General features: G+C 70.3%; 52 protein-coding genes (2 of these 52 cut by a window edge). 26 read left to right on the top strand and 26 right to left on the bottom strand.

Annotation, left to right across the window (positions count from 1 at the left end; translation table 11 throughout):
* The 4 genes from AB0N66_RS09505 to AB0N66_RS09490 form a co-directional block, all read left to right on the top strand.
* Window positions 1-1067, top strand: partial view of a type III PLP-dependent enzyme gene (locus tag AB0N66_RS09505; protein ID WP_365430724.1) — the 3' portion only. The gene continues 112 nt to the left of window position 1, outside the view; 1067 of the gene's 1179 nt are visible here — the last part of the coding sequence; the start codon falls outside the window, past its left edge; its stop codon occupies window positions 1065-1067.
* Window positions 1064-1666, top strand: coding sequence for a GNAT family N-acetyltransferase (locus tag AB0N66_RS09500; RefSeq protein ID WP_365430722.1), 603 nt, complete (start codon window positions 1064-1066; stop codon window positions 1664-1666). The genes AB0N66_RS09505 and AB0N66_RS09500 overlap by 4 nt, the downstream gene beginning before the upstream one ends.
* Window positions 1644-2834, top strand: a complete 1191-nt coding sequence (locus AB0N66_RS09495) for an MFS transporter (RefSeq protein WP_365430720.1) — start codon at window positions 1644-1646, stop codon at window positions 2832-2834. Before AB0N66_RS09500 ends, AB0N66_RS09495 begins: the two co-directional genes overlap by 23 nt.
* A 656-nt stretch (window positions 2835-3490) precedes the next feature.
* The gene (locus AB0N66_RS09490) at window positions 3491-6907 is read left to right on the top strand and encodes a CARDB domain-containing protein (protein ID WP_365430718.1); all 3417 of its coding nucleotides are present in this window, start codon (window positions 3491-3493) and stop codon (window positions 6905-6907) included.
* A 113-nt stretch (window positions 6908-7020) separates the two neighbouring features.
* On the opposite strand, the gene AB0N66_RS09485 is transcribed toward AB0N66_RS09490, so the two are convergent.
* The 4 genes from AB0N66_RS09485 to AB0N66_RS09470 are packed head-to-tail and all read right to left on the bottom strand — an operon-like array spanning window position 7021 to window position 10782.
* Window positions 7021-7557: a hypothetical protein gene (locus AB0N66_RS09485; protein ID WP_365430717.1), complete on the bottom strand. Its 537-nt coding sequence runs from the start codon at window positions 7555-7557 to the stop codon at window positions 7021-7023.
* A gap of 53 nt (window positions 7558-7610) precedes the next feature.
* Window positions 7611-9131, bottom strand: coding sequence for an aromatic amino acid ammonia-lyase (locus tag AB0N66_RS09480; protein WP_365430715.1), 1521 nt, complete (start codon window positions 9129-9131; stop codon window positions 7611-7613).
* Window positions 9128-10063, bottom strand: coding sequence for a 3-hydroxyacyl-CoA dehydrogenase NAD-binding domain-containing protein (locus tag AB0N66_RS09475; protein ID WP_365430713.1), 936 nt, complete (start codon window positions 10061-10063; stop codon window positions 9128-9130). Before AB0N66_RS09475 ends, AB0N66_RS09480 begins: the two co-directional genes overlap by 4 nt.
* Window positions 10060-10782, bottom strand: coding sequence for a GntR family transcriptional regulator (locus AB0N66_RS09470; RefSeq protein ID WP_365430711.1), 723 nt, complete (start codon window positions 10780-10782; stop codon window positions 10060-10062). The genes AB0N66_RS09475 and AB0N66_RS09470 overlap by 4 nt, the downstream gene beginning before the upstream one ends.
* A gap of 22 nt (window positions 10783-10804) precedes the next feature.
* Here AB0N66_RS09470 and hutU point away from each other — a divergent pair, with 22 nt between their 5' ends.
* Window positions 10805-12463: a urocanate hydratase gene (gene hutU / locus AB0N66_RS09465; RefSeq protein ID WP_365430709.1), complete on the top strand. Its 1659-nt coding sequence runs from the start codon at window positions 10805-10807 to the stop codon at window positions 12461-12463.
* Here the strand turns inward: hutU and AB0N66_RS09460 are convergent.
* From AB0N66_RS09460 to AB0N66_RS09450, 3 genes are read right to left on the bottom strand one after another with little or no spacing between them, the layout of a single operon-like run.
* Window positions 12447-13346, bottom strand: coding sequence for an amidohydrolase (locus tag AB0N66_RS09460; RefSeq protein WP_365430707.1), 900 nt, complete (start codon window positions 13344-13346; stop codon window positions 12447-12449). The two genes, hutU and AB0N66_RS09460, sit on opposite strands and share 17 nt — an antisense overlap.
* Window positions 13343-14887: an aromatic amino acid lyase gene (locus AB0N66_RS09455; protein ID WP_365430705.1), complete on the bottom strand. Its 1545-nt coding sequence runs from the start codon at window positions 14885-14887 to the stop codon at window positions 13343-13345. The genes AB0N66_RS09460 and AB0N66_RS09455 overlap by 4 nt, the downstream gene beginning before the upstream one ends.
* Window positions 14884-15885 carry an ornithine cyclodeaminase family protein gene (locus AB0N66_RS09450; protein ID WP_365430703.1) on the bottom strand — a complete coding sequence of 334 codons (1002 nt, stop codon included), beginning with the start codon at window positions 15883-15885 and terminating at the stop codon, window positions 14884-14886. The genes AB0N66_RS09455 and AB0N66_RS09450 overlap by 4 nt, the downstream gene beginning before the upstream one ends.
* Window positions 15886-16160: 275 nt before the next feature.
* Between AB0N66_RS09450 and AB0N66_RS09445 the strand changes: the two genes are divergently transcribed.
* The 7 genes from AB0N66_RS09445 to AB0N66_RS09415 all read left to right on the top strand — a co-directional run bounded on the left by AB0N66_RS09445 (window position 16161) and on the right by AB0N66_RS09415 (window position 22386).
* Complete coding sequence (locus AB0N66_RS09445; RefSeq protein ID WP_365430701.1) at window positions 16161-17357, top strand: ABC transporter ATP-binding protein; 1197 nt, start codon at window positions 16161-16163, stop codon at window positions 17355-17357.
* Window positions 17354-18016, top strand: coding sequence for an ABC transporter permease subunit (locus tag AB0N66_RS09440; RefSeq protein WP_365430699.1), 663 nt, complete (start codon window positions 17354-17356; stop codon window positions 18014-18016). Before AB0N66_RS09445 ends, AB0N66_RS09440 begins: the two co-directional genes overlap by 4 nt.
* Window positions 18013-18702, top strand: coding sequence for an ABC transporter permease (locus AB0N66_RS09435; protein WP_365430697.1), 690 nt, complete (start codon window positions 18013-18015; stop codon window positions 18700-18702). Before AB0N66_RS09440 ends, AB0N66_RS09435 begins: the two co-directional genes overlap by 4 nt.
* Before the next feature lie 62 nt (window positions 18703-18764).
* Window positions 18765-19688: an ABC transporter substrate-binding protein gene (locus AB0N66_RS09430; RefSeq protein WP_365430931.1), complete on the top strand. Its 924-nt coding sequence runs from the start codon at window positions 18765-18767 to the stop codon at window positions 19686-19688.
* A 281-nt stretch (window positions 19689-19969) separates the two neighbouring features.
* On the top strand, window positions 19970-20833 hold the full coding sequence (locus tag AB0N66_RS09425) for a MurR/RpiR family transcriptional regulator (RefSeq protein WP_365430929.1): 864 nt from the start codon (window positions 19970-19972) through the stop codon (window positions 20831-20833).
* Between the two features lie 202 nt (window positions 20834-21035).
* On the top strand, window positions 21036-21659 hold the full coding sequence (locus tag AB0N66_RS09420) for a hypothetical protein (RefSeq protein ID WP_365430695.1): 624 nt from the start codon (window positions 21036-21038) through the stop codon (window positions 21657-21659).
* Window positions 21660-21933: 274 nt separating this feature from the next.
* On the top strand, window positions 21934-22386 hold the full coding sequence (locus AB0N66_RS09415) for a phospholipase (protein WP_365430693.1): 453 nt from the start codon (window positions 21934-21936) through the stop codon (window positions 22384-22386).
* Between the two features lie 94 nt (window positions 22387-22480).
* Here the strand turns inward: AB0N66_RS09415 and AB0N66_RS09410 are convergent, their stop codons facing one another.
* From AB0N66_RS09410 to AB0N66_RS09400, 3 genes are all read right to left on the bottom strand, one after another.
* On the bottom strand, window positions 22481-24010 hold the full coding sequence (locus AB0N66_RS09410) for a metallophosphoesterase family protein (protein ID WP_365430927.1): 1530 nt from the start codon (window positions 24008-24010) through the stop codon (window positions 22481-22483).
* Between the two features lie 128 nt (window positions 24011-24138).
* Entirely contained in the window at window positions 24139-24945 is an 807-nt protein-coding gene (locus AB0N66_RS09405) for a DUF427 domain-containing protein (RefSeq protein WP_365430691.1), read from the bottom strand.
* 276 nt (window positions 24946-25221) lie between these two features.
* Window positions 25222-26001, bottom strand: a complete 780-nt coding sequence (locus AB0N66_RS09400; RefSeq protein WP_365430690.1) for a DeoR/GlpR family DNA-binding transcription regulator — start codon at window positions 25999-26001, stop codon at window positions 25222-25224.
* A gap of 141 nt (window positions 26002-26142) precedes the next feature.
* Here AB0N66_RS09400 and AB0N66_RS09395 point away from each other — a divergent pair, with 141 nt between their 5' ends.
* The 3 genes from AB0N66_RS09395 (at window position 26143) to AB0N66_RS09385 (ending at window position 28840) form a co-directional block, all read left to right on the top strand.
* Window positions 26143-27033, top strand: a complete 891-nt coding sequence (locus AB0N66_RS09395) for an SIS domain-containing protein (RefSeq protein ID WP_365430688.1) — start codon at window positions 26143-26145, stop codon at window positions 27031-27033.
* A gap of 33 nt (window positions 27034-27066) precedes the next feature.
* Entirely contained in the window at window positions 27067-27918 is an 852-nt protein-coding gene (locus tag AB0N66_RS09390; RefSeq protein WP_365430686.1) for a class II fructose-bisphosphate aldolase, read from the top strand.
* A 148-nt stretch (window positions 27919-28066) separates the two neighbouring features.
* The gene (locus tag AB0N66_RS09385) at window positions 28067-28840 is read left to right on the top strand and encodes an AraC family transcriptional regulator (RefSeq protein WP_365430684.1); all 774 of its coding nucleotides are present in this window, start codon (window positions 28067-28069) and stop codon (window positions 28838-28840) included.
* Here AB0N66_RS09385 and AB0N66_RS09380 read toward each other — a convergent pair.
* On the bottom strand, window positions 28830-29963 hold the full coding sequence (locus AB0N66_RS09380; RefSeq protein ID WP_365430682.1) for a methyltransferase: 1134 nt from the start codon (window positions 29961-29963) through the stop codon (window positions 28830-28832). The genes AB0N66_RS09385 and AB0N66_RS09380 overlap by 11 nt on opposite strands.
* A gap of 65 nt (window positions 29964-30028) precedes the next feature.
* Here AB0N66_RS09380 and AB0N66_RS09375 point away from each other — a divergent pair, with 65 nt between their 5' ends.
* Window positions 30029-30673, top strand: coding sequence for an alpha-ketoglutarate-dependent dioxygenase AlkB (locus AB0N66_RS09375; protein ID WP_365430680.1), 645 nt, complete (start codon window positions 30029-30031; stop codon window positions 30671-30673).
* 49 nt (window positions 30674-30722) lie between these two features.
* Window positions 30723-31964: an ROK family protein gene (locus AB0N66_RS09370; RefSeq protein WP_365430678.1), complete on the top strand. Its 1242-nt coding sequence runs from the start codon at window positions 30723-30725 to the stop codon at window positions 31962-31964.
* 3 nt (window positions 31965-31967) lie between these two features.
* Here AB0N66_RS09370 and AB0N66_RS09365 read toward each other — a convergent pair whose 3' ends face one another.
* Both AB0N66_RS09365 and AB0N66_RS09360 read right to left on the bottom strand, forming a co-directional pair.
* The gene (locus tag AB0N66_RS09365; protein ID WP_365430676.1) at window positions 31968-33143 is read right to left on the bottom strand and encodes an MFS transporter; all 1176 of its coding nucleotides are present in this window, start codon (window positions 33141-33143) and stop codon (window positions 31968-31970) included.
* Between the two features lie 92 nt (window positions 33144-33235).
* A complete protein-coding gene (locus tag AB0N66_RS09360) occupies window positions 33236-33835 on the bottom strand; it encodes a TetR/AcrR family transcriptional regulator (protein ID WP_365430674.1) in 600 nt (199 codons plus the stop codon).
* 155 nt (window positions 33836-33990) lie between these two features.
* Here AB0N66_RS09360 and AB0N66_RS09355 point away from each other — a divergent pair, with 155 nt between their 5' ends.
* Window positions 33991-34143: a hypothetical protein gene (locus AB0N66_RS09355; RefSeq protein WP_365430672.1), complete on the top strand. Its 153-nt coding sequence runs from the start codon at window positions 33991-33993 to the stop codon at window positions 34141-34143.
* Between the two features lie 127 nt (window positions 34144-34270).
* On the opposite strand, the gene AB0N66_RS09350 is transcribed toward AB0N66_RS09355, so the two are convergent.
* Genes AB0N66_RS09350 through AB0N66_RS09340 form a run of 3 tightly spaced genes read right to left on the bottom strand, consistent with a single transcriptional unit; the run spans window position 34271 to window position 36363 of the window.
* Window positions 34271-35179, bottom strand: coding sequence for a phosphotriesterase (locus tag AB0N66_RS09350; RefSeq protein WP_365430670.1), 909 nt, complete (start codon window positions 35177-35179; stop codon window positions 34271-34273).
* A complete protein-coding gene (locus tag AB0N66_RS09345) occupies window positions 35176-35760 on the bottom strand; it encodes a DUF4865 family protein (RefSeq protein WP_365430668.1) in 585 nt (194 codons plus the stop codon). The genes AB0N66_RS09350 and AB0N66_RS09345 overlap by 4 nt, the downstream gene beginning before the upstream one ends.
* 18 nt (window positions 35761-35778) lie before the next feature.
* Window positions 35779-36363 (bottom strand): TetR/AcrR family transcriptional regulator, encoded by a 585-nt coding sequence (locus tag AB0N66_RS09340; RefSeq protein ID WP_365430666.1) that lies wholly within the window; start codon window positions 36361-36363, stop codon window positions 35779-35781.
* A gap of 189 nt (window positions 36364-36552) precedes the next feature.
* On the opposite strand from AB0N66_RS09340, the gene AB0N66_RS09335 reads away from it, so the two are divergent.
* From AB0N66_RS09335 to AB0N66_RS09325, 3 genes are read left to right on the top strand one after another with little or no spacing between them, the layout of a single operon-like run.
* Complete coding sequence (locus AB0N66_RS09335) at window positions 36553-36843, top strand: SHOCT domain-containing protein (protein ID WP_365430664.1); 291 nt, start codon at window positions 36553-36555, stop codon at window positions 36841-36843.
* Entirely contained in the window at window positions 36840-37598 is a 759-nt protein-coding gene (locus tag AB0N66_RS09330; protein WP_365430662.1) for an ABC transporter ATP-binding protein, read from the top strand. Before AB0N66_RS09335 ends, AB0N66_RS09330 begins: the two co-directional genes overlap by 4 nt.
* Entirely contained in the window at window positions 37595-40156 is a 2562-nt protein-coding gene (locus AB0N66_RS09325; RefSeq protein WP_365430660.1) for an FtsX-like permease family protein, read from the top strand. The genes AB0N66_RS09330 and AB0N66_RS09325 overlap by 4 nt, the downstream gene beginning before the upstream one ends.
* 26 nt (window positions 40157-40182) lie before the next feature.
* On the opposite strand, the gene AB0N66_RS09320 is transcribed toward AB0N66_RS09325, so the two are convergent.
* Together AB0N66_RS09320 and AB0N66_RS09315 are read right to left on the bottom strand one after the other, a co-directional pair.
* Window positions 40183-40698, bottom strand: a complete 516-nt coding sequence (locus AB0N66_RS09320; protein ID WP_365430658.1) for an ATP-binding protein — start codon at window positions 40696-40698, stop codon at window positions 40183-40185.
* A gap of 214 nt (window positions 40699-40912) precedes the next feature.
* Window positions 40913-41236, bottom strand: coding sequence for a hypothetical protein (locus tag AB0N66_RS09315; protein WP_365430656.1), 324 nt, complete (start codon window positions 41234-41236; stop codon window positions 40913-40915).
* A gap of 347 nt (window positions 41237-41583) precedes the next feature.
* Here AB0N66_RS09315 and AB0N66_RS09310 point away from each other — a divergent pair, with 347 nt between their 5' ends.
* Window positions 41584-42708: a PLP-dependent cysteine synthase family protein gene (locus tag AB0N66_RS09310; RefSeq protein WP_365430654.1), complete on the top strand. Its 1125-nt coding sequence runs from the start codon at window positions 41584-41586 to the stop codon at window positions 42706-42708.
* An 88-nt stretch (window positions 42709-42796) separates the two neighbouring features.
* On the opposite strand, the gene AB0N66_RS09305 is transcribed toward AB0N66_RS09310, so the two are convergent.
* Together AB0N66_RS09305 and AB0N66_RS09300 are read right to left on the bottom strand one after the other, a co-directional pair.
* Window positions 42797-43276 (bottom strand): SRPBCC family protein, encoded by a 480-nt coding sequence (locus tag AB0N66_RS09305; protein ID WP_365430652.1) that lies wholly within the window; start codon window positions 43274-43276, stop codon window positions 42797-42799.
* Window positions 43277-43382: 106 nt separating this feature from the next.
* Entirely contained in the window at window positions 43383-44222 is an 840-nt protein-coding gene (locus tag AB0N66_RS09300; protein ID WP_365430650.1) for a DeoR/GlpR family DNA-binding transcription regulator, read from the bottom strand.
* A gap of 396 nt (window positions 44223-44618) precedes the next feature.
* Here AB0N66_RS09300 and AB0N66_RS09295 point away from each other — a divergent pair, with 396 nt between their 5' ends.
* Window positions 44619-46892 (top strand): hypothetical protein, encoded by a 2274-nt coding sequence (locus tag AB0N66_RS09295; protein WP_365430925.1) that lies wholly within the window; start codon window positions 44619-44621, stop codon window positions 46890-46892.
* On the opposite strand, the gene AB0N66_RS09290 is transcribed toward AB0N66_RS09295, so the two are convergent.
* The 4 genes from AB0N66_RS09290 to AB0N66_RS09275 all read right to left on the bottom strand — a co-directional run bounded on the left by AB0N66_RS09290 (window position 46862) and on the right by AB0N66_RS09275 (window position 51572).
* Window positions 46862-49297: a right-handed parallel beta-helix repeat-containing protein gene (locus AB0N66_RS09290; protein WP_365430648.1), complete on the bottom strand. Its 2436-nt coding sequence runs from the start codon at window positions 49295-49297 to the stop codon at window positions 46862-46864. The genes AB0N66_RS09295 and AB0N66_RS09290 overlap by 31 nt on opposite strands.
* A gap of 157 nt (window positions 49298-49454) precedes the next feature.
* Window positions 49455-50060 (bottom strand): hypothetical protein, encoded by a 606-nt coding sequence (locus tag AB0N66_RS09285; RefSeq protein WP_365430646.1) that lies wholly within the window; start codon window positions 50058-50060, stop codon window positions 49455-49457.
* Between the two features lie 188 nt (window positions 50061-50248).
* Window positions 50249-51073 carry an MOSC N-terminal beta barrel domain-containing protein gene (locus AB0N66_RS09280; protein ID WP_365430644.1) on the bottom strand — a complete coding sequence of 275 codons (825 nt, stop codon included), beginning with the start codon at window positions 51071-51073 and terminating at the stop codon, window positions 50249-50251.
* A 58-nt stretch (window positions 51074-51131) separates the two neighbouring features.
* Window positions 51132-51572, bottom strand: coding sequence for a DUF6643 family protein (locus tag AB0N66_RS09275; RefSeq protein ID WP_365430642.1), 441 nt, complete (start codon window positions 51570-51572; stop codon window positions 51132-51134).
* 280 nt (window positions 51573-51852) lie between these two features.
* Between AB0N66_RS09275 and AB0N66_RS09270 the strand changes: the two genes are divergently transcribed.
* The gene (locus AB0N66_RS09270; protein ID WP_365430640.1) at window positions 51853-53196 is read left to right on the top strand and encodes a TerD family protein; all 1344 of its coding nucleotides are present in this window, start codon (window positions 51853-51855) and stop codon (window positions 53194-53196) included.
* 4 nt (window positions 53197-53200) lie between these two features.
* Here the strand turns inward: AB0N66_RS09270 and AB0N66_RS09265 are convergent, their stop codons facing one another.
* Window positions 53201-54376, bottom strand: a complete 1176-nt coding sequence (locus tag AB0N66_RS09265; RefSeq protein ID WP_365430638.1) for a glycosyltransferase — start codon at window positions 54374-54376, stop codon at window positions 53201-53203.
* Between the two features lie 58 nt (window positions 54377-54434).
* Between AB0N66_RS09265 and AB0N66_RS09260 the strand changes: the two genes are divergently transcribed.
* Together AB0N66_RS09260 and AB0N66_RS09255 are read left to right on the top strand one after the other, a co-directional pair.
* A complete protein-coding gene (locus AB0N66_RS09260; RefSeq protein ID WP_365430636.1) occupies window positions 54435-55220 on the top strand; it encodes an aspartate/glutamate racemase family protein in 786 nt (261 codons plus the stop codon).
* Between the two features lie 127 nt (window positions 55221-55347).
* A complete protein-coding gene (locus AB0N66_RS09255; RefSeq protein WP_365430635.1) occupies window positions 55348-55896 on the top strand; it encodes a hypothetical protein in 549 nt (182 codons plus the stop codon).
* Window positions 55897-55962: 66 nt separating this feature from the next.
* On the opposite strand, the gene AB0N66_RS09250 is transcribed toward AB0N66_RS09255, so the two are convergent.
* Window positions 55963-55995 carry the final stretch of an O-antigen ligase family protein gene (locus AB0N66_RS09250; RefSeq protein WP_365430633.1) on the bottom strand. The gene runs 1104 nt beyond the window's last position, so the window shows 33 of its 1137 coding nt (coding positions 1105-1137); its start codon lies off the right edge, out of view; its stop codon occupies window positions 55963-55965.

The raw sequence follows: 55995 nt of genomic DNA, 5'->3' as shown, positions 1-55995 counted from the left end.
TGCCCGGAGTCCTCGTCCGTTTCGCCATGAAGGCCTGTCCCGTGGACGAGGTGCTCGCCTGTCTGGCGCAAAAGGGCGCCGGAGTCGACGGGGCAAGCCCGCGTGAACTGGAGCAGGCGCTGCGGACGGGGGTGCCGGTCGGCCGCGTGCACTACGGCAACACCGTCAAGTCCGACCGGGACATCGCCGACGCCTACCGTCTCGGCGTAAGGGACTTCGCGACCGACAGCCTGGAGGACGTGGCGGCGATCGCGGCCCATGCTCCAGGAGCACGGGTGTTCTGCCGACTGACGACCACCGGTGAAGGCGCTCTGTGGGGCCTCAGCAACAAGTTCGGCTGCTCGCCCGCCGACGCGGTGCGGGTGCTGGAGGCGGCGCGGGAGCTCGGCCTGACACCCTCGGGCCTGTCCGTGCACGTCGGTTCCCAGCAGATGACGGCGGACGCCTGGCACAGCGCCGTCGAGTGCGTGGCGGACGTCCTGACCGAGCTGAGCAGCCGCGGGATGACCCTGGATCATGTCAACCTCGGTGGCGGTCTTCCGGCGCTCGGATACCTCGACAGGTTCGGCATGCCGCTGGAGCCGCCGATGGACAAGATCTTCGCCGTGATCCGTGAGGGAATGCGGTACCTCAGGGGCGTTCACGGAGACCACCTCGAGTTCGTCATGGAGCCGGGGCGCTATCTGGTCGCCGACCATGGAGCCATCCGGGCCCAGGTGGCCCGGCTGTCCGAGCGGCAGGGACCGAACGGCGAGCGTCAGTACTGGCTCTATCTGAGCGCCGGCAAGTTCAACGGCCTCTACGAGATGGACGCGCTGCAGTACCGGCTGGTGTTCCCCACGCACCGTGACGCCGAGTGCGTTCCGGCCGTCGTGGCGGGCCCCACCTGTGACAGCGACGACGCCTACAACCATGAGCGCGGCCTTGTCGACGTACCCAAGGACCTGGCGTCGGGGGATCCGGTCTGGGTGCTGTCCAGCGGCGCCTACTCGATCAGTTACATGACCCAGGGCTTCAACGGTTTCGCTCCGCTCCCGTACACCCTGACGAACGCGGGTCGCCCGTGAGTGACGTACACATACGCTCCATCACGGACGCGGACTGGGACGGCATCGTGGCGATGGAGTCCCGCGCCTACACCGGACTCGGCCTGACGGAGGGGAGCGCGGCGCTTCGGGCCAGGGCGGGTGTCTCGCCGAGCACGTGCTTCGTACTGGACGTCGGGTCCGGGCCTGCCGGTTACCTGCTGGCCATGCCCTATCCGGCCTTCCAGTACCCGGACTTGGAGCGGACCGAGGAGCCGGTGTTCGTGCCGCGCCCGGCGTCCGCCGCCGGCAATCTGCATCTGCACGACATCGTTATCACGGAGGAGCTACGCGGCAGGGGACTGGCCCAGCGCCTTCTTCACCACCTCACGCTGACGGCCCTCTCGCGCGGGGACGAGCGGATCTCGCTGATCGCCGTGGGCTGCAGCGACAGGTTCTGGTCGGCGCGCGGGTTCACCGCTCACCCGGGGATCTCTCCCGGCGGTTACGGCACGAACGCCGTCTACATGTCCAAGGCGGTGCCGACCGACCTGGATGCACAGCCTGAGCCGACCGGCGTGCTGCCGCGCGGCCCCTCCGCCCCGACCAAGCGAGCTGATGTGCGTGTCCCGTGTCCATGACCCCTCTGTCCGTACTCATGACCCCTTTGTCCGTGCTCAGTTGGCGATCGCCGCGCTGTTCTGTTCCCTCGGCTTCCAGTACGCCACCTGGGCCGCACGGATCCCCGCCATCAAGGCGGATCTCGGCCTGACCGCGGCCGAGGTGGGGGTGCTGCTGATGGCGGCGGGGATCGGCGCGGTGGCGTCGTTTCCGCTGGTCCCGGTCCTCATGAAGCGGCTGGGTTCGGCGCGGCTCGCACTCTTGTCGACCCTCGCCCTGACCCTCCTGCTCCTGGGGCTGGCCGCGGCGCCGAACTATCCCGTCGCCCTGCTGGTCATGTGTGCCGACGGCGTCTTCGTGGGATGCCTGAACGTCGCCATGAACGCGCAGGGAGCAGCCCTTGAGGCACGGTACGAGCGCAACACCATGGCCAGACTGCACGCGACCTTCAGCGGCGGTTCCCTGCTCGCGGCACTCCTCGCCTCCGGAATGAACGCGGCGACCTCGTCGGTCGCGGCGCACTTCGGCGTGGCGGCCGTGATCCTTGTCCTGCTGACCGCCGGCGCGCGCCCCGGACTTCTCGCCGAGGACGCGCGTACCGAGGAGAAGGAGAAAGAAGAGAAGAGCCGTAGCCGCTGGACCCTTCCGTCCCGCATGACCTTGTGGATGTGCCTCGCCATGGCGTTCGGCACTGTGACAGAGGGCTCCATGAACGACTGGTCCGCCCTCTACATGAAGGACGTGGCCAAGGCGTCGGCGGAGCTCGCGCCTCTGGGCATCGCCGTGGTGGCGGGCATGATGGTGGTGGCCCGCCTCTTCGCCGACGGCTGGCGCAGCCGCTGGGGCGACGGACGTGTCGTCGTACTCGGCAGCGCGCTGGCCGCCGCCGGGCTGGCCTTCGCCCTCGTCAGCGGGGGAGTGGTGCCGGCCCTCATCGGGTTCGCCTGTGTCGGACTGGGATGCGCGGCGGTGACCCCGTGTGTCTACGTGGCCGCTGCCAAACAGGGTTCGGACGCGCTGGCCCTTGTCGCCGCCATGGGCACGACGGGCCTGCTGGCCGGCCCGCCGTTCATAGGTTTCGTGGCGAATGCCAGCAGTCTGGTGTGGGGTCTGGGCGTGGTCGCGGCCGCGGCACTCGTGGTGTCCCTGTGCAGCACGCAGATCCGCTGGACTCCGGTGAGCGGCTGACCCGTTCCGCCCGGGCCGCCCTCGACGCGCAGGAAATGACACTCCGGCCCTGCGGCCGGAGTTGGCCTGTATCCGTCGGGGGCGGCCCGCTCTGCGCAGGTGATTTGGGGCACCGGTCTGCACCGGTGCCCCGAGCAGCTCGACAGACTCCTCGGTCTGCTCAATCTTCCGATCAATCTTCCGAACGACGGGTCCTGTCGGCGACCCCCGCGGATGACCGCGCTTGCTCCGGGACCGGTTGACACTGCGCCGGGCCGTGACCGTCGTGGGGCTCCGTGGATCCCCAACTCCCCCCGCCCGCCGGGCTACGCCATGCGACCGGCACGCGCGACACCCAGCTGAGGGCCACCTGTCCCAGCTCTCTCCCCGGCACCAGATCACCCCACGACGACACGTCGTGCGCATGCCATTGACAAAAGGAACCGAAGCCAGAAATCTGTCCTGCGAGAGCAAAGAGCCGATCGAATCACGCAAATTAACGACTGCCTAGCGGCAATCCTCGGCAGACGGGCTGCGATCCGTCCCTGCCACCTCGCTACCTTCGCGCTTCACCGCTGACTTCCCGGCCCCCGGCCGGCCCCTCTCCATCTCTCGCAGCACGCCATCTCTCGCAGCACGCTCCCCCCGTCGTCCCCCTGCCATGGAACGAGGACGCCATGAGACGGAAGCGATTCGGCCTACGGACGACCATCGGCCTGCTTTTGGCCGGTCTGGTCACCGTCGGTTTCCAACCCAGCACCGCCGGCGCCGCACCGGCGGCCGTCCGCGGACCCAACCTGGCGCTCGGCAAGAGCGCCACGGCCAGTGGAACCCACAGCGGCTATCCCGCCACGAACGTCACCGACGGCAGCCAGCTGAGTTACTGGGAAGGCCCGGCCGGGTCGTTCCCCCAGTCCATACGCGTCGATCTCGGCGGCACCGTCGAGGCCAACCAGGTCGTCCTGAAGCTGCCCACCACCTGGGAGGCCAGGACCGAGACCCTCGCCATCGAGGGCAGCACCGACGGCTCCACCTTCACGTCCCTGTCCGGTTCGGCCGCGCGTCGCTTCGACCCGTCCGGAGCCAACACGGTCACCGTGGACTTCACCGCCCGCAACGTGCGCCACGTCCGCGTGTCGGTGACCGCCAACACCGGCTGGAGCGCGGCCCAGTTGTCCGAGGTCGAGGTCTACGGCACCGATGACGGGGGTGAACCCGAGGAGCCGCCCGTCGACGGGACCAACCTCTCGCTCAACAAGCCGATCGAGGCATCGTCGTCGGTCCAGTCGTTCACGGCGACCAACGCCAACGACGGGCAGGTGGGCACCTACTGGGAGTCCAACGGTCAGCCCGCGACGCTGACGACCAAACTCGGTGCGAACGCCGACCTCAGCGGAATCACCGTGAAGCTCAACCCGGACGCGGCCTGGGCGACCAGGACACAGAACATCCAGGTCCTGGGACGCGAGCAGTCCGCGAGCGGATTCACCTCGATCAAGGCCGCCGCCGACTACACCTTCAACCCCGCCTCGAACGCCAACTCGGTCACGATCGCTGTCAGCGGCCGGTACGCGGACGTGCAGTTGAGGTTCACGAGCAATTCGAGCGGATACGGCGCGCAGGTCGCGGAGTTCGAGGTCATCGGCGCCGCGGCCCCGAACCCCGACCTCGTCGTCACCGACCTGACCTGGACGCCGGCATCACCCACCGAGTCGGACACCGTCACGGTCCAGGCGACCGTGCGTAATTCCGGTACGGCAGCCGCCCCCGCCACCACGGTGAACGTCAGCCTGGACGGCACCGTCGCAGGCAGCGCCCCGGTCGGCGCACTCGCGGCGGGCGCCTCCCAGACCGTTTCCGTGGCTGTGGGCAAGCGGGCCACGGGCAGTTACACGGTCTCCGCCGTGGTCGATCCGACGGACACCGTGCCCGAACTGGACAGCACCAACAACAGCCGTACCGCGGCGACCAAGTTGACCGTCACCCAGAGCCCCGGGCCTGACCTCGAGGTCACCGGCATCACGACCAACCCGGCCAGCCCCGCAGCCGGCGCGTCCGTGTCCTTCACCGTCGCGGTGCACAACCGGGGAATCTCGCCCGCGTCCGCGGGTTCCGTGGCACGCATTCAGGTGGGTAGCACCACACTCAACGGCACAGCGGGTGCGATCGCCGCGGGTGCCACCGCCAACGTCACGATCAGCGGCACGTGGACCGCCACGAGCGGTGGAAGCGTGCTCACCGCGACCGCGGACGCCACGAACACCGTCACCGAGACCAACGAGAACAACAACATCTTCTCCCGCTCGATCGTGGTCGGCCGCGGTGCCGCGGTGCCGTACGTCGAGTACGAGGCTGAGGAAGGGACGTACCAGGGAACCCTTCTGACGACTGATCAGCTGCGGACCTTCGGTCACACCAACTTCGCCACCGAGTCGTCGGGTCGCGCCTCCGTCCGCCTCAACTCCACCGGACAGTACGTGCAGTTCACCTCCACCAGCCCGGCCAACTCGATCGTCGTACGCAACTCGATCCCGGACGCGGCGGGCGGCGGGGGCATCGACGCCACCCTCAGCCTCTACGCGAACGGCACCTTCGTACGGAAGATCAACCTGAGCTCCAAGTACAGCTGGCTGTACGGCAACACCGACTCACCCGAGGGGCTCACCAACACCCCGGGGACCGACGCGCGCCGACTCTTCGACGAGTCGAACGCGCTGCTCACGCAGACCTACCCGGCGGGCACCACCTTCCGGCTGCAGCGCGACGCGGGCGACACCGCATCCTTCTACATCGTCGACCTGATCGACCTGGAGCAGGTGGCCCCGCCCGCCGCCCAGCCGGCCGGCTGCGTCTCGATCACGCAGTACGGTGCGGTGCCGAACGACGGCATCGATGACACGGACGCCATCCAGCGTGCCGTGACCGCGGACCAGAACGGGCAGATCGACTGCGTGTGGATCCCGGCGGGCCAGTGGCGCCAGGAGCAGAAGATCCTCACCGACGACCCGCTCAACCGCGGCGAGTACAACCAGGTCGGCATCAGCGACGTCACCATTCGTGGTGCCGGCATGTGGCACTCGCAGCTCTACACACTCACCCCGCCGCAATCTGCGGGCGGCATCAACCATCCGCACGAGGGCAACTTCGGGTTCGACATCGACGACAACACCAAGATCTCGGACATCGCCATCTTCGGCTCGGGCACCATCCGGGGCGGCGACGGCAACGCCGAGGGCGGGGTCGGTCTCAACGGCCGGTTCGGCCAGGACACGAAGATCACCAACGTGTGGATCGAGCACGCCAACGTCGGCGTGTGGGTGGGCCGCGACTACACCAACATCCCCGAGCTCTGGGGGCCGGGCGACCGGCTGGAGTTCACCGGAGTCCGGGTCCGCAACACCTACGCCGACGGCATCAACTTCGCCAACGGAACCCGCAATTCAACGGTGGAGAACTCCTCGTTCCGCAATACCGGTGACGACGCCCTCGCCGTGTGGGCCAGCAAGTACGTCAAGGACCAGGCGGTCGACATCGGCCACGACAACCACTTCCGCAACAACACGATCCAACTGCCGTGGCGGGCCAACGGCATCGCCGTCTACGGCGGCTACGGCAACACCATCGAGAACAACCTGATCTACGACACCATGAACTACCCGGGCATCATGCTGGCGACCGACCACGACCCGCTGCCCTTCTCCGGGCAGACGCTCATCGCCAACAACGGGCTGTACCGCACGGGCGGTGCCTTCTGGAACGAGGATCAGGAGTTCGGAGCCATCACCCTGTTCGCCCAGAACCTCGCCATCCCCGGGGTGGTCATCCGTGACACCGAAATCCGAGACTCGACGTACGACGGCATCCAGTTCAAGACCGGCGGCGGCACCGTGACGGCCCAGATCTCCAACGTCACCATCGACAAGTCCAACAACGGATCCGGCATCCTCGCCATGGGAGGCGCCCGCGGCAGCGCCACCCTCAGCAACGTCACCATCACCAACTCGCGCGACGGGAACATCCTCACCGAACCCGGCTCACAGTTCGTGATCAACCAGAGCGTCACGAGCAACGGCCTTCGGCCCCCACTGCCGTAGGGGATCCCCGGCCACAGAACCAGACTTGATGGGCTCGCTCCGGAAGGGAGCGGGCCCATCGGGCTGGGACCGAAACCGGTCGCAGCGTCAGGGCAAGGGGCGTACTCGGGCGATCACGGGCCGATCGCGTTGAGCGCGTCGAGCAGACGAGGGCTCGCGGGCGAACCCTCCTCGGGGTCCCCGGGCGTGCGATGGAGTTCGCCGTCGATGATCTCGTAGTGGCCGATGGCCTGGATGGGCGGCGAGTAGACGTGGATGGTGACGGCGCCGGCGTCGTGGTCCATCCGGTGGACACCCGATCCCGGGAACGCGAACGACTCGCCGGGCCCGTACCGGCGGGCGCGGCGCGGGCCGCCCACCGGCAACCCCTCCTGCCAGGCGGCGCCTTCGATCACGTGCACGCCGACGCAGGACCCCTGGTGGTCGTGGTAGCCGGTGTCGCGCGACTCCCACCACGTGTTGAGCCACGCTTCGGAGTTCTCGTTCCGCCACAGCAGTACGTACGAACCGGGCCCGGAGCGGTCGAGCGCGGCGGTGTCGACGAACGCCGCGGCGCGGCGGGCCCGGTCCGCGCATTCCTCGGGCAGGAACGGGCACTCGGACACGCCGAGTTCGGTAAGGGCGATGGTGTCGATCGGGGCCGGGTTCATGGTCATCCCCTTGTGCCGAGTACGTGGTGAACGGTTCGGTTCCAGATGTTCTGCTAGGGGAGTTCGTCGCCTGCGAGCCAGTCCTCCAGCGCGTCGATGTCGCCGTCCGGGGCCTCGCCGGCGCCGACGAACGGGACCGCGCGCCGGGTCGCCGTATAGGCGCGTCGGGTCCCCTCGCCCAACTCGCCGGAGTGCCCGCGCAGGTCGACCGCCTGAGCGCCGCACATGAGCTCGACGGCGGCCAACCGCAATGCCATGCCGGCCATTTCGTGCAGACGGCGGGCCGCGGCGGGAGCCATGGTGATCCGGTCCTCGATACCGGCCGCGATTCCGCTGGTGGGCTGCTCCAGAGTGACGGGCTGTGCGAGCAGGCGAGCCTCCCCGGCCAGGCTCGCCGCGCCGTTGGCGAGGATCGCCAGGCCGTCGTCGGGCGCGGTGGGGTCGGCGCGGAGCCCGTTCGGCAGACCGGTGAAGGCCGAGTCCAGCAGTTTCTGGACCCGCTCGCCCGCGATCGTGACCGCCTGGGCGAGTCCGAGCCGCGCGTAGTCGAGCGCGATGGCGACAGGGGCGATGTCGTGGTTGCCGGTGGAGATGGCACGGTCCTCGTCGACGAGCATGATCGGGCTGTCGCCGGACGAGGAGAGTTCGATCTCGACGGCGTGGCCGCAGTGCGCGAGTGCCTGGCGGGCCGCCCCGTGTGTCTGCGGCACCACCTTGAACGCCAGCGGATCCTGGATGGAGCGGGCCGGCCGGGCGCCGGTCAGCAGGGCGCCGCCCGACAGCAGCGCGCGCAGTCGGCCGATCGTCTCGTGGGCACCCGTGTACGGGCGCACTCCGGCGACTGCCGGGTGGATGGAGTCGACGTTCCCCGTCAGGCCTTCCAGGGACAGCGCCGCCGACACGTCGAGTGCCCGGACGGCCCGGGTCGCCCGCTCCAGGGCCAGGCAGGCGATACCGACCGAGAAGGCGTTGCTGTTGACGACGGCCCCCGCCTCGCGCGGGCCGAGTTCGATCGGGGTGTAGCCGTGGGCGATCAGCGCGGCGCCGTCCGGGCCGTGGCCGATGAGCGCCAGGCCGATCTCGGCGAGTTGGCTCAGGTCGGCCTGCCCGATCGAACCGAGCAGGTGCACGCGCGGCGTCACGCCCGTGTCGAGCGCCTGGCAGTACGCGTCGGCGACCTCGGCCCGCACACCGGCGACACCGACGGCGAGGCCCGCCGCCCGAATGACCATGGCGGCCCTGACGAATTCCGCGGGCGCGGGCTGCCCGTGCCCCACGCGGTGCGCGCGCAGCAGCAGGGTCTGGAAGGCGGCCTGCCGGTCGGCCCTGATCGGCTCGGTCTTGATCGCGCCGACGCCGGTGTTGAGTCCGTACACCGTGTCGCCACGGGCCAGCACGCCCTCAAGTCCCGCGCGCGAGACGCGCATCCGCGTTCGAGCCGCATCTCCGAGGACAACGCGACGGCCGTGCGCCACCGCCACCACGTCGGCCGGGCTCAGTGGCTGGTCACCCAGGACGACGGCGTCGTCGATCGGTTCTTCTCCGGTGGTCACCGGTTCCGCGATGGATGTCATTGTTCGTCCTTCCGCCGGTGATCTGCCAGTAGGGCGAGCACCGCGTCGCGTCGCAGGGCGACCTCGCGCGCGGCGCCGGGCGGATAGTCGCCCAGCAGTCCTCGACCGCCCTTCATGCCGGTGGCGCCGCTGCGACGCGTCTCACGAAGCAGCTCCGGTACGCCGGTCGAACGGGCCAGTTGAGGGAACAACTGCTCGGCCACCGCCTCGTGGACATCGAGTCCCGCCGCGTCCATGGACGCGAACGGGCCGATCGCCGCCCAGCGCGCACCGAGGCCTGCGACGACGGCGCGGTCGACGTCGGCCACCTCGCAGACGCCCTCCTCGACCAGCGCGTAGGCCTCTCGCAGCAACGCGTACTGGAGGCGGTTGGCCACGAAACCCGGGTGGTCGCGCCGCAGAGTGATCGGCTCCTTTCCGATGGCCCGCGAGAGCGAGGCGAGCCGCTCCAGGGTTTCCGGCGCCGTCAGCGGTCCGCCCGTCACCTCGACCAGCGGGACGAGTTCGGCGGGGTTGAACCAGTGCCAGCCGGCGAAGAGTTCCGGTCGCGTCAGGCCTTCGGCGAGCTCCGCCAGCCGGAGCGAGGAGGTGTTGGTGGCCACGATTCCGTCGTCCGGGACGAGCGACTCGGCGTGTGCCAGGGCGACGCGTTTTGCCGCCATGTCCTCGGCTATCGATTCGACGACGAGCGCGAACGGCCCGGGCGCCTCACCCACCAGGACCGTCGCCGGCCGTACGGATCGAGGCGGCACCTCGGCGAGTCCGACGAGCCGCTCGACCCGCCCGGCGATCTCGTCCCGGGCGGCCGCGGCTGCTTCCGGGCGGCGCACAAGCACGACCGTCTCGACGCCCGCGGCGGCGAAGCGGGCGGCGATGCCGGTGCCCATGGCGCCGCCGCCGATGACCAACGCCCGGTCGGGGAGGGTACTCATCCCCAGAATCTCTGGTCGTCGAGGTGAGCGAGCAGGATCTCGCCCGCCGCGCGCACGTGGTCGCGCATCACCTTGCGCGCGGCCTCCGGCGTTCGGGCGTGGAGTGCGGCGGCGATGGCCTGGTGCTCGGTCACATTCATGGTCGTCATCGCCGTCTCGTCATGCGCGATGACCCGCCAGACCGAGTCGCGGGGAAAGACGCTCTGGAGCGCCTGGATGGACTCGGTCAGGCGCCGGTTGCCGGCGGACCGGTGGATCAGATCGTGGAAAGCGGTGTTCGCCTCCGTCACGGCCGCGTCGAGCTCCGCGTCGTCGACGCGCCCGGCCGATCCGACGGCTTGGGTGAGGCGTTCCTGCGTCCGCTCCAGATCGTCCAAGTCCTCGGCGGAGGCACGGTCGCAGGCGAGTGCGCACGCGAAGCCCTCCATCTCGGCACGGAGTTCGTAGACCTCGACGAGCTCCGCCCGGGACGGGGTGCGCACGGTCGCGCCGCGGTTGGGCGCCAGTTCGACGAGGTTGAGTGCCTGCAGTTGGCGCAGCGCCTCGCGGATGGGCGTGCGGCTGACACCGAAACGCGCGGCCAGTTCCTCGTGTTGGAGACGGGCGCCGAACGGCAGCCGCCCGTCGAGGATGTCGGCGCGCAGCCGGAAGGCGATCTCGTCGGCGAGGCTCGCGACGGCGAGCGTCTCCCCTTGAGCAGGGGGTGGTGGCGGGCACATGCTCGGATACTAGATTGGATCCATGGATCCAATCAATGCCGAACTTGACGGAAGGCTCGGCGTTCCGGCGCCGACCGGTGCCGAACTCCGCTGCCGTGGTTGGGAACAGGAGGGCGTACTGCGCTGCTTCCTCAACACGCTCGATCCCGCCGTCGCCGAGGACTCCGCCCGGCTCGTCGTCTACGGCGGCCGCGGTCGGGCCGCCCGATCCTGGGAGGCGTACGACGCGATCGTCGCCGCACTCGAACGCCTCGGCCCCGACGAGACGTTGATGGTGCAGTCGGGCAAACCCGTGGCGGTGCTGCCGACCCACCCCGACGCGCCGCGCGTCCTGATCTCGACCGCGATGGTGGTGCCCGCCTGGTCGGACGAGGCGGAGTTCCGTCGCCTGGAGGACGCCGGTCTCACCATGTACGGGCAGATGACGGCCGCGTCCTGGTTCTACATCGGCACCCAGGGCGTTCTGGGCTTCACCCACGAGACCCTCTCCGCCATCGCCCGCCGTCACTTCGGCGGCACGCTCGCCGGGCGGCGGGTGGTCACGGCCGGGCTCGGCGGCATGGGCGGCGCGCAGGGTCTTGCCATCGCGAACCTGGGAGGCCGCGGCCTGATCGTCGAGGTCGACCACGAGCGCGCGCGGCGAAGGCTCGACGCGGGCTGGGTCGACCGCATCGCGCCGGGCTACGAAGCGGCGGTCGCCGACCTCACCGGTTCGTCCGACCCCGCCGCCATCGCGCTCGTCGGCAACATCGCCGAAATCCTGCCCCGGCTGGTCGCCGACGGCGTCGCCATCGACATAGCGACCGACCAGACGGCCGCGCACGACCTCGACCACGGGTACGTACCCATCGGGTACACGCCGGACCAGGCGCGCACACCCGATCCCGCCTACCGTGCCGCCGTACGAGCGTCACTGCTCGCGCACGCGGACGCCTTGCTGGCACTGCGCGAGCGCGGGACGGTCGTCTTCGAGTACGGCAACAACCTGCGCGCCCAGGCGGTGACGGCCGGAGCTTCCCGGGCCGCCGAACTCCCCGGATTCGTGGCCGAGTACGTACGCCCGATCTTCGCGCACGGAGTCGGGCCGTACCGCTGGATCTGCCTGAGCGGCGACCCCGAAGACCTCCGCCGCAGCGAGGAGGCCGTACTGGAAGTGGTCAACACGCCATCTCTGGAACGGTGGTTCAAGCTGGCCAGGGCCCGCGTCGCGCCGCAGGGGCTGCCCGCCCGCATCTGCTGGCTCGGCCTCGGCGAGCGGCACGAGGTCGGCCTGCGCCTCAACGACCTTGTCCGGCGCGGTGAGATCGGCCCGCTGGCCCTGGGCCGGGACCACATGGACCCCGCCGCCGTCGCCTCGCCGTCCAGGGAGACCGAGGGGATGCTCGACGGCAGCGACGCGATCGCCGACTGGCCCGTCCTCGCCGCGCTGCTCAACGCCGCACAGGGCGCGACCTGGGTGTCGGTCGGCAACGGAGGCGGCGTCGGGGTGGGCCGGAGCATCCACACCGGCCTCACCGTGGTCGCGGACGGCAGCGACCTCGCGGAACGCAAGATCCGCCGGGTGTTCTGGACCGACCCCGCCCTCGGCGTGGCCCGTTACGCGGACGCCGGATACGAGGAGGCCACCCGCAAGGCCCGGGAGGCGGGCCTCGATCTCGGCACGGTCACCCCTTCCCGGTGAGCAGGCGCCGCGGATTGGCGACCCGAAAGGCGTGTTCCGCGTCCAGTCCCAGTCCGAAGCCAGGACGTTGCGGCGGCTCCGCGTAGGGCCGGTCAGTGCCCTGGACGACGGCATCGGTACCCAGGGCGCGGACGATCGCCTCGACAGCGCGCGGACCGTACGAGGACGTCTCAACGAACACGTCCGGATCCACTGCGTCCCGCTCACCACTCCGGGCGGCGAAGCGCTCCCCGTGCAGCGGGGCGAGCCCGGCCAGCAGCGCGAAGCACACCCGCAGTCGCGGATGGCGAGGCCGGCCGAAGGCCCGGAAGGCGAACCAGGCCGCGTGCATCTGCTGGACGTAGGGGACAAGGGCCGGCCACCAACCGGGTGCCGAGGGCTCGCCGGTCGCGGGCCCCGGGTGGACGAACAGTGGGAGGCCGCGCGATTCGAGCAGGTCGAGCAGCTCGGCGCACCGCGCGTAACCGGCCGCGTCGGCAAGGGCGTTCGCCGGAAGCTGGAGTCCGGCGAACCCGCGGTCCAGTACGGCGGCTGTCGCGTCGGCGTCGATGTCCTGGACGCAGGCGGCGGCCCAGGCACCGAACGGTTCGGGCAACTCGGCCGCGCCCTCGTGGTAGGCGTCGAGCAGCGGCCGCACCTGCTCGGCCGGTAGCCACTCCACGCCGAGTGGGGCGGACAGCGAGACGAGCGCTCGGCCGAGGCCGTCGGCGGCGGCGAGCTCCGTACGCCGGGCCACGTCGTGGTCGGCGGGGGAGACTTCATAGGGCGGCTCGCCCTCGACGTACAACGTCCATCCGTCGAGGAACGGCGGCTTGTCGCGCGCCCGCAGGGCCGCCACGAACGCCCCGCTCCACAGATGCTGATGCACATCGACGTTGGTCACGACGCTCCTCCGACGATTGCGCGTAGGGCGCCTCGAACGTCGTCGGACTCCAGCACGTCGCGGCGCACCCGTTCCACGTCCACTCCGCAGGGCCGGTCGTCGTCCAGTGGAGGAACGACCTCACGGACCGCGCGGTGCAGGAGCCCTGGTCCCTGCCCGAGGGCGGTCGGTGCGGCCAGGTCCACCGCCTGGGCGGCCACCAGGGCCTCCACGGCGAGCAGTTGCCGCATCCGGACGAGCATCGTCGTCAACCGCCGTGCTCCGAGCGCCGCGTTGGTCGAGTCGTCCTCGACGGCGTCCGCGCCGTGTCGGGGGTCGGTGCTCACCGGTACGGACAGCATGCGGATCTCGGCGACGAGCGCCTGTGCCGTCTTGGAAAGTGGGGCGAATCCCGAGCGCTCCAGGCCGTACGGCGTGAGGTTCGCGGGCAGTCCGCTGACGGCCGGGTTGAGCAGCCGCCGCATGCGTTCCGCGGAGATCGCCGCGGTCTGCGTCAGGGCCAGCGCGAGGGTGTCGAAGGCGAGGGCCAGGGCAGGGGTGTGGAAATTGCCGGACGAGAGGATCTCGCCGGTGTCGGCCAGTACCACCGGATTGTCGCCGCAGCCGTTGAGTTCCGGTTCCAGTGCGGCGACGGCGAAGTCCAGCGCGGCGTGCAGCGCGCCGTGCACCTGAGCCGCGCAGCGCAGGCTGACCGGGTCCTGGACCCGCCGCGCGTTCCGGGGATCGCCCAACTCGCCGCCGTCCAGCAGGGCGAGCAGCTCGTGCGCCGCCCGGGACTGTCCCGGCGCCGGACGCAGGTCCAGCACCCGGGTGTCCAGCGGGCTGGTGTTCGCCCGGAAACCCTCGAAGGTCAGCGCGGTGACCGCCTGGGCCAGCGTGAGGACGGCTGCCGTCTCGTGGAGGGCGAGGGCGCCGTTCCCCGCCGCCAACGGGCTTGCGCTGCACAGCACATGGCCGTCCTTCGGACCCAGTTCGGCCGGGGCGAGTCCTGCCCGCCGTAGCGCCGTGGCGCCGTCGAGCACCTCACCGGCGAACTCGGCGCGGCCCTCGCCGATGACGACCAGGCCGACATGGGCCATCTGGTTCAGGTCGGACGCACCGATGGACCCGACCTCGGGTATCACCGGATGTACACGCGAGTTGAGCAGCGCGACGAGCAGGCTCAGGATCTCCGGCCGAACTCCGCTGCCTCCGCTCGCGATCCCGTTCACGCGGGCGAGGAGGGCGGCGCGTACGACAGGGATCGGCAGCGGATCGCCGACCGCGTTGGCCCGGCCCCGGACCGTACGGACGCTGAACTCCGTGAGTTCGTCGCGCGGCAGGGCGTACGACGACCGGCTGCCCAGCCCCGTGGTCAGGCCGTACGTCGGCACCTGGCGGTCGACCACATCGTCCACGACGGCACGGTCACGGACCAGCCGGGGGAACACGTCGGCCGCCAGGGCGACTTGGGCGCCGTGATGGGCCACGGCGACGACATCGTCGTAGGAGAGCGTCCGCCCGTCGACGACGACTGAATCACTGTGGCGCGCGCCCGTCATGAGAAACGCAGTTTCTGACCGAGCCCGCGCTCCTCGGCCTTCGCCAGCATGGCGGCGCCCAGCGCGATGTCCGAGAGCGAGAGCCCGCGGTGCCAGAAGAGTGTTGTCTCGTCGGCGCGTTCACGGCCGGGCTTGTCGCCGACGATGATCTCGCACAGCTCGCCGTGCAGGGTCTCCTCGCTGAGCCTGCCGGACTCCACATGGGCGCGCAGCGCGCCGAACTGCCCCGACCGGCACTGCCCCCAGTCGTCGACCACGATCTTGTCCATGACGTCCGTGAGGGAGAGTTCGACCGCGCTCATCGTTCCGTACGGTACGACGAGGGCTCCCGGGGCGATCCACTCCGTCTTGAGCAGCGGTTCCGGGCGCTCCAGCCTGGAGGCCTCCACCACGATGTCCGCGCCTTCGACGCAGGACTGCCAGTCCTCGGTCACGATGACGGGCTTGCCGAGGTCGTGCTCCAGCCGCTCGGCGAAGGCCTTGCGGCTCTCGGGGCGCCGCGAGTGGACACGTATCTCGGAGAGGTCGAAGATCCGGTCCAGCAGGCGGACATTCCAGTACGACGTGGCGCGGGCGCCGATGTGACCGAGCACCTTGGAGTCCGGGCGGGCCAGATGGCGTGCGCCCAGCGCGGTGAGGGCTCCGGTGCGTATCTCGGTGATGGCGGTGGCGTCCAGGATGGCCACCGGCATGCCGGTGCGCGGGTCGAAGAGGTTGAGCAGTGCCATCTCGGAGGGCAGCCCGGCCTTGTAGTTGTCGACGTAGTCGCCCACGATCTTGACTCCGGCCAGCCCGAGCGGAGCGACATAACCGCGCAGGACGTTGAAGTGGCCGTTGAACGCGGGATCGGGCGTGAGGTGGACGCGCGGTTCGATGACCGTCTCTCCACGGCCCTGGGCGCGTAGCCCCTGCTCGACGGCGTCGAGCAGCTCGGTGTCGGACAGCTCGAGCTGCTCGATGTCCGAGCCGTTCAGGAAAGTGAACCGGACCGGTTCCATGGGGGTGGCTCCCTGCCTGTGGGATGGCTGATGGGGGATGGCGAAGGGGGAATGGCGCGACGCCGACGACGTGGCCGAAACGTGACCGTCGAGGACAACTGTCGGGGCGGATGTGGTTTACGCGGAAAGGCGCATAGCGGGACCAATGGGGGGATTGTGGGCGCCTTGGGCCTGCCTTCGCAGGAACGTAACGCGCCGTTCACGAAAGAGCATTGACTGCCATTCAGTCACCGGCAACTCTGCATGACCATATGCAGTCGGGGTAAGGGGCAGCCTTGATCAGGTTCGACGCGGTAAGCAAAAACTATCCAAACGGCACGACAGCCGTGGACGAGCTGTCCCTGGAACTGGAAGAGGGCGGCATCACGGTCCTGGTGGGCCCTTCCGGTTGCGGCAAGACCACGACCTTGCGCATGGTCAACCGCATGGTGGAGCCGACGGCCGGGACGGTGAGCCTGCGGGGCCAGGACATCCGGGAGGTCAACGCCCCGGAGCTGCGCCGCGGTATCGGTTACGTGATCCAGCACGCCGGGCTGTTCCCGCACCGCACCATCCTCGACAACATAGCCACGGTGCCGCTGCTGCTCGGCTGGAGCCGGAAGAAGGCGCGGGCGCGGGCGGCGGAGCTGCTTGAGCTGGTGGGACTGCCGGGCTCGATGGCCAAGCGCTACCCGTACCAGCTCTCCGGCGGACAGCAGCAGCGCGTCGGGGTCGCCAGAGCGCTCGGCGCCGACCCGCCGGTCCTGCTGATGGATGAGCCGTTCAGCGCGGTCGACCCGATCGTGCGGGCGGAGTTGCAGGCGGAGTTCATCCGGCTGCAGAAGGAACTGCACAAGACGATCGTGTTCGTCACCCATGACATCGACGAGGCGATCAAGCTCGGCGACAACATCGCGGTGTTCCGAACCGGCGGCAAGCTCGCGCAGTTCGACACCCCCGAGCGTCTCCTCGCCCACCCCGCCGACGATTTCGTGGCCGACTTCGTGGGCCAGGACCGCGGTATTCGCCGACTGTCCTTCGTCAAGGCGGCCGACCTGCCGCTGCGCGACGGCCCGGTGCTGCCGGCGACCTCGCCCGTGGCGGTGGCCCGGGCGGCCACCGGTCCGTGGGTGCTCGTCGTCGACGGTGACCGGCGACCGCTCGGCTGGACCGCGGTCGCCGAGCTGCCGGAGGGCGGCACACTCGCGGACGCGGCTCTGACGCCGCTGGGCCACACGTTCAGCCTCGTCGGCGACTCGGCGCGGGCCGCCCTCGACGCGGCGCTCCTGTCGCCCTCCCGGCTCGCGGTCGGCGTGGACGGGGAGGGCGCCGTGATCGGTGTCGCGGACGCGTACGAACTGTCCGCCGCGATGGCCGGGGACGAGGCCGCGGACAAGACAGCCGTGGCGGAGATGCCGGCAGGGGAGACAGCCGCGGGAGAGACGACCGGGGACGAGAAGGGCGCCGGCCGCGCGGGCGGGGGTGAACGATGAGCGACGGGGAGCCGCTGGTCCGGTGGGACTGGATCGGAGATCATACCGACGAACTGGCTCACTACACCGGTGTCCATCTGCAGCTGGGCCTGCTGCCGGTGCTGTTCGGCCTGATCATCTCGGTGCCGCTCGGCATCCTCTGTCATCGCTGGCGATGGCTGTACCCGCCGGTTCTGACCGTGACCAATGTGCTGTACGCGATCCCGTCGCTGGCCATGTTCATGATCTTCGTCCGCTATACGGGGCTCACCGAACGCACGGTGATGATCCCGCTGACGCTCTACACACTGTCGGTCCTGGTGCCCAACGTCGTGGACGGGCTCGCCTCGGTTCCTGAACCGGTCCGGCAGGCGGCCACCGCGATGGGATTCGGCACGGTGCGCCGTGTCGTCCAGGTCGAACTGCCGATCGCCGTACCCGTCGTCGTGGCCGGCGTACGCGTCGCCGCCGTCTCGTCCATCAGCCTCGTCGCCGTGGGGCAGCTGATCGGGCAGGGCGGTCTCGGTTTCTACATCACCCGGGGCCTCCAGCTCGACTTCCCGACCCCGATCATCACCGCGATCGTACTGATCATGCTGCTCGCGCTCGTCACGGACGCGGTGCTGGTCCTCGCGCAGCGGCTGCTCACCCCGTGGGCCCGAGGCAAGGGGGCGGCATGAACGACCTGGTGAACCAACTCCAGCTCGTGGGGGACTGGTTGGCGTCCTCGCAGCAGTGGCACGGCGACGACGGAATCCCCCACCGTCTCCTGGAACACCTCACCTACAGCGGCATCTCCCTGCTGTTCGCCACCCTGATCGGGCTCACGTTCGGACTCCTGGTCGGGCACACCGGCCGTGGGGCGTTCGCCGTCGCCAGTGTCGCGAACCTCGCCCGGGCGATCCCCACCTTCGGCCTGGTGGTCCTCGTCGTCACGCTCGCCGGGCTCAGCACCACGCCCGTCCTCGTCGCCCTGGTCGCGCTGGCGGTCCCGCCGATCCTCATCAACACCTTCGAAGGCGTCCGGGGTGTGGACGTCGACACCCGGGATGCCGCACGCGGGGTCGGCATGACCGGGTGGCAGGTACTGGTGCGGGTGGAGGTGCCGATGGCACTGCCGCTGATCCTGCTCGGACTGCGGGTCGCCGCGATCCAGGTCGTGGCCACCGCGACGATCGCCGCCTATCCCGGACTTGGAGGTCTCGGCCGCTTCATCGTCGACGGGCTCGCCCGCAACGACTACGAACTGGTCATCGGCGGCTCCACCGTCGTCGTCGTGCTGGCTCTCCTCGTCCAGGTTCTCTTCACCGCGCTGCGGCGCGTCATCGTCTCGCCGGGTCTGCAGGGCCCGGCGACCAGGTCATGAGTTTCTGAATTATGAGTTTCTGAGCTCTCGGGCTCTTGAGAAAGGAAAAACCCATGAGAGGCATCTTCCGCGGCGCCGCGTTCGGCCTGATCGCCGCGCTGTCCCTGAGCGCCTGTGGCAGCAGCGACAGTGGCGATGACAATCCGCTGACGGGGAGCAGCGGCGACAGCGACAGCAAGGCCCTCGTCGTCGGCTCGGCGAACTTCCCCGAGAACCAACTGCTCGCCGAGATCTACGCACAGGCCCTGGAAGCCAAGGACCTGAAGGTGACCCGCAAGTTCGACATCGGCGCCCGCGAGGTCTACTACGATCAGATCGTCAAGGGCGGCATCAGCGTCTTCCCCGAGTACAACGGCGCGCTGCTGGCGGTCGCGGTCGACGAGAAGAGCACCGCGACCAGCACTGCGGACATCAACACCGAACTGAAGGCGAAACTCCCTTCGTCGGTGGAGATACTCGACTCGGCAGCCGCCGAGGACAAGGACTCGGTCACGGTCACTTCTGAGACCGCCGCGAAGTACAACCTCAAGACGCTCGCCGACCTCAAGCCCGTCGCGGGCGACTTGACCATCGGCGCCGGCTCCGAGTTCAAAACCCGCACACAGGGCCTGGTCGGTCTGAAGACCATCTACGGCGTGGAGTTCGGGAAGTTCCAGCCGCTCGACGCGGGTGCCCAGAGCACTCTGCTCGAACTGCTGAAGAAGGACACGGTCCAGGCCGCCAACCTCTACACCACCGACCCCGCCATCGTCGAGGACAAGCTGGTGGTCCTTGAGGACCCGAAGAACCTCTTCTCCTCGCAGAACGTCACGCCCCTCGTCTACAAGTCCGCGGTCAACGACACGGCCAAGGCGGCGCTCAACGGTGTCTCGGCCAAGCTCACCACCGAGGACCTGCTGGAGATGATGAAGAAGCTCGTCAACGACAAGGAAGACGCCAGCACCGTGGCCAAGGAGTGGCTGACGGGGGCCGGCCTCGCTGGCTGACCGGGGTGGTCTCCGGACCGTTCCTGGGGCCTGTCGATCCAGCGCGGGCGGTGCCGACCGTGGCTTCGACCACACCGTCACCGTCCGGCCTGTCGATCCAGCGCGGGCGGTGCCGACCGTGGGTTCGACCACACCGTCACCGTCCGGCCTGTCGATCCAGTGCGGGCGGTGCCGACCGTGGGTTCGACCACACCGTCACCGTCCGCCTGGCCGTGAGGCCCGCCGGGCAGGCACGAGGGCCAAGGAACGAGGCGATGATTGCGACCGGCTGGGGGATCGAGATGAGCGAGAGCGATGTCGACGAGGCCGACACACCCGGCGCATCCGCACGGCTGCACCAGCTCTTCGAGGGACGTCGGCTCACCCCGACGCAGCGCCGCATCGCGCACTGCCTGGTCCGGCAGGCGGCCGCGGTGCCCTTCCTGTCGAGCGTGGAGCTGGCCCAACTGGCCGGGGTGAGCCAGCCGTCGGTGACCCGCTTCGCGGTCGCCCTCGGCTTCGACGGATATCCGGCGCTGCGCAGGCATCTGCGGGATGTCGCACCTGCCGCTGTCGCCGTGGACGGGCGGCCGAGCAACCAGTACCAGCAAGCGGTACAGGCCGAGATCGACAACCTGCGGCAGTTGGCGTCCCTGCTCGCGGACTCCGGGCCCGTGGAACGCGCGGGCCGACTGCTCGCCGCCTCGCGACCGCTGCCGGTGCTCGGGCTGCGTGCCTCCGCCGCCCAGGCGCGCGGCTTCGCCTACTTCGCCGCGAAGGTGCATCCCGACGTACGACTGCTCGACGAGGGCGGCTCGTTGCTCGCCGACCGCATCGACACCGCCCGGCACGCCGGGGCGAGCGCACTGCTCTGCTTCGCGCTGCCGCGTCACCCGCGCGAACTCCTGGACGCGCTCGGCCACGCCCGTGCCACGGGGCTGACCGTGGTGACGATCGCCGACGGCACGTTCGCCCCGGTGGCCGCGCACAGCGACCTGCTCCTCCCGGCCGCCGTGGGCACCGGCCTGGTCTTCGACACGGTGAGCGCTCCCATGTTGCTTGGCCAGGTTCTTCTGGAGGTGATGTGCGACGGTCTGCCGGACGCTCAGATCCGCCTGGAGGAGTTCGACGCGAGGGCGGCGGCGCGAGGGTTGTTCGTCGACTGAACGGTTCACCTGTCGATGCGTCAGTCCCCTGACAGCCGAACGCCGTCGAGGTATCAGCAGACGCATCATGCGGGCGGAAGGTGCTGGTCAGCGCCGTATCGGCGAAGCGCGGGGGCCGAATGGCGGATGCATGATCGGTTGCGGGGAGGAGCGGTGGTTCTCACGGTGGCCCCAAGAACTGCAGCTCTCGAAAGGACTGTGCATGCGTGCCCTTGTTTCCCGCGGACTCCTCCTGTCACCCCTGGTCTGCGCCGCTCTGGTCTTCGGTCCGCTCGGCACCGCCGCTGCCGCTGTCGACGTATCCCGGACGGCTCCGGGCGGTGCCGCCGCGGCATGGTCCTCCGCCGAGGCGGACGCGGTAATGGAACGACTTGACGTACTGGACAGGGTGAACCACCACGACGCCCTTCTCGACCCGCTGCTGGACGTGCTGTCCACCCTGACCGCGCGGGGGGCCGGCACCCTCGACGCGGTCGAGGCGGCCGGTCTCGCGACCGCGGTGGAGACGGCGAACGCCTCCCTTCAGCAGCGGCTGAAGGAGCGGACGGGCGTCACGTCGAGCACGTCGAGCACGTCGAGCACGCCGAACACGGCCGACCGGTCCGTGTCGGCCGCCGCCGACCCGGTCTCCGATCTGGTGGCCCAGCTCCAGTCAGCGATCGACAGCCTGGTCAAGGCGTTGACCTCGCTCGACCTGGGCGCGGTCCTTGGCGCGGTCACGGGCCTGCTGGGTCCGGTGCTCGGCCTGGTCACCGGGCTACTCGGCGGCGCGACATCCGCGCTTCCGGCACTGCCCGCCGCGGGCAGCCCGGCGACCGTTTCGTAGTAGCAGCAGCGGCGGTGTGTGAACGGCTGGGTGCGGAGGTTGTTCCTCCGCACCCAGCCGCTCTTCGTCCGACGTCACGCCTCCCCCGTGAACTCTCGTGAACCCCCATGAACTCCCGTGAACCCCCATCGGGTTCACCTTCCGATCCCCTGGCACAGCCGAGAGTTAATCGGTCATTAGGGAATCCGAGGTGTAAGGATCTGGCGATGATGGCGATCCTCTTGTCATGAACCTGCGGTCCGACGGACGGGTCGCAGCCTCATGGAGGTGTGGGATGCACCGCAGACTCGCCGCCGGCCTTGCCGCCTCAACTCTGGCCCTGATCACCGTCGTCGGCACCGCCACAGCGGCCGACGCAGTTCCCGCCGACAAGACCCAGGTCCTGTCGAACTGGACCCAGACCAGCGCGTCGAGCTACAACACCTGGACCGCCGCCCGCGCGAACCAGGCCGCGTGGTCCGCGTACGCGTTCGACTGGTCCACCGACTACTGCTCCTCCTCGCCGGACAACCCGTTCGGCTTCCCCTTCTCCACGTCCTGCGCCCGCCACGACTTCGGCTACCGCAACTACAAGGCCGCAGGCACCTTCGACACCAACAAGTCGCGCCTCGACAGCGCCTTCTACGAAGACCTCAAGCGCGTCTGCCTCAACTACAGCGGCGCGACCAAGACGTCCTGCGACGGTACGGCGTGGACCTACTACCAGGCGGTCAAGGTGTTCGGCTGAGACCGTCGGCCGAGGAGAACGGGGACGCCGCCCACGCGGCGTCCCGCACCCGGCGAAGGACCTGGTGTCGGCGAAGGACCCGGCGAGGAACTGCTCAGCCGGCCACAGGCTCACCAGGCGTGTCCTGGAAGGCCGTTCGGGGTGCCGGGCGGGTGACACCGGACAGGTCGTGGGCGGTGACACTGTTGCGGTCGGCGACCGAGCGGCCCAGCGCATGGTGCGGCCACAACCCCGCCGCCACCCGGCGACTGCGCTCGCCCCACTCGCGGGCCGCCGCACTGCTGGACTTGTAGTGGTTGAGGGCGAATCCGCCGGAGTGGATCCGCAGCAGACAGAAACCGCCGGGATAGTCCTTGACGGCGCTGACCTCCTGCAACGTGACGTGCGGAGCCTGCGGTAGCACGGTCCGCTTGTTGCGGTGGGTGTGGCCCGCGTGGTGGAGGAAGACGCCGGGGGCATCGGCATAGGCGTCGAGGATGGCCCGCGCCTGGCGGCGGCCGAGCTGCTGCCCCCTGGTCACGGGGAAGACGGAATCCCGTACGGTCAGCGGATGGTGGCCGAACACCACGGTGGGCTGATCCGCGTCTTCCTTCAACCGGTCCCGGAACCAGGACAGTTGCTCCGCACCGAGCCCGCCGGCGTCGGCGCCGTTGCCGTCCTTCATGTACGTGTCGAGCCCGACGATCCGCAGTCCGCCGAGGTCGTGGGTGAAGTACGAGGGTGCTTCGCCGCCGAGGAACCCCGTCCGGAAGGCGTCCGAGTCCGCGTGGCCGTGCCGGGGACGGTCATGATTCCCCCGTACGACGAAATAGTCCCGCCCGTGGGCGCCGAACCCGTCCAGGATCCGCTTGGCCTCGGCCAGGTCCCGCGTCCCGCCGCCCGCCGAGATGTCCCCGGCGGCCAGCAGCACGTCGGCACCCCGCCGTCGGGCCTCCTCCACAACCGCCCGGGTCATGATCTCCGGATACGGCGCGAGCCCCGCCTCCTGCGACACTCCGCGCATCAGGGGCACGCCGCCGACCAGACCGGAGGTGGTCTCCCCGACGTGCAGGTCGTTGCAGAGGGCGATCGTCAGCAGGTGCTGCCCGGGCGGGGGCTGCGGGGTGGTGAAGGAGTACGGGCCTCCGCGCGTTCCCAGTCCGTAGCGGTTGGTGCCGACGGCGTTGCCGCGGATGAGGTGCAGCGAGGTGGGAGTGGCGGTCACGCCCCGTGAGCGGGCCTGGTAGTAGTACGTCTGTCCCGGCTCCAGGCCCGTGAGCTCCACATGGTGGTGCGCGGTGGGCCGGGTCTCCGACGCGCTGCGGTTCAGCCGGGTGGGGTGAGTGCCGTAGACGACCTCGCCCTCCGTGACCGCGGGGAGCATGTGGCCCGTTCCGTCGTCGGTGCCCGGTATTCCGGTGTGCCAGGTGATGACGGCGCTGTCCTCGGTCAGGGTGACCAGTTCCAGGTGAACGGCGGCAAGGATGTCGGGGGGATGGAGCCGGCTCTGGTGTGCCGGGCCGTGCAGGGCGGCCCGCAGCAGGGCGGGGGCGAGGAGGGCGCCGGACCGCAGGACTTCGTACGGGGCGGGGAGGGCGGCCAGTGCGGCCAGGGACGCGAGGGGGGCGGAGAGGCAGCAGCGCATGTCCGGTGCGTGCCCGCGCGCGGTGAACGGCGGCAGTGTTGCCAGCGGCGGCACCAGGTATGGCACGCGACATCTCCGTCCGGGCGCGGCTCGACGTGTGTGGAACCAGCCGGTTGGGTGACCGGCGGTCAGCTCGTCGACAACGTTTTGCTGAACGGAGTGACGGGGCGCTCCACGCGCTCTCCGTCCACGGTAATCTCCACCGCCTCGTTGTAGAAAGCGAGGAGCCCTGTGACGGTGGCCACCGCGGGCAGCGGGTCCGGGTAGCTCCAGACGAGGTTCGCGGGCACGTCGGCGTCGCCCCGCCACGACCAGTACTCGGCCGTTCCCTTGTACGGGCACCCGGTGCTGTGATCGGTGGGGACGAGGAGATCGAGGCGGACGTCCTCCCGCGGCACGTAGTACCGCACCGGAAGGCCGGTCTCGAAAAGCAGCACCGGGCGCCGGGTGTCGGCGACGACCGTGCCTTCGATCTCGACCTGGACATGGCGGCTGCTCGGCAGGGCGTCCACCCGCTTGTGCGGATCCCGGGGATGGATGAAGATCTCTTCCTCCTCCTCGTACCAGTGGTCGAGCCCCCGGCCACTGCGCCGGAACCACTCGAAGGCGATGTGGCCGGCCAGCTCGTCGGCGGGAAACGTCCAGGCCGCGTTCTCCACGACCTCTCCGTCGACTTCGAGGTCGTAGAAGATCCGCGACCCCGTGTGCGTGCCCGTCCGGGGGTTCTTCGCCGGGCGGAGCAGGTCCTCGCGAACCTCCGCGCGGGGGAAGGCGTACATCGGGACGGGCAGCGCGGGCTCCCACACGAGGACGGGGCGCCGGCTGTCGACGACCGTGACGTCGCCCTTGCGGCCGCGCACCCAGCGTTCGCCGGGCTCCCACAGGAGGCCCTCCGGCGTGGTCCGTACCGATTGTGCGGTGGGGTATGCACTCATCGTCCGGTCTCCTTCGGTTGGTTGGGACCCTCAGGTGTCCGGCGGCACAGCCCGGCACCTCCGACAGCAGTGTCTCGACGTACGCCTCCCACCGCGAGCCGATCACCAAGCCACCGGCAGCGGGTTACGGCGGTCTGACGCAGGCCACTGGCAGTGGGTTGCGGCGGTCAGGCGCAAGCCACCGCGACAGCGGATTGCGGGCGGGGGAGCGGACGCCAGTCACGGCCGGCGGGCTACAGCGGTCAGGCGCAATCCACCGACAGCCGGTCACGGCGGTCAGACGGCGACGACCCCGACGCCTACCTCCTCGAACCCCCGCACCACCTCCTCGCTCACCGCCCTGTCCGTCACCAGCGTGTCCACCGACTCGGCCGAGCAGATCCTGGCGAAGGCGCGCCGGCCCAGCTTGCTGGAGTCGGCGGCGACGATCACACGCTCGGCCCGCTCGCAGAGCAGCCGGTTGATCGCGGCCTCCGCCTCGTCGTGGGCGGCCGCGCCGTGCGTGACGTCGAAGGCGACCACGCCGAGCACGGCCACGTCGATGGTGATCTGGCTGAGCACACCGTCGGCGAGGGGGCCGATCAGCTCGTACGACTGAGGGCGCGCGACCCCGCCGGTCACCACGATCTTGAACTGGGGGCGTACGGCAAGCTCGTTGGCGATGTTGAGCGCGTTCGTGACCACCGTCAGCGCGGGTGAACCGGACGCGAGATCGGGGCGCACCGCGAGAGCGCGCGCCACCTCGGTGGTGGTCGTGCCACCGGTCAGACCCACTGCCTCGCCGAGCGTGACGAGGCCGGCCACCGCCTTCGCGATGCGCTGTTTCTCAGAGGCGTGGCGGGCGGTCTTGTAGCGCAACGGCAGTTCGTACGAGACCCCGTGCACGACCGCGCCGCCGCGGGTGCGGACGAGCATCTGCTGCTCGGCGAGCTGGTCGAAGTCGCGCCGGATCGTCGCGGCCGACACCGCCAGCTCGGTCGCGGCCTCCTCGACCTCCAGCCGGCCCCGCTCCACGAGCAGTTCCAGCAGTGTCTTCCAGCGGGCGTCGCGCGACATCCGCACACTCCGTTCCTCGATCCTCCTCCATCTTCCTCGATCTTCCGCGACCCTAGCGCACCCTTCTCGCGTCGGAATGCTTGTTCCTGCTCGAAAACTCGCTATATCTTGCACAAACAAGCATCGCCGGGAAGGTGTGGCATGACCCATGTCGAGAACGAACTCAACAGTCAGCCCGAGTGCTGGACCCGTGCCGCCGAGCAGGCCGCGGCGCACGCTGCCGCACTGCCCACGGCGGGGGAGCGGGTCGCGATCGTGGGGTGCGGTACCTCGTTCTTCATGGCGCAGGCCGTCGCCGCGCTGCGCGAACGGTCGGGCCAGGGCGAGACGGACGCCTTCGCCGCGTCAGAGTTCCCGGGCGACCGCTCGTACGACCGAGTGGTCGCCCTCACCCGGTCCGGCACCACCACCGAGGTGCTCGAACTCCTCGGGAACCTGAAGGGCCGTACGCGGACGACAGCGATCACGGCCGACCCGCACACGCCCGTCGTGGACTCCGCCGACGACGTCGTGGTGCTCGGCTTCGCGGACGAACGGTCCGTCGTGCAGACCCGGTTCGCGACGACCGCGCTCACCCTGCTCCGCGCCCACCTCGGTCTCCACACGGATGCCGTCGTCGCCGACGCCCGTACCGCCCTCAGGGACCCGCTGCCCGAAGGGCTTGTCGGCTGCGCGCAGTTCACCTTTCTCGGCCGAGGCTGGACGGTCGGGCTCGCCAACGAGGCCGGGCTCAAGATGCGCGAGGCCGCACTGGCCTGGACCGAGGCCTACCCGGCGATGGAGTACCGGCACGGCCCCATCAGCGTCACCACCCACGGGACCGCCACCTGGATGCTCGGCGAAGCACCCGAAGGTCTGCCCGAACAGGTGCGGGCCACCGGCGGTTTGTGGGTGGCAGGCGAACTCGACCCGCTCGCCGAACTCGTCCGCGTCCAGCGGCTGGCGGTCGCGGTAGCCGCGGCCCGCGGGCTGAACCCGGACCAGCCGCGCCACCTCACCCGCTCGGTGATCCTCGCCCGGACGTCGGGCTGAGTCGGCTCAACCACCCGCTGAGAAGGAGGAGTTGTGCCACTCGTAGCAACCGGTGTACTGGTACTCGCGGCCGCCGAGGCACGGACCGCGGTCGCCGCGTTCAACGTCATCACCCTGGAGCATGTCGAGGCCGTCATCGTGGGCGCCGAGTCCGTGGACGCGCCGGTCGTCCTTCAAGTCAGCGAGAACGCTGTCAAGTTCCGCTACGGACGGCTGCTCCCGCTGGCCCGCGCCGCGACCGCCGCGGCCGAACGCGCCCGTGTTCCCGTCGCGTTGCACCTCGACCATGTCCAGAGCGACGACCTGCTGCGGCAGGCGGCCGGTGCCGGGTTCAGCTCCGTGATGTACGACGCCGCCCGGCTGCCGTACGAGGAGAATCTCGCCGCCACCCGGGCCGCAGCCGACTGGGCACACGCCCAAGGGCTCTGGATAGAGGCCGAGTTGGGTCAGGTCGGCGGTAAGAACGGCGCGCCTCCGCTCGACGCCCACGCGCCCGGCGCCCGTACCGACCCCGCCGAGGCCCGCACTTTTGTCGCCGACTCCGGCGTGGACGGCCTGGCCGTCGCGATCGGCAGCTCGCACGCGATGACCAGCCGTACCGCGGCCCTCGACCACGACCTGCTCAAGCGCCTGACCGCGGCACTGGACGTACCGCTCGTCCTGCACGGCTCCTCCGGCGTCCTGGACGAGCAGCTGGCGGAGGCCGTCGCGGGCGGCATCGCCAAGGTCAACGTCGGAACGGCCCTGAACCTCGCGATGACCTGCGCCATAAGGGAGTTCCTCGCCGCCCACCCCGCCGCCGTGGACTCACGCGAGTACCTCAGCGTGGGGCGGGAGGCGATGACGGGGGCGGTGGCTCGGCTCATCGGGGTGCTGCGCGGGTGACGTCAGGAAGTTGCGCTCCAACGCAGGAAGGGTGCGCTCGCGAGGGCGTGGGACCTCTCTGGCGAGGGCATGATTCTCCCTCGTGAGGGCGTGGGTCCCCCCTCGTGAGGGCCGGGGACCTCCTCACCACCGCTGGTATTTTCTCACCATGCGCGAGACGCTGATCCACCTCGGCGAGCCGCCCGCCGTCGTCAACATCGGCGTCGGTGTGCACGGTGTCGCGAGCCCCACGGACGTCTTCCGGCTGCCCGAGTTGTGGCAGCTGCACCTCTACCAGTACGAGGCCGAGCTGACCGTCGACGGCACGGCCCACGTCATCCGCCCCGGCCGCGTGAGCCTCGTACCGCCCGGCACCACGGTCCGCTACCGCTACCAGGGCCGCTCCGAACACCTCTACGCCCACCTGCGGATCGCACCGACCGGCCCGCCGCGCACCGTCCCCGTCATGCAGGACGCCGGCCCCGAACTCCCCATGATCTCCGGTCTGTTGCTCCACGCGATGACGGCGGCCCCCGCAACCCCCGAACACACCAGGGCCGAGGTCTGGACCGCGCTGTGGCGCATCGCCCACCTGACCCCGGCCTCCACCACGAGCCCCGGCGCCCACCCCGCGGTGAGCGCGGCGATCGCCCACATCGAGGCCCACTTGGCCGGCCCGCTCACCATCCCCGAGATAGCCCGCGCCGCGGGGATCTCCCACAACCACCTCACCCGGCTCTTCCGCTCCGGGACGGGCACCACGGTGGTCGCCTACATCCGCCGCCGCAGACTGGAGCGCGCCCACCACCTGCTGCGCGCCTCGACGCTCTCCATCCCGGCGGTGGCCGCGTCCGTCGGCATCCCGGACCTGCAGGCCTTCAACAAGGCCTGCCGCAGAGAACTGGGAGCATCGCCCCGCACACTGCGCGGAGCTACTTCTTGACCGCCCTGAGAACCACGAACTTCGCGTCGCTTGCCATGAGTTCACTGTTGCCGAACAGCCGGCGCAGCTTCAGGTGATACCCGAGGTGGCGGTTGCCGATCACCCACAGCTCGCCGCCCGGCCGCAGCGCGCGGCGCGCGTCCGTGAACATCCGCCAGGCCGTGGCGTCCGTCGTCGCCTGGTGCGAGTGGAACGGCGGATTGTTGAGTACGAGATCGACGCTGCCGTCGGCGAAGTCCGTCAGCCCGTCACCGACGCGGAACTCCGCCTTCGTGCCCTCGACGTTCGCCGCGAACGTCTCCCGTGCGGAGGCCACCGCCTGGTACGACTCGTCCACGAACAGCACCTCGGCCTCGGGATTGGCCAGTGCGGCCGCCGTACCGACGACCCCGTTACCGCATCCCAGGTCCGCGATGCGCTCGGGACCGCGGCTGCGCGGCATGTGCTGGAGGAGGAACCGGGTGCCGACGTCGAGACGGTCGGCGCAGAAGACGCCCGCGTGGTTGATGACGGTACGGCCGGAGACCGTACCGACACCCTCGGGGAGCTCGTAGCTGTACGGCCACGGGTTGGAGTTCCGGGCGATCGCCGGATACGGCGTGCAGAAGATGAGCCGGGCCTTCTTCTCGGCAAGCGAGGTGCGGGTCGGGCCGAGGATCCGCTCGAAGAGGTGCAGCGTCGAGGTGTGGATCTCCTTGACCATCCCCGTACCGACGACGACCGTCCCCTCGTGCACGCCGGGCGCCAGCCGGTGCAGCTGGTCCTCCAGGAGCCCGAGGCTCTTCGGCACCCGGACGATCAGCACGTCGATACGGTCGGGAGGCGTGTCCTGCGTAGTGAGAAGAGGCACCGCGGACTCCTCGACACCGGCCCGCGCCAGGTTCGCCCGCGTCGCCTCGCGGGCGAGGAACGAGTCGGTGATCTGCGTCGGCCGGTGCCCCGAGAGCGCCGTGGCGAGCGCGCCCCACCGGTCACCGACCACCACGACCGACCCCGACAGAGGGGTCCCGCTCTCCGCGAGATGCCGCAGCAGATATGTGTCGGCGGCGTCCCATGCGCGCAGCTGGTCGCGGGTGTCCTCGGGAAAACGGGCGAGTGCGTACTCGCCCCAGGGTGTAGCCATAGAGTCGGTCATCGTGGGTCAAGGCTAACGGAGCCGCAGCTCAGCGCGGTGGGCGAGGACAGGCTATGTCGATGTTGTTCCCCCGGGACCGTACGGAGATCGCTCCGGACGCGGTCCACGTGCCCGACTGGCTGGATACAGACCGTCAACGGCAGCTCCTCGATGCGTGCCGCGCCTGGGCCCGCCCACCCTCCGGCCTGCGCACGGTCCGCACCCCCGGTGGTGGCACGATGACCGCCCGGCAGGTCTGCCTTGGCTGGCACTGGTATCCGTACGGGTACGCCCGCACGGTCGTCGACGGCGACGGCCTCCCCGTGAAACCGTTCCCCGGGTGGCTGGACGACCTCGGCCGCCGCGCGGTCACGGAGGCACTCGGCGCGGAGGCCGCGACCGCCGCGTACGACATCGCACTGATCAACTTCTACGACGCCGACGCACGCATGGGCATGCACCGCGACAGCGACGAGAAGTCGGACGCGCCGGTGGTGTCGCTGAGCCTGGGCGACACGTGCGTCTTCCGGTTCGGGAACACGGGGACGCGGACACGGCCGTACACAGATGTCGAACTGCGCAGCGGTGACCTGTTCGTGTTCGGCGGGGCGTCCCGGCTCGCGTATCACGGGGTGCCACGCGTGTACGCGGACACGGCGCCGCCCGAACTGGGGCTGACCGGACGGCTGAACATCACGCTGCGGGTGAGCGGCCTCTAGAAGACGCGAAGAGGCCACCGTACGAGCGGATCATGGGAGACTCGCCCTCATGAACGGCAAGGTGGGCCCCCGGGCGGCGGGGGAAGGGAACACGCGGGCGCGGCTGGACCGGGGGCGCGGGGCGCTCGGTCCCGCGCTGGAACTCGTGCACACCGGACGCGCGCCGACGCGCGCCGTACTCACCGCCGAGCTGGGCGTCACCCGGGCGACCGCGGGCGCGGTGGCGGCGGAGCTGGAGGCACTGGGGCTGATCAGGGTCGACGCGCGGCCCGGAGCGGCAGCCGGTTCACAGGGCCGGCCCTCGCACCGCCTGGAGGTCGCCGAGGACGGTCCCGTCGCGCTCGCCGCGCAGGTGCACGCCGACGGATTCCGCGCCGCGCTGGTCGGTCTCGGCGGGCGTCTCGTCGCGACAGCACCCGGCTGCGAGACGGTCGAGGCCGATCCGGCGAAGGTCCTCGGCTCCGTCGTCGAGGCCGGCGCCGAACTGCTCCGCGAAACGGGGCTGCGCTGCGTGGGCGCCGGACTCGCCGTGCCGTCCGCCGTCGCCGAACCCGAAGGGCTCGCCCTCAACCCGCTGCACCTGGCCTGGCCCGCGGGCTCCCCGGTGCGCCAGATCTTCGCCGAGAAGGTGCGCGCGGCCGGAATCCAGGGGCCCGCGTTCGCCGCCAACGACGTGAACCTCGCCGCCCTCGCCGAGCACCGCCACGGTGCGGGCCGCGGCGCCCGCGACCTGCTGTGCGTGGCCACCGGGCACCGGGGTGTCGGCGGCGCCCTCGTCCTCGACGGCCGTCTCCACACGGGCAGTTCGGGTCTCGCCCTCGAAGTCGGCCACCTCACCGTCAATCCCGAGGGCCGCCCCTGCCACTGCGGCAGCCGCGGCTGTCTCGACGTCGAGGCGGACCCACTGGCCTTCCTCACCGTCGCGGGCCTCGACCCCGGCCCCGAGGTGTCACTTCTCCAACAGGCCAACGACCTGATCCGCCACCAATACTCCGACCCGGCCATCCGCCTGGCCACGGAGGCCCTGATCGACCGCCTGGGCCTCGGCCTCGCCGGCCTGGTCAACATCCTCAACCCGGACCGCATCATCCTCGGCGGCCTCCACCGCACCCTCCTCGACGCCGATCCCGACCGCCTACGCGCCGTCGTAGCCGATCGCAGCCTCTGGGGCCAGAGCGGCGGCGTACCCATCCTCGCCTGCACCCTGGACCACAACAGCCTCGTAGGCGCAGCCGAGTTGGCGTGGCAGCCGGTGCTGGACGATCCGCTGGGGGCGTTGGCCGAGGTCTGAGATCTAGACGGGTTCCACCGCGCACTCGGCCACGCGAGCCCGCTCGGTACGACGGACGAGGACCGGCAGGACCGTCGTGATCCCCAGCAGGGCCAGGCACGCGCCGAGCCACAACGGCGCACGCAGCCCGAAGGCACCGATCAGCGGCCCGCCCAGCGAGGTCGCGATGATGATGCCGAGCGTGATGAACGACGAGTGGACCGTGTTGACCAAGGGACGCGCATTGCCCTCGCGCTGTACGCGGGTCACCATCGCCGGATTCATGGTGACGCCGACCAGTCCGATGCCCATCATGAACACCACTGCGGGGACGGGTAGTTGGGCAAGCAGAGCGAATCCGGTCAGGAAGCCCGCGTTGAGCACGAGACCTGTGAGCACTACGCCGAGGGTGTATCGGTCGGCGAGTCGCCCGACCACCGTATTGCCCAGCACGGTGGCGGCGCCGTACGCGATGAGCAGCAGTGGCACGGTCCCGGTACCGAAGCCGGTTACCTCGGTGAGGATCGGGTTGAAGTAGCTGAACGCGGAGAATGTGGCGCCGATGACCAGCGTGCTGGTGGACAGCGCAAGCCACAGCTGGGGCCTGCGGAAGGCCTTGAGCTCCTGGCGCAGATCCGAGTGGCCGGAGGCTCGCTCCAGGCGCGGCACCCCGGCGACGGTGCACAGCGCGGCGAGCACCGTCAGGGCGGTAATGGCCCAGAACGCGGCACGCCAGCCCAGCCGTTCACCGATGAATGTGGACAGCGGCAGGCCCAGCAGGGTGCCCAGCATCAGACCGTTCATGGCCAGGGCAATGGCCCGACCCCGTATCTCGGGACGGGTCAGTTGGGCGCAGAGGGAGATGCCGACGCCGAAGAAGGCCTGGGATGCTACGCCCGTGACGACACGGGCCGTCATCATCGCGCCGTACGAGGACGCGGTCGCCGCCAGTACGTTTCCCGCTAGGAAGATCCCGAACAGCAGGAGCAGCGCGTTCTTCTGAGGGAATCTCAGTACCGCCACGGTCAGGAACGGCCCGCCCACCCCCATGGCCACGGCGAAGGCCGTAATGAGGTAACCGATCTGTGGGATCGAGGCGTCGAGTCCCTCGGACAGTTGCGGCATCAGACCGGCGACGACGAACTCGCTTGTCACCATGGCGAAGATGCCGAGTGCCAGGACGTACACGGCGCGAGGCATGTGCTCGGGTGCTCCTCTGTTTCTTGGGTCTGTTTTGGATTGATTGGTTCAAAACGACGGCAAGGAAGAAGAAGGGGTGAGGCCCGGTGGGATCAGTGCGTGGTCAGCGCGTCCAGCGCTGTCGCCGCGATGGACTCCAGTACGGCGCGGTCGGCGCCTCCCTGTGCCGACACCCGCAGGCCGCCGATCAGGGCGTTGATGAAGCGGGCGAGCGCGTCGGCGTCCCGCGTCGAGGCGATTTCGCCGCGGCGCTGCCCTTCCTGGATGGTGGACCGCAGTGCCGCGATCCGCCTTGCCAGGTCGCGTTCGAGCATCGCGCCCGCCTCCGGGTCGCGCCCGCCGAGTTCCACCGTCGTGTTGACCGTGAGGCAGCCCAGGCTGCGCCCCCCGGGTCGGTTCTCGATCTCACCGTCGATGACGACCTCGAAATATGCCCGGACGCGCTCCAGGGGTGAGCGCTGCGCATCCTCCAGGAGCTCGATCTGGGCCGTCGTCATGACGTCGATATAGCGAGCCAGCGCCCTCTTGAACAGATCGTGCTTGCTGCTGAAGGTGTTGTAGATGCTGCTGCGACCCAGCCCTGTGGCGTCGCACAGATCCTGGGTCGAGGTCCCCTCGTAGCCGTTCGCCCAGAAGGTGCGCATCGCGGCCTCCAGGGCCCGGTCCTCGTCGAACGTCCTTGGGCGGGCCATGCGGGAACCGTAGCATGGTTTTAGATCGATCAGTTCAATAGGCGCCTCGGGCAGGAGGCGTCCCTGGTCAGGCTCCACAGCTCCGCCGTCAACGGCCGCCGCCGAGCGGCCCGTCGTATGCACGATCGTGCATACGCGGTCACGTACGCCCCGCCGTGGAGGTCGTCGCGGAGATCTACGACGAGGTCGCCGACGACACTGAGCCGCACAGTGTGATCCTCGCCGAACGTCGCCTCGATGCCCGCCCGATGGCCCGGAACGGAGGGTCGCCGATGTCGGCAGCCGCGGACGAGGTGCACGCGCAGTGATCCGAACGCGCCCTGCTCGTTGATCCGTTCATGGACCCAGAGCTGATCCAGCCCGCACCACCCACCCACTGCACGAGGCACTCGCCGCGGCGGTCAAACTCCGGCCGTCGTTGGACATCTCCGTTGCCTAACGCCAGTCCACACCGAAGGCCCGCCCCGGGTTCGCGGTGAGTACGCGCTCCACCAACCCGTTGCCAAGGGTGAGTTCGAGCCGCGGACGCACCCTGCGCAGCAGATACGGCATCCCAGGACCGCCGTTGACCGAGCGAGCCGCGGCGGTCGTGGTGTCGCCGCCGAGGAGTAGGCGGTCGCTGAAGCCGGCGTCGGCGAGGGCGCGTACGGCGTCGGGCATCTGCCAGTCGGTGGCGTGGTGGGTGCGGGAGGGGCCGTCGAAGGCGAGGTAGGCGCCCGACTGCGCTGCCTGACGCTGGGTCACGAAGTCCGGGGAGCGGTTGAGGTGGCCGAGGATCACTCGGTGCGGTGGTACGCCCAACTCGCCGGACAGCAGGTCGAGTACGTCGAGCGCGCCGGTGCCCAGCTCCAGGTGGACGCCGATCGGCGCACCCGTGGCGTGGTGCGCCTCGGCCGCGGCGGTCATCGTCCAGCGGGCATGCGCGTCGAGGGCATGAAAGCCGCCCGCTACCTTGATCAGTCCGGCCCGGACCCCGGAGGTGCCGATGCCTGTCGTCAGCTCGGAGACGAAGACGTCGGCCAGCCTGCCGTGCAGCTCGGTGAGCAACTCGGTTGTGTAGTGCGCCGCTTGGTGGAGTCCGGTCGCGGCGATCACCTGGATGCCGGTGTCACGGGCGATCAGCGGCAGGTCGGCGGCGCGTCGGCCCATGCCGTAAGGCGTCCACTGCACGACGCTCGCGCCGCCCGCCTCGCGGAACGCGGTCAACTCGGCCCGCGCGGCGGAGGCGTCGTTGAGTTCCTGTCCGGCGAGCCGGGGGCTGCTCAGGAAGAGGTGGTCGTGGGCGTCGCACACCCCCAAGTCCTCGGGGAGGGTGTCCCCGAGGACGGTACGGACCCAGGTCACCACTGCCGGCCACGCGGGAGTCGGTCGCGCTCGGGCGTGTTGACGTACAGCACCTGGAACACCTCACCCGGCGCCTTCGGCGAGTCGTGGTCCCAGAGCGAGAAGTGCACGACCTCCCAGTGACGCGGATCGACGACGGCGGCCGCGCAGACCGCACCGTCCAGCGCGGCCAGCCGCTCGGCCTCCCCTACCGCCTCCGCCATCACCTCGGAGAGCCGCACCCCCTCAGGCACGCTCTGTCGCCGCCGCACGGCGACCGTGGCCGGGGAACCCGCGGCGACCCCCTCCTCGTACGCCAGGCAGGCCCAGTGCCGCACCTCCGGCCGCCCGAAGTCGTGGACGAGCCCCTGGAAACCCGGCCCCCAGAGGAAGGAGTTCATGCCCTCCGGGGCGTTCCACAGATAGAACGGCGCGTACTGGTTGACCGGCGACCCGTCGACCCCGCGCTCACGCATGAGATACGCCTTCAGGCCGAGGCCGGGGAAGTCGTCGAGCAGCGGCCCCTTGCCCGTCGCCCGGGTGCGGATGATGTCCATGTCGTAGTCGGCGGGCAGGGTGATCTCGTACTGCATGGCATGCATCGTGGGTCTCCTGGGGGCTCAGCGGGGTGTCGAACTGGCGGTGCCGACCGGCCTGAGCAGTGACAGGAGTCCGCGAACTCCCGTGTCGAACGCGGCCGGTGAACCGGAGGCACGCGCCAGCACATAGCCGCCCTGCACGGTCGCGAGGATCGTCGCCGCGATCTCCTCCGCGTCGAGCGAAGCGGCGAACTGGCCCTGCTCTTTGCCTTCTTCGACGATCCCGGCCAGCCGCTCACGCAGCCAGTCGATCGTCTCGTCGACCGGCGCGCGCAGCTTCTCGCTCGCGACCACGTCCGGGTCCATCGTCAGCCGCCCGACGGGGCAGCCGCGCAGGACGTCACGCTCACGGCGGAGATACGCCTCGATGCGCTCGTACGGGGATCCGGACGCGCTCAGTACTCCCTCGGCGGTAGCACGCAGTTCCTCGGCGGTGCGGCGGATCGCGGCGAGGGCCAGATCGGGCTTGCCGCCTTTGAAGTGGTGGTACATGCTGCCCTGCCCCGCGCCCGCGCGTTCCAGGATCGCCTTGGGGCTGGTTCCCACATAACCGCGCTCCCACAACAGCTCGCGTGTGGACTCGATCAGCCGCTCCGGAGTGCTCATGACCGCACTGTACATACTAGTAGGTACAGAAGTCGACGGGCTGGGGAAGCAGCCGAGGGGAGCGTTCGTACTCCCGCGGAGGTACGCACACTGCCGCTGGCCGTACGACGACTCGGACCCCTTTTCGGAGCGAGTCTCAAGGCATCGGAACAGATTCCACAGACATCCCGAACGAGGAGATGACTTGAGATGCAGACCCTGGCGAACTGGGACGGCGGCCCCGGGCCGTGGATCCTTTTCTTCCCGATCATCTGGGCGGTCGTCGTGATCGGCGTCGTGACCGTCCTGCGCCGCACCGTCTGGCGCGGCCGTCGCGGCCCGTGGCGCGCGATGGCCGACCCCCGTCCGACGGGAGACGCGCCGATCGCGGTGCTCGGCCGCCGCTTCGCCTCCGGCGAGATCGACGAGGACGAGTACTGGCGGCGGCTCTCCGTCCTGGACGAGCAGTTCGGGCCCACGGGCAAGGGCGGTGCGGCATGACCACCGTGACGGTCACCCGGACGGCGGCCCGTGTCACCGACGCCGTCAAGGTGTACGGCAGCGGAGACACCGCTGTGCGGGCCCTGGACGGGGTGAGCGTCGGCTTTCCGGCTGGGCGCTTCACCGCGATCATGGGGCCCTCGGGCTCCGGCAAGTCCACCCTGATGCATTGCGCGGCCGGCCTGGACACCCTCACCTCCGGTGCGGCCTTCATCGGCGACACCGAGCTGAGCACGCTCGACGACCGTCGTCTCACCCTGCTGCGCCGTGACCGCGTCGGCTTCGTCTTCCAGGCGTTCAACCTGGTCCCGACGCTGACCGTCGCGGAGAACATCACCCTGCCCCTGGATCTCGCGGGGGCGAAGGGTTCGCGTGACTGGATCGACGCGCTCGTCGACGTGGTCGGCCTGCGCGACCGGCTCCACCACCGCCCCAGCGAGCTCTCCGGCGGACAGCAGCAACGTGTCGCCGTGGCAAGGGCGTTCGCCGGACAGCCCGATGTCGTCTTCGCCGACGAACCGACCGGAAACCTCGACTCGCGCTCCGGTGAGGAGGTGCTCGGCCTCCTCGGCCGGGCGGTGCGCGAGATGGACCGGACGGTCGTCATGGTCACGCACGACCCGGTCGCCGCCGCGCACGCCGACGAGGTCGTCTTCCTCGCCGACGGCCGCCTGGTGGACCGGATGGAATCCCCGACGGCGGACAGGGTCCTTGACCGCCTGAAGGCCTTCGATGCAAAAGGGGCGCCGTCATGAACGCCTCCCTGCGTATCAGCGTCTCTTCCCTGCGCGCTCACAAGCGACGCTTCGCCGGTACGTTCCTCGCGGTGGTCCTCGGTGTCGCCTTCCTGGCCGGAACACTCGTCATGGGCGACACCCTGCGCGCCAGCTTCGACACGATGTTCGGCAACGCGAGCAGCGGCACCGACGCCGTCGTCCGCAGCGCCGACACCATCACCACGCCCGGTGAGAGCGAAGGCGTACGGCAGCCCGTCGACACCGACCTGGCGTCGACGATCGAGAAGACCCCAGGGGTGGCGGCCGCCGTGCCCGACATCCAGGGCGCGGGCCAGCTCGTCGGCGCCAACGGCAAGCCCATCGGCGGCCAGGGACCGCCCACCCTCGCGGGCAACTGGATCGACGACCCGGAGCTCAACGCCTACCAACTCGCCGAAGGCCGCGCTCCGTCGGAGTCCGGCGAGGTCGTCGTCAACCGGGGCGCCGCCGACAAGGGCGACCTGAAGATCGGCGACACGACCACGCTGCGCACGCCCGATCCCGTCAAGGTGACGATCGTGGGCCTCGCGACCTTCGGCGGCGAGGACGGCATGGCCCAGGTCACCTTCACCGGCATGACCCAGGCCGACGCCGAGAAGTACCTCACCGCCAAGCCCGGCGAGGCCGCGAGCATCCGCGTGCGGGCCGGCCCCGGGGTGAGCCAGGGGGAACTCGTCTCCGCTCTGACGCCCGTACTGCCGAAGGGAGTTGAGGCGATCACCGGCCAGGAGTCGGCCCAGGAGAACACCGACATGATCTCCAGCCAGTTCCTGAGCATCTTCACCACCTTCCTCCTGGTGTTCTCCGGCATCGCGCTCCTCGTCGCGACCTTCTCCATCCACAACACCTTCGCGATCGTCGTCGCCCAACGGACGCGCGAGAACGCCCTGTTGCGCGCCCTCGGCGCCTCACGCCGACAGGTGACCGTCTCGACGCTCATCGAGGCGACCGCCGTGGCCGTGACCGCCTCGGTCGCGGGTCTCGTCGCCGGTATCGGTATCGCGGCCGGACTGCAAGCGCTGTTCCCGGCCATCGGATTCCCCTTCCCCGAGGGCGACTTGGTGATCGGCGGACTGTCCATGGCGCTGCCGCTCGCGGTCGGCGTCATCGTCTGCCTCGGCTCCGCGCTGCTGCCCGCCGTACGCGCCGGACGCACCGCACCGCTGGCCGCGCTGCGCGAGACGGCCGTAGACCAGTCCGGGGCATCCCGCACCCGCGCCGTGGCCGGCGGCGGTCTGGCCGCGCTCGCGATCGGCATCACGCTGTTCGGCGTACTGGCGAGTCCGTCCCTGTGGCTCGCGGGCCTGGGCGCCGTCCTGGCCCTTGCCGCCTTCGTGGTCCTGGGCCCCGTCGCGTCCTCGACAGCAGTACGGGTCCTCGGCATGCCTCTCGACAGGCTGCGCGGTGTCACGGGCGGCCTCGCCCGGCGCAACGCCCTGCGCAGCCCGAAGCGGACCGCCGCCACCGCGAGCGCCCTGATGATCGGCGTCGCCGTCGTCTCACTGTTCACGGTCTTCGGCGCCTCCCTCAAGGCCACCATGGACCAGACGGTCTCCCGGTCCTTCGCGGGTGATGTCGCCGTCAGCACCCCGTCGTTCGGGGCGGGCGGCAGTGGTCTGAGCCCGAAGCTGGCACCCGCGATCGCCGAGCAGCCCACCGTCGAGAACGCCGTCGGCCTGGGCCGCGGGGTCGCCGAAGTCAACGGCAAGGGGCGGGCGTTGACCGTCACCGACCCGGTCGCTCTCGGCAAGGTCTTCGACCTCGGTGACGTACGCGGCTCGCTCGGCGACCTGAGCACCGACGGCATCGCGATCACCAAGAACGAGGCCGACAAGCAGCACCTCAAGGTCGGCGACACCACCCGACTCGCCTTCACCGACGGCGAGAAGGAGACGTTCACCGTCCGCGCGGTCTACGGACAGTCGGAACTCGCGGGCGAATACGTCATCACCCGCGCCGCCTGGAACCCGCACCGCACCCAGGACGCCGACACACTCGTCGCCGTCTCCTTCAAGGACGGCGTGAGCACGGCCGACGGCAAGGCCGCAGTAAAGAAGGTCGCGGACCAGTACGGCAATCCCGAGGTGCAGACCCGCGACGAGTACGCGCAGTCCTCGGCCGGCGGCATCGACATGATGCTGACCCTGGTCTACGCCCTGCTCGCCCTCGCGGTGCTCATCGCACTGCTCGGCATCGCCAACACGCTGACACTCGCGATCCACGAGCGCACCCGCGAACTCGGGCTGCTGCGGGCTGTCGGACAGACCCGGGCGCAGCTGCGCGCCATGGTCCGCTGGGAGTCGGTCCTGGTCGCCGCCTTCGGTACGGCGGGCGGACTCGCCCTCGGCGGCTTCCTCGGCTGGGTGCTCGTCAAGGCCTCGGACGGTGTGAGCGACAGCGCCTTCGCCTTCGCGATACCGCCCGTGCAACTCGCCGTGGTCGTCCTGGTCGGCCTCGCCGCAGGAGCCCTCGCGGGCCTGCGTCCGGCGCGTCGGGCGGCACGCCTGGACGTGTTGCGCGCCATCGCCACCGAGTGACGTACGAGGAGGCTGTCACCGCCCGGTCAGCCGGCAACGGCGGACCGGGCGGGAGCGTGTTCGGTCCTGAGACCGTCGACCGGGTGCAGCCGCGTGGCCTCGCGTGCCGTGTCGTACGGGGGAAGGACGGGCACCGCCGCAGCGGGCGCCGGCGCCGGAAGTGTGAACCACACGACCTTGCCGGACTCGCCGTCGGGACGCACGCCCCAGCTCTCGCTGACCGCGGCGACCATGGCGAGGCCGCGTCCGCAGGTGGCGGCGGGGTCCGCGTCCCGAACCTCGGGAAGGCGGGGGTCGTGGTCGTGCACCGAGACCGTGAGCCGGTCGAGCAGCAGCTCGATCTCCACGGTGCACAGCTTGTCGGGCTGGGCGTGCCGGTGGACGTTGGTCAGCAGCTCGGTCACACCGAGCGCGGCCGGGTCTATCAAGGGATCCAGATGCCAGTAGCGCAACTGCGCAGATACGATTCTGCGGACCTGGCCGATCCGCGACGGCAGGGCTTGGAGCTCTACCGTGCAATGCCTGCTTGGCTGGCTGATCACGGCTGCGACTCCCCGAATTGAGGTCCGGAAGAAGACGGAGATCGGATCCAGCAGAGTGGCTGAGTGGAACGGCCGCCTGCTGACATGGCCGGCGGGCTGGTTCGCAGCGTTATCGCCGGTAAACCCAGAGTAGTGATGTGGGAACAGCGTGACTCAAGGGGTGCGGTCCCGCAACTCGCGGCACTTCTGCCCCCGGGGCCCCGTGGTTGTGCCTTCAGTGCTTGCGCCCCGCCGCCTTGCGTACGGCCTCGATGAAACGGCGGGCCGAGGGCGGCCCCGGCTTGCCTGGAGCGGGGTCGTGCTCGCCGAGGGTGAGGGAGTACCGGGTGCCGTTGACATCTGCCAACGCCCGGTCCTCCGGCGCGAACCACGGCTTCGACGCGCGCACCGCCTGCACGGGCGCGCTGTCGATCTCGCTCCCGTAGCTGGTGAGCAACTCCAGCCTGCCGTCGCTGATCCGGACCTTGCCGGCCCGGGTGAGCGAACGCAGCCTCTTCCCGATCCGCACGCCTGTGGCCGTGAACTCCGGCTCCGCCATGATGCCCCGCCCCCTTGTGCGCTTCGGCTGTGCTGTGCCGCCATCCAGTGTGCATCCCGCCGGGAGGCTCCGGCTCGTTCCCGATGAGCGCTGTGCTGCCGGACCCTGGCCCCGCGGTGCAGTCTGCCCGCACCCGGCGGCGAGCACCAGTGCGCATGGCGAGGCCATGACGGCGACGGGAGCACTTGTCCGGATGCGCCCCCGCCGTCCCGCAGGCCCATGGCCCAGGCATGTCTTTGGGGTGCTCAAAGGCATGTTTATGCAGGTGAGAAGCGTGCGGAAGGTGCCTATGATCGAAGGTGTCCGACCTCGCGATCCGGCGTCGGCGCGATCCGAAGGAGCCCGCCGTGACCACCCCTCAGCAGACCCGGCCCGGCGAAACCCTCGATGTCGACCACAGCGACCCGGGGTACCGGGCCTGGCTCAAAGAAGCCGTGCGCAAGGTGCAGGCCGACGGCAACCGCTCCGCCGACACGCATCTGCTGCGCTTTCCGCTCCCCGAGCACTGGGGCATCGACCTGTATCTGAAGGACGAGTCGACGCACCCCACCGGCAGCCTCAAACACCGGCTCGCCCGCTCGCTGTTCCTCTACGGACTGTGCAATGGCTGGATCCGGCCGGGCCGCCCGGTCATCGAGGCGTCCAGCGGCTCGACAGCCGTCTCCGAGGCCTACTTCGCGGGGCTCATCGGCGTGCCGTTCATCGCGGTCATGCCCCGCACGACGAGCGCCGAGAAGTGCCGCCTCATCGAGTTCCACGGCGGGCGGTGCCACTTCGTGGACGACTCCCGCAAGATGTACGAGGAGTCCGCCGCCCTCGCGGTAGAGACCGGCGGCCACTACATGGACCAGTTCACCTACGCGGAACGGGCCACGGACTGGCGCGGCAACAACAACATCGCCGAATCCATCTTCCGTCAGCTGGAGTTGGAGCGATTCCCGGAGCCCGAGTGGATCGTCGCCACGGCCGGTACCGGCGGCACCTCGGCGACCCTCGCGCGCTACGTCCACTACATGCAGCAGGACACCCGCATCTGCGTCGCCGATCCGGAGAACTCGTGCTTCTTCGAGGGCTGGACCACCGGCGATCCGGACGTCACCTGCGACTGCGGCTCGCGCATCGAGGGCATCGGCAGACCGCGCATGGAACCGAGCTTCGTGCCCGGCGCCATCGACCGGATGATGAAGGTGCCGGACGCGGCCAGCATCGCCGCAGTGCGAGCGCTGGAACAGGCCATCGGCCGCAAGGCGGGCGGCTCGACCGGAACCGGTCTGTGGAGCGCGCTGAAGATCGTCGCCGAGATGGTCCAGGAGGGGCGTACGGGGAGTGTGGTGACTCTGCTCTGCGACCCGGGGGACAGGTATCTGGACAAGTACTACTCGGACGCGTGGCTGGCCGAACAGGGCCTGGACATCGCGCCGTACACGAGGGCGATCGCGTCGCTGCTGGAGACGGGCGTCTGGTCGGACTGAGGTCGGCGAGCCGTTGGCGGGACGGTCAGACGTCGGTCGGGTGCCGGGTGCCGGGTGTGAGGTATGAGGTGGAGGTGCCGGGTACAGGTCAGACGTTTGTCGACGCCAGCCGCCGGTCCAGCGCCGTGACCGCGTCGCGGAACGTTCGCCCAAGGCCCGCCCGGCTCAGCCTCAGGGCCAGCCGGAAAGGTGCTGTGCCGTCCGTGGCGAAGGTCCACTGGACCCGCGTGCCCGTTCCGTCGGGCGTGAGGCGCCACTCCTCGACCAGGGCGCGGGCCCCTGGCGCGTTCGTGACGTCCACCCGGTACGCGTACACCTCGGGAGCCGTGGCCACGAGGACCGTCTCCTGGAAACGAATTCCGCCCCGGAGCCGGATCTCGCGACCGGCGCCGTCCTCGGTCGGCCGGGCGAGCGTCACCGCGGAGAACCATTCGGTCCAGCCGGGAACGTCGTCGGCGAGCGCGCGGAAGACCGCGTCCGGGGACGCCGTCACCTCCCTGGCGAACACCAGGCGCAGCGGAGCGCTCTCGATGAAGTCGGGTCCTACCGGGCGCAGTCGGCGTGCCATGTGCGGAACCCCCTGGCGGGACACGGTCCCGGGCGGAAACGGGCAATGACGGAGCGCGCCCGCACCGCGGGGCGCCGAGGGCAGCCTTACCTTAACTGGCGGGCCGTCAGATGTCTGTACCGTCTCCGGACTCTCCGGGCTCACCGGCCACCACCAGGCGCCTGAGGTGCTCCGAGATCTCCTCGCGGGCATCGGCCGGCAGACCCGCGTCGGTGACGAGCGTGTCGACCTGTTCGAGCGCGGCGAACGAACTCAGGCCCACCGTGCCCCACTTGGTGTGGTCGGCGACCACGACGACTCGCCGGGCGGACTGCACCAGCCGCCGATTGGTCTCGGCTTCCGCCAGATTGGGCGTCGACAGGCCGGCCTCGACCGATATCCCGTGCACGCCAAGGAACAGCACGTCGAAGTGGAGTGCCGCGATGGCCTGATCGGCCACGGGCCCGACCAGCGAGTCCGACGGTGTGCGCACCCCGCCCGTCAGGACGACCGTGGCGGCGCCCTGCCGCTGACCGGAGACGCGCTGCGCCGCATGGAACACATCCGCCACCCGTACCGAGTTGGTGACCACGGTCAGGTCCGGGACGTCCAGGAGATGCTGGGCCAGCGCGTACGTCGTCGTACCGCCCGAGAGCGCGATCGCCGTGCCGGGAGCGACCAACTCGGCGGCGGCGCGCGCGATGTCCTCCTTGGCGGTGAGCTCCAGACCCGACTTGGCCTCGAACCCCGGCTCGTGCGTGCTCGCCTCGACCAGCGGAACCGCGCCGCCGTGCACCTTCTCCACCACACCCTGGCGGGCGAGGGCGTCGAGATCGCGGCGGACCGTCATGTCGGAGACGCCGAGCCTGCGGGTCAGTTCGTTCACGCGGACGCCACCGCGGCGTCGTACTTCATCGAGGATCAGGGCGCGACGCTGCTCCGCGAGGAGGTTCTGATTCTCACTCACGTCCGCTCCGGTTTCCTTTCGTCCAAGCCTGTCCGACACTCCGTCCGACCCCACTCCCACGTGGCCATTCTCCCCGTCCGAGGTCATCAGGACGCCTCATCCTCGCACGGGTCACCGACAGCCGCGCCACTGCCCGTACAGACTCCCTTCGCGCTGGTGTCACACGTATCGGGGAGATTCCGTGACTACGGGTGTACATACCGTCCGCAGGCGAGACCCTTGTGCCTGCACATGACACACGGGATGCACGCGGCACGGGGGAAGTGCGAAACGGTGGAAGCTGCACGGGAAAATGATTCGACGGGGGAGCTCGGCAGCCCCGTAAAGCGGCCCGAAGCGGCCGCGACCGCCCTCGAACTCCTGGTTCACGGAGTCGGCGGAGCGTCACCCGAGGGGATGCTCGACGACCCACGGACAGTCCGCGTCACCGGAGACGAGACGGCGGCCGTCTACCGCCGCATCGCCGACGCCGAGCGGTACCCCGACACCCAGCGGGGCCAACCGGTACCCGAGGCCTATGTGTGGTGCAACCTCACGTCCGGCGACGGCTCCCGCGCCCTGTGGCTGTTGCTGCTGCCGTTCATGGTGGTCAACCTCGCGCACTGGATGCGCCCCACCACCCGGGGCCGCAGGCGCACGGTCCGCCTGTACGGCCTGCTCGTCCGCCTGGCGGGACTCACCCTCACCGTGCTCCTGGTCGCCGCCGCCTGCGAGGTCGCCCTCGACCTGGCCGCCTGGCAGTGCGCGGGCACGCGCGCGTGCGCGGAGGACCACTCCTGGCTGAAGTTCCTCTCACCGGCCGCGTCCGACGAGGGCTGGTGGAGTCAGCCCGGCCGTCGCCTCGCCCTGGCCTCCTTGGTGCCCACCGCGCTGACCGCCCTCCTGTGGTACCTGTCCCACCGCACCTGGAGCGCGTACGAGTCGCAGCAGCCGATGTCCCGCAAGGCCGAGCCCGACGAGGAGACCGGCCGTTCAGGGCTCGGCCGGCCGGGTTTCTGGTACGGGCGCCGGCTGGTCGCCCGGCTGCGCGCCGCGCACACCGCCGCGGGCCTGCTGACGGTCGCCGCCGCCGTCGGTACCTCCGCCGCGCGTTACGACCGCGCGTCCGGCGGCCCCGCCGTACTGGCGACCTTGGGCCTGCTGCTGGACGTGATCCTCGTCGCGGGCTTCGTCGTCGTGCTGTGGGTGGTGTGCCGCAGGGGCCGCACCGAGAACCGCCTCGACGAGGAACTGGACCAGCCCCTGGTGCGCCGGCTGCCCACGGGTTCCGTCATCGTGCTGGCCCTGACCCTGCTGTACGCCGGCTGGTCGCGGCCCGGCTGGCACTCACAGGGGCGGCTGCCCGGCGACATGACGTTCGGCGGCATCGCCCTCCTCCAGGGGCTGCTCGTCATCGTGCTGGGCGTGGTGGCCCACATCCTGTTCCGCGCCCGGCCCGACACGCGCACCGCGATGCGTGGTCTGGCCGGTCCCGCCGTCGCCATGCTGGCCTGCGCGCTGGGCGGCGTGATGTCCGGAGGGGTGTCCCAGCGCGTCGCGGACTGGCTGGACGGCACCCGGAGCTCGATCCCGGGCCCGCCCGTCCTGCTGACCTGGCAGGCCTCCACGATCCCCGTACTGCTCGTCGTGCTCGCCTTCCTCACCGGCTGGCTGGCCTGGCGCACCTGGCAGTTGCGGAACCGTGAGATGGGCGCCGTGGAGCTCGACTACGAGGGCGAGCCCAAAGACCCCGCCCGTACGCGCCACATCGCGAGCACGCGTGCGATGGCCTCCCTCACCGACAGCGCGCCCCTCATGGTCGCCGTCGTCTCGTCCGTGACCTGGCTGCTCGGCGCCGGAGCGGTGGCGGGCGCACTGGCGACCCAGGACGCTCCCAGCGAGGCCGCGCACGGGACGTACGCGTTCGTCCAGGGCGCCGCCGAGACCGCGCAGGCGCTCGGATCCTGGCTGATCGGCCTCGGCTTCATACTGTTCGTCACCTGGGGCCGCCGCGCCTACAAGGACCCGGCGGCCCGCCGCACCATCGGCATCCTCTGGGACGTCGGCACCTTCTGGCCCCGCGCCGCGCACCCCTTCGCGCCGCCCTGTTACGCGGAGCGTGCCGTGCCCGACCTGACCTGGCGCATGGCCACCTGGACCCGTGCCACCGGCGGCCGGCTCGTCATCTCCGGGCACTCCCAGGGCAGTGTGCTGGCCGCCGCGGCGGCTTGGCAGCTGAAGCCGTCCGTACGCAAGCGGGTCGCGCTCCTCACCTACGGCTCACCGCTGGAGCGGCTGTACGGGCGCTGGTTCCCGGCCCATTTCGGCCCGGCCGCCCTCACTTCCCTGCACCGTGACGTCGCCTGCTGGCGCAATCTGTACCGGCTGAGCGACCCCATCGGGGGAAGCGTCCGGTTGCCGGGGGAGTGCGGCCCGCAGGTCGACCGTGAGCCTCTCAAGGACCCGCTCGCCTACGGACGCACCCCACAGCACCCGCTGCCCGCGCCGATCCTGGGCCACTCCGACTACCAGGCGGACCCGGCTTTCGCTGATGAGCGGGAAGAGCTGCTGGCGCGGCTGACGCCGGACGTGCCGGTCCCGCGCGCGCGGGACGACGACAGTGCGCCGGCCGCCCCTCGAACTCGGGACGACGGTGCGCCTCAGGGCAGGTCCGGGAGATCTTCCGAGTAGAGGAGGGTGAGGTCGTCCGTGCTCGGCTCCTCCAGCTGGGCGACCCGCCCCGCGTGCCGCTCGACCATCGCCTCGAATGTCTGCCGCGCCGTGCGGCCGTTGCCGAAAGCCGGTCCCTTGGGGATCGCCGTGAAGTACTTCGTCAGCGCTTCGGGCGCCCCCGAAGCCAGCCGGTACTCGTGCTCCTCGGCCTGCTGCTCCACGATCCGCAGCAGTTCGTCGGGTTCGTAGTCGTTGAAGGTGATGGTCCGTGAGAAGCGGGACGCCACACCGGGGTTGACGGAGAGGAACCGCTCCATCTCGGCCGTATAACCTGCCACGATCACCACCACGGCCTCCCGGTGGTCCTCCATCAGCTTCACCAGTGTGTCGATGGCCTCGCGCCCGAAGTCGCGGCCCGAGTCCTCCGGCGACAGCGCGTACGCCTCGTCGATGAACAGCACCCCGCCGCGCGCCTTGTCGAACGACTCCTGCGTACGGATCGCCGTGGAGCCGATGTGCTCGCCGACCAGGTCCACGCGGGAGACCTCGACGAGATGCCCCTTCTCCAGGACGCCCAGCGAGGCGAGGATCTCGCCGTACAGCCGCGCGACGGTGGTCTTGCCGGTGCCGGGGGAGCCGGTGAAGACCAGGTGGCGCCGGGCGGAGGCCGCCTTGAGGCCGGCCAGCTGGCGGCGCCGGCCCACCTCGATCATGTCGGTCAGGGCGCGCACCTCACGCTTGACGCTCTCCAGGCCCACCAGCGTGTCGAGTTCGCCGAGGACATCGTGCGACGAACGCGTCGGCTGCTCGGGCTCCTGCGCCGCGACGAGGGGCTCCTGCTCGGTGGTGCGCTGGCCCGGGATCGCGCCCAGCAGGCTCGTCGTCACGCTTGACGTCTGTACGGCGGTCTCGTGCGCCGGCGACCGCAGTCCCGCGCTCTCGTCGCTCGTGCAGTCCTCGACGACCGAACCGCCGCCCGCGCCCTGCGCGGCGTTGGCGTCGGCGAACTCGTAACCCCCGCGCGCACACCGCTCCGTACGGCACTTCTTCAGCGTCGCGCGGGCGCCGTCGATCACATGGAAGCCGTAGCCACCGCTGTCCGTCACCCGGCAGTTGAGGAAGCTGCCCCGGCCGCCCGCCGACACATAGAAGCCCGCCTCGGCGGGCGAGGTGACCGTGCAGCGCTCGATAGTGGGATCGGCGCCCTTGGTGACGATCACGCCGGTCTGGGTGCCGTCCACGGTGCAGCCGGACAAGGTGCCGCCGCTGCCGTGGTCACGGAACCAGGCGCCCGTCGCGGCGTCCCGGATGCGGCAGTCGTCGAGCTGCGCGGTCGCGCCGTCGCTGACCGACACAGCTGTGTTGCGCACCTGCGAGAGGTCGCTGTCGACGACGTCCGCGCGGGAACCGCGGTCGAGGACGAACAGGGCGTCCGGCACGTCGTGCACCCGGCACGAGTCGAGCACCGCGGTCGCGCCGTCGCTGATCCACACCGCGGGGTAGTCGCCCGTGCTGTCGAAGATCTCGCACTGGTTGGCATCCACCCGCGTGCCCGGGTCCCAGACCGACAGACCGTTGCGCCCGAACTGCCGCACGGTGGTGCGCGTCAGGGTGAGGACCGAGCGCGAGCGTAGATCGATCGCGTTCTCCGGGATGTCGTGGATGCGGCAGTCGGCGAGCGTGAGCACCGCGTCCGTGTCGAGGGTGATGCCGTCCCCGGTCGTACGGTGCACATCGCAGTCGGTGAGGTGAGCCGTGGCCCGCCCGGTGACCTGCACCCCAGAGCCCTTGACCTCGTACACCTCGCAGCCGACGGCCTCCAGCGACGAGCCCTCGCCGGTTGCCGACAGGCCGGCGCCGGAGGCGTGATGGACCCGGCAGCGCTCCAGGCGCGGACGGCCGCCCCCACGGACGACGATGCCCGACTGGCCCGCCGCGACGACCTCGCACTCCTCGAACACCCCACCGCCGCCGTCCAGTACGGCGATGCCGATACCGGCCGGATTGTCGACCGTGCAGCGGCGGACGGTCGGGCGGGCTCCGCCGCGTACCTCGATCCCGGCGGCGGAGCGCGTGACGATCCGCACGTCGAGAAGCTCCGGGGTGCCCTCCTCGACGAGCAGTGCGGGCGCGGCCGAGTCCTGGCCCTCCACATGCAGGTCCTGGACCACGGCGGAGGCGCGCACGGTCAGTGGCACTCCGTCGACCGGCGCGATGCGCACGGAGCCGGGGGAGCCTTCGGGGCCGCGCAGCGTCACCGCGCGCTGGACCACCAGGTTCTCGCGGTAGGTGCCCGGAGCGACAGTGAGGACGTCACCGTCGGCCGCCGCTTCCAGAGCGGCGGCCAGCGATGCGTACTCACCCGTGCGGCGCCGCCACCGCGAGGTGCCGGTGTGCGTCACCTGGACCGTGCCCTGTGCCATGGCGCTGTTGTGCCCCCACCTCGTGATACGCGGGTCCTACGAGGCCGAACCGAAACCCCGTCGGCATGACGGAAAGCCTCTCACGACGGTGCCGAAGACCTCGCCGGTCCACCGTAGCGTGCGCGGGGACGCCGAGTTGACCGTAGTGGGAAGCCGGTCAGCTGCCCGCGCCGGTCCTTCCCCAGTCGGGACCCGCCTTGTCCCAGGCGCGGTCCCAACGGTCGTACCGGCGAAGGACCATGCGCCAGACGATCAGCCGCCTGCCGCCCTCGACGAGTCCCACAGCCATCACGGCCGCGCCGAACCCGGCCAGCACGGCGTGCGTCGTCGCGGTGGCACTGTCCAGCGGGCGGGCGAGAATTCGGCCGTGCGGGTCGGTCCAGATCGTGAAGTGGTCCCCGGGGGCGGGGGACTTGAGGGCGGCCGTCACCGCGCCGTGTTGTGAGGTGCCGTCCGGTGCCGTCCAGTTGGCCATCACGCGGCTGTGGGCGGCCCGTCTCGAGGCTGTCTCGGGGTCGGGGTCGAGCGGGCTGAGGGACAGCTTCCTGACGACGGTGGCCGCCACCTCGTGGCGGGCCGCACGCTGGTCCCGTACGGCCTGCTGCAGGGCGCTCTGGGCCGAGGCTCCGACGGCGGCTCCGACGAGGGGTACGACTGCGAGGATCAGCACGATGGCAGCCAGGGCAAGCCAGGCCTCGGCCAGATCCGTCCTTCGGCGCAGTGGGTTGTGCCGCCAACGCCAGAGTCCGCCGATTGCTCGCACCGTTCCGCACCCCTTTCCGCTTCCGTGATAACCCACCGCGGAGCTGTTCGCGCGTCGAGCTCGGGGAGGAGAGAGCGAAATCACCCCGCCCCGGGCCTTTCGTGAACTTCTCGCGAAGTGTCAACGACCGTGCCCGGGGACCGGGTTCCCATTGTGCGTGGCCCATTCACGGAACTTGACCGGGCGGGTTATCCGAGGACCGTGACGGCATCGCCGATCCGGACCGTGCCCAGGGTCTCGGGCACCAGGTTCTGCCCGAAGACCAGCCGGTCCCCGAAGCGGCGGTGGCGCCCGAGTGTCCGCAGCGGTTCCCTGCCGCGCTCGGCGGTGCCCTGGTCGGTGGTGGTGACGACACACCGGCCGCACATCTTGGCGACCCGGAAGGTGACCTCGCCGATGGAGATCCGTGACCAGTCGTCCTCGGCCCAGGCCGCCAGGCCCGCGACGACCACGTTCGGCCGGAAGCGGTTCATGGGCAGTGGACCCTCCTCGGCGTGATCGCCCTGGGCGATGAGGGAGTTGAGGGCATCCAGCGAGGCCGACGTCGTGAGCAGCAGCGGGTAGCGGTCGGCGAGGCTTACCGTCTCGCCCGGCCGGGAATGCGGGGGGTCGTCGATAGGGCGGCGGGTGGCGGGGTCATCCATGTGGACGAGGCGCACGTCGGCGCCCAGGAAGTCGCTGCACCAGGCATGCGCGGCGTCGTCGGCGAGGACCGCCTCCACCTTGGTCCCGAAGATGCTCAGCGTCGTCGTGCCCATCGGCTCCGGCACGGGAACGGTCACCGGCTCACGGTCCGACGCGGACAGCCGGACGCCGCCGGGCAGCAGCTCGGCGGCGGCCAGTGCCAGACGTGGCTGCTGGCGTTGCGTGACGACCTTTCCCCCGTCGTCGATCAGTACCCACCGCCGGTCTCCGGCCAGCCCCCAGGACTCCACCACGGCTTCCCGGACCGCCTGGCCTCTGAACGCCTTGACCGGGTGGACATGGATCGACTGCAGCTCCGCGTTCCCCATGACGCCATCGTGCCAGCGGGCACCGACAATCCCGCTCGAATAACTCAGTACCTACCGCTCAGTACCCGCGGTACTGCTGGCCGTTGTACGGGTCCTGGTAAGGAGCCGGAGCGGGACGGGGAGCCGCGGGGCGCATGGCCTCGTAGCCCGTTCCGGGCGCCATCGGCCGCTGCTGCTGGGGCTGGCCACCCGGGTAGCCGCGCGGGGCGCCGGTCTGCTGCGGAATGTAGGGCGCCGGGGCCTGCTGCAGCGGTGCGGGCTGCTGGGCCTGCGGGTAGCCGTACGTCGGGGCTTGCTGGGAGGGGCCGGCCGGTAGGGCCGGAAGTGCCGACGGAAGCGCGGGCAGGTAGCTATTGCCCGAGTCGTAGGCGGCGGGAACCCGGATCGGGGCGATCTGGGGGGTGCCCCGCTCGGCGACGAGCGAGTCGTAGATCGGGGTGTCCGGGAAGGACGGCGCGGAGTAGTAACCGCCGCCATAGGTGGAGCGGGGGGAGGTCATGGCACATAAGTTAAGCCCACGATGTGCTGGTTGGGGAGACCGATAAGAGGGTTGTTTTCCGTGTCGGCAGTGACTTGGGATCCCCAATGCGAGCGAACTCGGCAAAAAAGGGCACCAAAGCGCGTTCAGATCGTGTAAAGGCCTAGTTCCTGGCAGGTTACCGGCGGTTGACCACTGGTCTTCCGGTGCGGATCTTGGGAGTTCGTCAAGCGGGGGATTAGGTTTGGCTGGAGCTCAGCCAGCGGACCGACCGAGGCGCCCTTCGGCGCGGAGCCACGTGATGGGGGCGGACATGTCAATGCCTAAGGGATCGAATGTTCCCGTGCCGACGACCGCGCTGCGCGTCGAATTGGGATGGCGTTCAGCGCCGGGCGTGCCCGACGCGGACGCCTCCGCGCTGTTGCTGGTCTCCGGAAGAGTCCGGTCGGACGGCGATTTCGTCTTCTACAACCAGCCGGTGCACTCCTCCGGCGCCGTGCGGCACGAGGGCAAGCGGAGCGAGGGCGGCCAGGTGACCGACACGCTGCTCGTCGACCTCGCGCGCGTGGAGCCCGCGATCGAGACCGTGGTACTGGCCGCCTCCACGGACGGAGGCCCCTTCGGGAAGGTGCCCGGACTGTACATCCGGGTGCTCGACGGACAGCGGGGGACCGAGGTCGCCCGCTACGACAGCGCCGACGCGACCGTCGAGACCGCCTTCGTGCTCGGTGAGTTCTACCGGCGCCAGGGCGCCTGGAAGTTCCGCGCCGTCGGGCAGGGGTACAGCAGCGGACTGGAAGGACTGGCCACGGACTACGGGATCACGGTCGACGAGCCGCAGTACGCGGCACCGCCCGTGGCTCCGCAGGCGACCGCGCGGCCGCCGGTCGCTCCGCCGGTCACCATGCGGCGGCCGCCGACTGCCCCGCCCGTCACGACGCGGCCGGCGGCTGCCCCGCCCGTTGTCACGCCGCCGCCCGCGCCGCCCACAGCCCCTCCGGCCCCGGTGCGCCTGACCAAGGTCACGCTGACCAAAGAGGCTCCGTCGGTCTCGCTGAGCAAGCAGGGCGGCACGTCCGGCGCGATGCGCGTGAACCTCAACTGGCAGGTGCGCAAGCAGTTCTCGGGGTGGGGCAGCAAGCTGGGTCGGGCCGTCGCGATGCACGCCGATCTCGACCTCGATCTTTGCGCCCTGTATGAACTGTCCGACGGCCGCAAGGGAGTTGTGCAGGCGCTCGGCAACGCATACGGAGCGCTGCACCAGCCGCCGTACATCCATCTCGACGGCGACGACCGCACCGGCGCATCGGCGAGCGGCGAGAATCTGTCCATCAACCTCGACCACAAGCAGAGCTTCCGGCGCATCCTCATCTTCGTGACCATCTACGAAGGAGCGCGTTCCTTCGCCGACCTGGACGCCACGGTCACCCTCCAGCCGCTGAACGGTGCGCCGATCGACTTCTCGCTCGGTGAGTGCACAGTGCCCTCGACCGTCTGCGCTCTCGCCCTCATCACCAACAACGGCGGCGACCTGATCGTCCAGCGCGAGGCCCGGTTCCTGGTCCCCGAGCGCGGAGTGAGCCCCCAGCGCACCGTCGACTACACCTACGGGTGGGGCATGAACTGGACCCCCGGCAGGAAGTGAGCGATCAGCGCTCCTCCAGGGCGGCGTCCGGACGCGTGTAGGTGCGGCCCTTCCAGGCCGCGCCCCGCCCCCTGTAGTGCTGCACCGCGGAATCGACCGTCATGAGGAGGTACAAGAACGCGGTGACCGGCAGCAGCGGAGCCAGCCACAGGGGCTGCCGGTAGTAGCGCAGCATCGGCAGATACGTCGCCGTCATCAGCAGCCACGCGAGCCCCCCGGCCGTCGCGGCCCACGAACTCCCCGCGGCGAGGCCCACGAAGAGCGCGAGCGGCGGCACCAGGTAGACGACGCCGAGACCGGCGACCGTTCCGGCGAGCAGCAGCGGATTGTGCCGCAACTGGGCGTACGCGCTGCGCGAGACCATCCGCCACAGGTCGTGCAGCCTCGGATACGGGCGCACGCTGTCCACGCCCTCGGCGAGCCCCAGCCAGATGTGGCCCCCGCTCCCCTTGACCGCCCTCGCGAGTGCGACGTCGTCGATGACGGCGTGCCGGATGGCGTCCGGGATCCGGGCCCGTTCGGCCGCGTCCGCGCGCAGCAGGACGCAGCCGCCCGCCGCGGCAGCCGTGCGCGAGCCCCGCAGGCCGATCCGGCGGAAGGGGTAGAGCTGAGCGAAGAAGTAGACGAAGGCGGGCACGACGAGCCGCTCCCACACGCTTTCCACCCGCAGCCTGGCCATCTGCGAGACCAGGTCGAAGCCGCCGGTGCGCGCCGCCGCCACCAACTCGCGCACGCTGTCCGGCGCATGGGCGATGTCGGCGTCCGTCAGCAGCAGATATTCGGGATCACGCGCGCGTGCCAGGCCGATGCCGTGGCGAACGGCCCAGAGCTTGCCCGTCCAGCCCGCGGGTGGCTCCCCGGGAGAGTCGACGGTGAGCGGCAGCCCGCCGTGTCGCCGGGCCAGCTCACGGGCCAGCTCCCCGGTGCCGTCGGAGCTGCCGTCGTCGACGAGGAAGACCTCCGCCCGCCCCGGATAGTCCTGGGCGAGGAGCGACGGCAGGCTCTCGGGCAGTACGCCGGCCTCGTCGCGCGCCGGTACGACGACGCAGACGGACGGCCAGTCGTCCGGCTCCCCGCGCGGCGGCAGTCTCACATCCGTACGCCAGAAGAAGCCCTGGCCGAGCAGTAGCCAGAGCCAGGCGGCCAGCGATCCAACAGCGGTCCACACAACGGCGCTCACCCGTCGCAGTCTGCCCCACCCAAGCGGCCCGTCGAGGCGGATCGTCTATGGTGACCGGGTGAAGATCGCGCTCATGGACTCCGGTATGGGACTGCTCGCCGCCGCCGCCGCGGTACGCCTTCTGCGACCCGACGCCGATCTCATCCTCTCCTCGGACCCCGGCAGCATGCCCTGGGGGCCGCGCACGCCGGAAGACGTGACCGTGCGAGCTCTCGCCGTCGCCGAGGCCGCCGCGGAGCACCGCCCCGACGCGCTGATCGTCGCCTGCAACACCGCCTCCGTGCGCGCCCTGCCCGCGCTGCGCGCCCGACTGGAGCCCGGCGTGCCCGTCATCGGCACCGTACCGGCGATCAAACCGGCGGCGGCCGACGGCGGACCCGTCGCGATCTGGGCCACGCCCGCCACCACCGGCAGCCCGTACCAGCGAGGTCTCATCCGTGAGTTCGCCGACGGAGTGCACGTCACCGAAGTGGCCTGCCCCGGTCTCGCCGAAGCCGTGGAGCACGCGGACCAGGTGGCCATCGACGCCGCGATCGCCGCGGCCGCCGCACGCACGCCCGACGATGTAAGGGTCGTTGTCCTGGGCTGCACCCATTACGAGCTGGTAGCCGACCGCATTCGCGCCGCCGTACAGCAGTCCGGGCTGCCGCCGTTGGTCCTGCACGGCTCCGCCGGAGCGGTCGCCGCCCAGGCACTGCGCAGGATCGGTGAGGTGCCGGCCCCGGAGGCCCCCGCCGTCGGCTCTCTCACGGTGCTCCTGAGTGGCCATGAGGGTGCCCTTCCCGCTCCCGCGCTGGCCTACGAGGAAGGCCGCCTGCTGTCCGCGGTCACCCCTGCGCGATGACCGCCTGTCACCGTTGGGCACCCTCGGTCATCGTGGCGAACGACCAGTGTAAGAAGAACGTCCACCCGGAGCAGTAACGCTCCGCGACCCGGTGCCCGCACAGCGGAACGTGAGTACTCTCATTGCCATGAGGGACCACCCCCACGGCGAGAAAACCTCGCACCCCGAGATCTGGACGGGGCGCGCGACCAACCGCGTCCAGTGGCTGCCCGCGCTCGGCGGGGCCGCTTGTATCGCGCTCGGCATCCAGCTGGCCGTCGACTCCACGTGGACGTCCGGCAGCGCCCCGCTCGTCATGTCCGTCGTCGGATGCATCGCGGCAGGACTGCTCATCCTCTTCGGCACGCTCGCGTTCGTGCATGTCGCCGTGAAGGTCGACAAGGACTCCCTCGAAGTGCGCTGCGGCCACATAGGGCTGCCGCGTCGCCGTATCCCGCTCTCGAACGTCGTCGGGGCCGACTTCGCGCCCTCGGTCACACCCCGCCAGTGGGGCGGCTGGGGCTACCGCTGGCGGCCCGAGATGGGGACCGCCGTCATCGTCCGCCGTGGCGAGGGCGTGGTGCTCCTCCTCGGGGACGGCCATACGTTCACGATCACGGTGGACAACGCGGAGGCGGCCGTACGGATCATCCGCGACCACCTGCGTACGGCGACCACGCCGGGGACGGCGCTCTGATCCCTCGGCCCTCGATCCTGGCCGTCTGCCGTCTGCCGTCTGCCGTCTGCCGTCTGTGGTCTGTGGTCAAGGCTCCAGGCGGTCGCTTCGGGGACGTTC

The sequence above is a fragment of the Streptomyces sp. NPDC093544 genome (assembly GCF_040683495.1).
Taxonomy (GTDB): Bacteria; Actinomycetota; Actinomycetes; order Streptomycetales; family Streptomycetaceae; genus Streptomyces.
This window is presented reverse-complemented; position numbering and strand designations above follow the sequence as displayed.

Bases quoted from the DNA above. Each gene is read 5' to 3' on its own strand.
- AB0N66_RS09425 (WP_365430929.1), top strand. From the start codon at position 19,970: ATGAGCGAGAGCGATGTCGACGAGGCCGACACACCCGGCGCATCCGCA.
- AB0N66_RS09395 (WP_365430688.1), top strand. From the start codon at position 26,143: ATGACCCATGTCGAGAACGAACTCAACAGTCAGCCCGAGTGCTGGACC.
- AB0N66_RS09415 (WP_365430693.1), top strand. From the start codon at position 21,934: ATGCACCGCAGACTCGCCGCCGGCCTTGCCGCCTCAACTCTGGCCCTG.
- AB0N66_RS09345 (WP_365430668.1), bottom strand. From the start codon at position 35,760: ATGCATGCCATGCAGTACGAGATCACCCTGCCCGCCGACTACGACATG.
- AB0N66_RS09420 (WP_365430695.1), top strand. From the start codon at position 21,036: ATGCGTGCCCTTGTTTCCCGCGGACTCCTCCTGTCACCCCTGGTCTGC.
- AB0N66_RS09335 (WP_365430664.1), top strand. From the start codon at position 36,553: ATGCAGACCCTGGCGAACTGGGACGGCGGCCCCGGGCCGTGGATCCTT.
- AB0N66_RS09400 (WP_365430690.1), bottom strand. From the start codon at position 26,001: ATGTCGCGCGACGCCCGCTGGAAGACACTGCTGGAACTGCTCGTGGAG.
- AB0N66_RS09370 (WP_365430678.1), top strand. From the start codon at position 30,723: ATGAACGGCAAGGTGGGCCCCCGGGCGGCGGGGGAAGGGAACACGCGG.
- AB0N66_RS09450 (WP_365430703.1), bottom strand. From the start codon at position 15,885: ATGGAACCGGTCCGGTTCACTTTCCTGAACGGCTCGGACATCGAGCAG.
- AB0N66_RS09325 (WP_365430660.1), top strand. From the start codon at position 37,595: ATGAACGCCTCCCTGCGTATCAGCGTCTCTTCCCTGCGCGCTCACAAG.
- AB0N66_RS09485 (WP_365430717.1), bottom strand. From the start codon at position 7,557: ATGAACCCGGCCCCGATCGACACCATCGCCCTTACCGAACTCGGCGTG.
- AB0N66_RS09375 (WP_365430680.1), top strand. From the start codon at position 30,029: ATGTCGATGTTGTTCCCCCGGGACCGTACGGAGATCGCTCCGGACGCG.
- AB0N66_RS09280 (WP_365430644.1), bottom strand. From the start codon at position 51,073: ATGGGGAACGCGGAGCTGCAGTCGATCCATGTCCACCCGGTCAAGGCG.
- AB0N66_RS09315 (WP_365430656.1), bottom strand. From the start codon at position 41,236: ATGGCGGAGCCGGAGTTCACGGCCACAGGCGTGCGGATCGGGAAGAGG.
- AB0N66_RS09405 (WP_365430691.1), bottom strand. From the start codon at position 24,945: ATGAGTGCATACCCCACCGCACAATCGGTACGGACCACGCCGGAGGGC.
- AB0N66_RS09270 (WP_365430640.1), top strand. From the start codon at position 51,853: ATGGGGGCGGACATGTCAATGCCTAAGGGATCGAATGTTCCCGTGCCG.
- AB0N66_RS09455 (WP_365430705.1), bottom strand. From the start codon at position 14,887: ATGACGGGCGCGCGCCACAGTGATTCAGTCGTCGTCGACGGGCGGACG.
- AB0N66_RS09295 (WP_365430925.1), top strand. From the start codon at position 44,619: ATGCTCGACGACCCACGGACAGTCCGCGTCACCGGAGACGAGACGGCG.
- AB0N66_RS09470 (WP_365430711.1), bottom strand. From the start codon at position 10,782: ATGTGCCCGCCACCACCCCCTGCTCAAGGGGAGACGCTCGCCGTCGCG.
- AB0N66_RS09365 (WP_365430676.1), bottom strand. From the start codon at position 33,143: ATGCCTCGCGCCGTGTACGTCCTGGCACTCGGCATCTTCGCCATGGTG.
- AB0N66_RS09380 (WP_365430682.1), bottom strand. From the start codon at position 29,963: ATGGCTACACCCTGGGGCGAGTACGCACTCGCCCGTTTTCCCGAGGAC.
- AB0N66_RS09275 (WP_365430642.1), bottom strand. From the start codon at position 51,572: ATGACCTCCCCCCGCTCCACCTATGGCGGCGGTTACTACTCCGCGCCG.
- AB0N66_RS09490 (WP_365430718.1), top strand. From the start codon at position 3,491: ATGAGACGGAAGCGATTCGGCCTACGGACGACCATCGGCCTGCTTTTG.
- AB0N66_RS09255 (WP_365430635.1), top strand. From the start codon at position 55,348: ATGAGGGACCACCCCCACGGCGAGAAAACCTCGCACCCCGAGATCTGG.
- AB0N66_RS09480 (WP_365430715.1), bottom strand. From the start codon at position 9,131: ATGACATCCATCGCGGAACCGGTGACCACCGGAGAAGAACCGATCGAC.
- AB0N66_RS09410 (WP_365430927.1), bottom strand. From the start codon at position 24,010: ATGCGCTGCTGCCTCTCCGCCCCCCTCGCGTCCCTGGCCGCACTGGCC.
- AB0N66_RS09440 (WP_365430699.1), top strand. From the start codon at position 17,354: ATGAGCGACGGGGAGCCGCTGGTCCGGTGGGACTGGATCGGAGATCAT.
- AB0N66_RS09495 (WP_365430720.1), top strand. From the start codon at position 1,644: ATGTGCGTGTCCCGTGTCCATGACCCCTCTGTCCGTACTCATGACCCC.
- AB0N66_RS09340 (WP_365430666.1), bottom strand. From the start codon at position 36,363: ATGAGCACTCCGGAGCGGCTGATCGAGTCCACACGCGAGCTGTTGTGG.
- AB0N66_RS09475 (WP_365430713.1), bottom strand. From the start codon at position 10,063: ATGAGTACCCTCCCCGACCGGGCGTTGGTCATCGGCGGCGGCGCCATG.
- AB0N66_RS09330 (WP_365430662.1), top strand. From the start codon at position 36,840: ATGACCACCGTGACGGTCACCCGGACGGCGGCCCGTGTCACCGACGCC.
- AB0N66_RS09360 (WP_365430674.1), bottom strand. From the start codon at position 33,835: ATGGCCCGCCCAAGGACGTTCGACGAGGACCGGGCCCTGGAGGCCGCG.
- AB0N66_RS09290 (WP_365430648.1), bottom strand. From the start codon at position 49,297: ATGGCACAGGGCACGGTCCAGGTGACGCACACCGGCACCTCGCGGTGG.
- AB0N66_RS09435 (WP_365430697.1), top strand. From the start codon at position 18,013: ATGAACGACCTGGTGAACCAACTCCAGCTCGTGGGGGACTGGTTGGCG.
- AB0N66_RS09385 (WP_365430684.1), top strand. From the start codon at position 28,067: ATGCGCGAGACGCTGATCCACCTCGGCGAGCCGCCCGCCGTCGTCAAC.
- AB0N66_RS09305 (WP_365430652.1), bottom strand. From the start codon at position 43,276: ATGGCACGCCGACTGCGCCCGGTAGGACCCGACTTCATCGAGAGCGCT.
- hutU (WP_365430709.1), top strand. From the start codon at position 10,805: ATGGATCCAATCAATGCCGAACTTGACGGAAGGCTCGGCGTTCCGGCG.